This is a genomic window from Parabacteroides sp. AF14-59, assembly GCF_003479515.1.
GTDB classification, from domain to species: domain Bacteria; phylum Bacteroidota; class Bacteroidia; order Bacteroidales; family Tannerellaceae; genus Parabacteroides; species Parabacteroides faecis.
Genome location: NZ_QUHH01000008.1, coordinates 183,379 through 234,338, shown reverse-complemented (window position 1 = coordinate 234,338; position 50,960 = coordinate 183,379). Strand labels below are relative to the sequence as shown.

Here is a 50,960-nt window from a genome sequence, read left to right as displayed (position 1 = left end):
AACCCTTTTTATTGATTAGGCAGAAAGTAGTCAACTAAAATCGTTAAACTACATTCCGGAACGAACGGGTGCTATCGTTGAATGTGTTTCATAGTAATGAAACAGTTGTTTCTACAGGGTGGAACACTTGTTTCATTATAATGAAACACTTTTGGGGAGCGGCAGTGCTCAGCCCAAACAAGTAAGCAAAAAAAGATAAAGAACCTTGCGAAGAATGGACAGGGCGGCAGTCAAATGGTTTTCGACTGTACGTTTACTGATACCCAAACGGGTGGCGATCTCATCATTTGACAGACCCTGCTCACGGCTCATCTTATAAATCAGCTTTCGTTGCGGAGACATTTGTTCGACAGTCCGGTTGATAAGGTTTTGCAGTTCGCGTGCAAATATGGCTTCCTCATCCGATTGCGAGATGGAAGCTTCCAACAAAAATTCATTCGTATACTTCTCTGAAACGGCAAGACGGTCGAAATAATCGTACACAGTAAAACGAGCCATCTGGAAAAGATAAGAGGAAAAGGAATGTACTTCCTTCAATTTTTCACGGTCTTTCCATAACGAAAGAAACAAATCCTGAGCGATGTCACGACTGATTTCCTTGTCGTGCGTCAGGCCGACAAGGAAGTTCACCAACCGAGGTTGGTGACAAATAAAAAGCCGTTCGAAAGCTTTTACGTCTCCTGCAGCGATCTCCTCTAAAATATGTCTCTCCTCGGGTAATTCCATAACTAATGCGAAGTAGCGAAAAATATCAGAAAAATCAAAATAAAAAGAATCAGATAAAATAATTTGTATCTTTGACCCGATCAATCGACCTGAAAACTAAAAACTGACTGAACTAATATAAAAATGAAGCAATACAACTTTGATGAAGTAATTGAACGCCGCGGCACCAATTGCGTCAAATACGATGCGCTAAAAGAGCGGTACGGCAACGGGGATCTTACTCCTCTCTGGGTTGCCGATATGGATTTTCGTACCCCGGACTTCATTGTCAACGCAATCAGGAAACGTTGCGAACATGAGATATTCGGTTACACCTTCGGCTCAGATTCTTACTATAACAGTATTATCGAATGGGTAGACTATAAACAAAAATGGAAGATCAAACGGGAATGGCTTAGTTATATTCCGGGGATCGTTAAAGGGATCGGTTTTGTTATCCAATGCTTTACCAAACCCGGCGATAAAGTGATCATCCAACCTCCTGTATATCACCCTTTCCGCATCGTACCGGAAAGTATGAAACGCGAGGTGGTCAATAATCCGCTCAAACTGGTGAACGGCGTTTATGAAATGGATTTCGAACAACTGGAATCAGTGATCGATGAACAATGTAAAATTCTGATCCTCTGCAACCCTCACAATCCGGGCGGTATCGTTTGGAAAAAAGACACATTGGTTAAACTGGCGGATATTTGTGCCAAACATAACATATTGGTCATTTCGGACGAGATACATGCAGAAATGGCTTATCCGCAATTCACACATCATCCTTTTGCCACTGTTTCGGATACTGCAGCTAATTGCAGTATTACCTTTATGGCTCCAAGCAAGACTTTCAATATCGCAGGAATCGTAACGTCTTACTCTATTGTTCCCAATGAAAAGATCAGGAAGGAATTTTATGAGTTTCTGGAAGCCGGAGAATTAGGTGACGGAACAATCTTTGCTTATACGGCAACCGAAGCGGCTTATACTTATGGTGCCGAATGGCTACAGCAAATGCGGATGTATGTGATGGAGAACGTCCGTTTCGTGGATGAATTCTTCAAAACCAAACTACCGAAGATAAAAGTATATCCTCCGCAAGCTTCATTTCTTGTCTGGCTGGATTGCCGCGACCTGAAACTGAGCCAGGAAGACCTTGTCCATCTATTCCTGGATAAAGCGGGTATTCTGTTAAACGACGGAAGTATGTTCGGCCCGGGCGGTGAAGGTTATATGCGTCTGAATGTGGGTTGTCCGCGTTCCGTGCTGGACAAAGCGCTGAATGCTCTTAAGAAAGCGATCGACAAGAAATAAAGTAACTATTGAGAATGTGTCAAAACTCAATATTAAAGAACGCAGATGACGCAGACAGAGCGCAATAAACGCAGATAATATATTGTTTTAAAGAAAATAAAAAGTCTGCGAGCGTCTGCGTATTCTGCGTTCGGTAATAGTGTTTTTGACAATCTCATTTTTATTATTTCATGCCTACTACTTTTGCCGGTTCTTCTTTTACATTCAGCTTATGCCCCAGATAATCATAGCGGATGATCAAGTCTGAAATCTCCCAGGATTTTTTAAGCATACGGATCGTCTCTTCCGGAACACCGGCAGTATCTCCCACGATATTCAACTGAGGATCCACGTCAAAATCAGGCTTCTGCGGATTAAAGATACTTTCTCCCAATCCTTTCCACCAATAATCATTCAGCCCCAATAGATCAAGCAATGTCGGATACACATCTACCTGCCCCATTACTTTGCCATAATACATATTAAAGGGTGCATTCAAAATTATAAGCGGAACAAATGCTTTATCCGATACGATATTCTTTCCCACCGGATCATTGCATAATTCTTTTCTCACAGTACCCAAAGCCTCATGGTCACCCATGATCATGACCAATGTATTATCAAAACGCTTATCCGCTTTAATCCTGGATATAAATTCCCCGATTGCCCGGTCCGTATAATTGGCCATGGTCATATAATTATTCAGAACCTCGGGAATGTCCGGCGAAAAAGAAACTCTCTTCAAAGAATCCGGTAAAATAAAAGGATTGTGCCCGGAATAAGTAATGCATTGTAAAAATGTATTTCCGGAATCATCCCAAACTTCATTATTCTTCATTTTCTCCAGGCACTGGCGCAGAAAAGCACGGTCGCCAACCTGCTTACGTGAACCGACCGGTTCTTCTTGTATGAAACAGGTTTTCGAAACCAGACTGTCAAAACCTAAAACCGGAGCTATTATACATTGATTCCACACCATCGGTTTATCGATAGTCAGGCTGTATGCTTTGGCATTCTTATGTTTCCCTTTAAATGCCTTAACGACAGAAGGATAATATGACTCCGGAAATTTAATACTGTAAGGGCCTGATTGAATAGGTAAAAGCCCTGTGCCCATTAACAACTGGGCATCGATAGAACGCCCTCCCTTTACCTGCGATAAAACATGAGGTGCATAAATAACCGAGGAATCCCTTAGTATTTTATTCAGATTCGGAGTGATCTCCTGCCCTTCGACCGTTTTCTCCAAGACCCAGCTTTCCAACGATTCGGCCAGGATAATAATACAGTTATCTTTACTATATACTTGAGGGAAAACGGATTTACAATCCGTTTTCCTGGCTAGCCAGGAATCGATGCGGTCTTTTATCTCCTCCGTATAGACTATATGGTCACAGGTATAATCATAATAAAGAGAACCGAATATCGTGTACATCGGTATATTACAGGTGTGCAAATAAGCATCCTGCAATCTTTCATAAGCAACCTTGAACCCGTTCTGACTCCAGAGACGAATGGCAGGAACCAAAGCGATCAAACAGACCAAAGCAATATAACGAACAAAAGTCCGCCCCCTCTTAGGTTGTTCAACCGTTTTATTCTCCGGCTTCCGATAGAAATTACGCCACCACAAAACTCCTGCTGCAACTGTAGATAAAGGGAAAAACAAATCCACCATTCTCCAGGAGTCCAATACACTACTGGCAAAATCAGATAAATTACCGACCAAAAGATAGCTATCCAATGGTATTGCTGTAAAATAGGTACGAAAATACATCAGGTTTGAAATAAACAAACCATCGAGTATGAAAAATATAACCCATGTTGTCTTTACGGCACGAAAACAAACCAGAGGCAATAATAAGAACAAGGAAACCAGAATAGTATCCAGATAAGTTTCAACCTTTGAGAATGGCGTAAATGTGGATAACATGCACCAAAGCAAATTAAACCACATAAATTTCAAAAACAAAAAAACAAAAAACAGACCTATCAATTTTCTGCTCTCCGTTCCGTTCGGAAAGAAAAAATTTATCCCTTTAGAAAACCACATTAGCAAACACGACTTTATTAACCTATCGACAAATACTGTAACAATAGAATAAGTACAAAATCTTTTATTTATTCAGCCGACAAAGATAACTATATTCTGCCTGAAAACATTACATATCTTTATTTTTAAAAGAATAACCTGATAAGTCGGAAATTATACGTAAATTTGTCCTCGTTTTATTTATTACAAATACATTTAAAAATGAAAATTACAGCAAATAAGTTCGTTGCGGTTACATACGACCTGAACGTAGGAGAAGGTGAAGAGCGTGAGTTGATGGAAAGAGCAGTGCCTGAAACTCCTTTGAAATTCATTTTCGGAACAGGTGCTATGCTCCCGGCTTTCGAAGATGCTTTGAAAGGCCTGGAAGTAGGCAACAAGTTCGACTTCTCTATCGCTCCGGCTGACGCATACGGAGAATATGTGGAAGATCATGTATTGGATCTGCCGAAAAACATCTTTGAAGTAGAAGGAAAATTCGACTCAGAGGTTATCAAAGAAGGTAACACCGTTCCTATGATGGATTCAAACGGTAACCGTCTGAACGGTTCTGTTCTGGAAGTAAAAGACGATGTTGTTGTGATGGACTTCAACCATCCGTTGGCTGGCGAAACTTTACACTTCAGCGGTGAAGTGATCGATGTTCACGAACCGACAGCTGAAGAAATCGCAGCATTATCAGCTCCCGCCGGTGGATGTGGTTGCGGATGCGACGACTGCGGAAGCGATTGCGGAGATCACGATCACGATCACGAAGGTGGTTGCGGATGCGGCAGCTGCCACTAATTATAAAATAAAAAAGCAGAATGAGGAATGAAGAATGAAAGAGATTCTGCATTCCTCATTCTGTTTTTAAGCCATATTATTCTTAATTCCCTATTTCATTTATAAGATATGAATACATTCGGAAACATATATAGGCTAACTTCCTTCGGAGAATCACATGGCCCGGGAATCGGAGGTGTTATAGACGGATGCCCGGCTGGTATCGAATTGGACACAGCTTTCATACAGCAAGAATTAAATCGTCGTAAACCGGGTCAGTCAAGGATTACAACGCCACGTAAAGAGGATGACGAAGTTCAATTTCTTTCAGGGATCTATGAAGGAAAAACAACCGGTACACCGATCGGTTTTATCATCTGGAACAAAAACCAGCATTCATCCGATTATGATAATATGAAGACGGTCTACCGTCCTTCGCATGCCGATTATACTTATCAGACAAAATATGGCATTCGCGATCCTCGTGGCGGCGGCCGTTCATCTGCTCGTGAAACTATCGCCCGGTGTGTTGCCGGAGCTATTGCCAAACTAGCTTTACGTCAAAAAGGAATTCATATTCAGGCTTATACTTCGCAGGTCGGTCCTATCAAACTGGAAGGATCATATAAAAATTACGATCTGAACCTGACAGAAGAAAGTGATGTAAGATGTCCGGACCCGGATAAAGCTGCCGAAATGGAAAAGCTTATCGCAGAAGTCAAATCAAAAGGGGACACGATCGGCGGAGTGATCACCTGTGTAATAAAAGGGACGCCTGTCGGACTCGGAGAACCGGTCTTCCATAAGTTACATGCGGCACTCGGACATGCGATGCTGACGATCAACGCCGTCAAAGGTTTTGAGTATGGCGACGGCTTCGAAGCCGCATTATATCGCGGTTCCGAACGTAATGACCGTTTCTTCAATGATAACGGCCATATCAATACCCACACCAATCATTCGGGAGGTATCCAGGGAGGAATCTCCAACGGACAGGATATTTATTTCCGTGTTGCTTTCAAATCGGTCGCAACGATACTGATGGAACAGGAAACTGTCAATATGGATGGAGAGGAAACCGTCCTGAAAGCCCGCGGACGCCATGACCCATGCGTTCTTCCGCGTGCCGTACCGATTGTCGAATCGATGGCAGCCATGACTATTCTGGATTATTTGCTGCTCCAAAAAACCAGAGAGTAAGAACATAATACCCGATAGCTAGAAAATCTTTATATAAAGCTTATTAGCTTCGGGTATTATTAGACACAATATTATTGACAGTCTCCAATTAATGAGTCATCTCTATTATTTATTAGACCTTTTATTCACAGATTTCATATACATAATCCAAATAATTCGCTTGAATAGGTGATGAATCTATTGACCTATAACTCAAACGAAATTTATTTTTTATCTCATTCTCCAGACTCTCCACATCTACAATTGATATATTCGTATCCTCGTCATAAGAAAAATAAACCTCTTCTATTTTACCTTTCATATCCGATAATATATATATTCTAAGACAAATTCTTTTATCTAAAGGTTTATTTTTCATATTTGGAAAAAAATGAACTCTAAAATAATTATTCAGTTTATCTTTATTCACCAATATGATTTTATCCATAAATCCATCTGGATAACCTGGAACCACATCTACGTAAACAGAATTTATATTCCATACAAATAATGAAGATGAAGAGCCTATTTTTTCTACAGTGTAAATATTATGTTGTCCCTTTATTTGTATTCTTTCAGCCACAGCAAATGGCTTTAAAATAAGACTGTCGATGCTTTCTGTTAGAGATTGTGCATATCCTATTTGCACACAAATAAAAGACAAGACTATTATTACTATTTTTTTCATAACCATTATATTATTTTATTATTATTTAAAACAATTTTGATTCGCCATTTTTAAGATGCTCTCGATAGAACTTGTTCCATAATTTTTATTTTGGAAATTATAACCTCGATCTTTATATCCGCTATGATATGCTCCAAAAATAGTTGCCCAAAAAAAATACATTGTTTGATCAAATTTCACAGGTAACTGTTTATTAAAACATACAGATTCAATCCAATTTTGATACGCTTCATAAAATTTACTCCTAACACTAGGGCTCATCATCGTTAAACTATTTATCCAACAATAGTCATTAGGGAAATAATTTTCATTTCGAGACAATGAAGTATATCCACTTTTTGCATAACATATCAAATCTTGAAGAACAGCCAATTCAAACTCCATCATTCCTGCATATTCTTCACTTAGTCCTGAGCATGCAGGATTAAAAGCCATTTGATAAGCATGAATCCACTCATGTGCCAAATTAGTAGCTGTTATTTGATCATTACCATAAAAATTTAAATTACCGTTAGAATCTATTGAAGCCAACCCTTGTTGTGCACCAAACATTTTGATTCTACCTGATTTTTTCCAATGTGAAGAAATATAATTATCTATTGAATTGTAAACACAATCTAATAGCAACTTTTTATACTCCTCATTCAACTTTTTCAAGTCTGCCTGACTCAAATTTGAACCTCTTGGAAATCTTTTTATTAAATTTGTTGATAATTTCACACTGCTAGAAGAAGGATTCCCACCACCTTCTCCTACTGAAGAACCGCCACCACCTCCTCCTACTGGAGGTTCCCACCACGGTATAGCATCACCTGTAGGTGGTTCATTAGGATCTATATCTGGTCTAGGCTCTTCAATAACTGGCCAATGAGCGGTAACCGTAACTTCCGGGAGTTCCCCACCATCAATATCTCTGAAGGCAGATATTAAAGATAAATCAATCACATCCTGCCTAACATCATTTTCTTCTTGATTTTCATATTCACATGAAAATCCAATAAGGAGAAACCAGAAAATAATAAAAAAAGACAATCGTTGTTTCATAGATAATTTCAAATTAAAAGGTTAAACAAAACGGACAAAGAATACTTATGTTTTAAATAAAAAGCCTCTTCCACTGATTTTCAACGGCACAAACTCAAATATACAACATTTCTCCATATATAAACAATAATTCATACTTTAATCCACAATCCTTTTCAGAAACAACATATAAATACTTTACATCATTCATGATGATAAGGTTCATTATTCAGAATAGTCATCGCCCGATAAATCTGTTCGATAAAGATCAGGCGGATCATTTGATGCGAGAAAGTCATCTTACTCAATGAAATTTTTTCCGAAGCGGCCTTATAAACAGTCTCACTGAAGCCATAAGGTCCTCCCACAACGAACACCAACCGCTTCGGCACCGTATGCATTTTCTTTTCTATATAAGTAGAAAATTGCATGGAAGTAAATTCCTTCCCTTTCTCATCCAACAAAACCAGATAATCCCCGGACTGTAATGTTTTCAATATCAACTCTCCCTCTTTCTCCTTCTGTTGGGTCTCAGACATATTTTTTACGTTCTTTATATCAGGAATAACTTCCAGTTCAAAAGGGATATAATGAACCAAACGATTCTTATACTCATTGATTGCCTCTACAAAATAACCGGCATCGGTCTTACCTATTACGACCAGCGCAATTTTCATTTATTTACATTTTAAGTGTTGAAGGCGCTAATTTACAGGAAAAATACATACCTTTGTGCGATAATACTCACAAAAAGAGGAGATAGCTTATGAAACGATTATTACTTACATTGGCATTGGTATTCTCATTTTTGAGCGTCATGGCAACCGATATTACCCCTATATCGAATGCCTTCAAAGGTGGAAATGCCTCTACACTGACCGGAGCAATGGATCAGGAAGTAGATATGGCTCTCCCCGGTTCATCTAAAAAGTGCAGCGGAAGCGAAGCCGTCAAAATGCTGTCTACTTTCTTCGGGAACAACAAACCGACCGGATTCTCGGTGGTACACCATGCAGATAAAAAAGATGCCGGATTCTTTGTCGGCAAACTTCCGACCGCTTCGGGCGAATATCGTGTAAACATTACTTACCGTGCCGACGGCGACAAAGCGATTATACAATCAATCAGAATAGAATAACAAATGGATCAATTAATTGATGACTTAATTAAATTAGCGTTTGCCGAAGATATAGGCGACGGTGATCATACGACTTTATGCTGCATTCCCGATACTGCTACGGGAAAAAGCCAGCTTATCATTAAAGAAGATGGTGTACTGGCCGGCGTAGAAATGGCTAAGCGTATCTTCCACGACTTCGACCCGGAACTGAAAATGACAATCTTTATCAATGATGGTGCCGAAGTAAAAAAAGGTGACATCGCCTTTACAGTAGAAGGAAAAGTACAGTCTCTGTTGCAAACAGAACGCCTGATGCTGAACGTTATGCAGCGCATGAGCGGTATCGCAACGACTACCCGCAAATACGTAAAAGCGCTGGAAGGCACTAAAACCCGCGTATTGGATACCCGTAAGACGACTCCAGGTATGCGTATGATGGAGAAAGATGCCGTTAAGATCGGCGGCGGTGTAAATCACCGTATCGGACTATTCGATATGATCCTGCTGAAAGACAATCATGTGGACTTTGCCGGTGGCATCGAACAGGCCATTACCCGTGCACAGAACTACCTGAAAGAAAAAGGCAAGAACCTGAAAATTGAAATTGAAGTACGTAACTTCGACGAGTTGCAACAAGCCATGAACGTGGGAGGTATCGACCGCATCATGCTGGATAACTTCAATATCGAAGATACAAAGAAAGCTGTCGAAATGATCGGCGGACGCTTCGAAACCGAATCATCAGGCGGTATCACATTCGATACACTGCGCGACTATGCAGAATGTGGTGTAGACTTTATTTCAGTCGGGGCACTGACCCATTCGGTCAAGAGTCTCGATATGAGTTTGAAGGCTTGCTAAGAGATATTTATAAGGCGGATAGTTGATTATCCGCCTTTCTTTTTATACATTTGCCAACATCATTAACAAAACGAATAAGCTATGAAAAATATTACTACGATTCATCGGCGTAAAACGCCTGATTCATTTAAGTTACTTCCGAAAGTAAGTAGAAAAACACGGAAGGCCATCTATCTGGAAGCCAGCAAATACATCAACGATCTCACCAAGTTGATATTCGGCGGTATCATTTTAACGAACATATTAAATTTTAATATTGATAAAATGATTATTTTTGTATCAGGATTTATAGCTGTTATTATTTTGACTGCTTTTAGTTTTGCTTTATTTTTAAAAGGAAAGGAGTAAATTATGGGATTTGTCTATTTATGTATTACAATGAGTGCCATAGGTATAGCTTTTTTTATTTGGCTTATGACTCCAAGTGGTCAAAGATGGTGGCATGAAAAATAACAACTTACATTAACAAAGTAAGATATATTAAAAGGCGGAATTATCCGCCTTTTCTATTTTTATCCGATACGAACTACTTCGTCATCCTTTAGTAAATACTTTTCCCCGCTTTCCGGACAAACGGCCAATCCATCCCCATCAAAATAGAGCCGATGCCCATATTCACTCACCCAACCTATTTGTTTGGAAGGATTACCAACGACTAAGGCATAAGGTGGAATTTCTTTAGTAACTACCGCACCGGCACCAATCAAAGCGTACGCTCCGATAGTATGTCCGCAAACAATCGTTGCATTCGCTCCGATAGTAGCTCCTTTACCTACATGCGTTTTCATATATTGATCTTTCCGGTTAACGGCACTTCGCGGATTGATAACATTCGTAAAGACGCAGCTAGGTCCCAGAAATACATCATCCTCACAAGTCACCCCCGTATAAACAGATACATTGTTCTGCACCTTTACGTTATTGCCCAGGACGACTTCCGGCGAAATAACAACATTCTGCCCGATATTACACCGTTCACCGATCGTACAACCCGACATAATGTGAGAGAAATGCCAGATACGGGTATCATCCCCGATCGTACAGCCGGGATCGATCACTGCTGTTTCATGTGCCTGAAAAGTTGCCATAACTGATTATTTATAAATTAAAAAGATGGTCGGTTTCTTACTCAGATCAGGAACTTTCCCTGCCCAATCTTTCACCGGACGAGTATGGATATATTCATCTTCACACGTAATATCCGAAGCTATGCATAACTTAGTAGAGGGGCGACAGGTACGGATCAGTTCCTCCGCCAGCTTATTATTACGATAAGGTGTCTCGATAAAAAGCTGTGTCTGGTTTTCCGAATAAATACGCCCTTCCAGCTTTTTAATTGTATTTGTCCGTTCTGAAGCATCGATGGGCAGATAACCATGAAAGGCAAAACTCTGTCCGTTGAAACCGGAAGCCATCACCGACATCAGGATAGAAGACGGTCCTACCAACGGAACAACCAGGTAACTCTTCCGTTGTGCAATCGCCACTACATCCGCTCCCGGATCGGCAACAGCCGGACAACCAGCCTCAGATATCACACCTACATGCTCGCCTTTTGCCAACGGAGCCAGATAACCGGTAACATCTTCCGGAGAAGTATGCTTATTCAATTCATAAAAAGTCAGATCGTCTATTACGATAGAAGGTTCCGTCTTTTTCAGGAAACGACGTGCGGTACGTATATTTTCTACGATGAAATGTTTTATCTGCAGGATAATTTCACGATTATATTCAGGGAGGACCCGGCGATGTTCGGTATCCCCCAATGTAACCGGTATAAGGAAAAGCGATGCTTGCATACTGTTATATTTTTCGCAAAGTTAGTATTTTTATAGCAAGAACAGACATAAAATCAATTATTGATAACCAGATATCCATACTCGTTACTAGAAAGAATAATCACTTTTCCTGATAAAAAACAGAACAATCTATTGTTAGTCTTATAAATTGTTATACATTTGCAGTGTACTACAAAACTAATACACTACGATATGATCACATTAAAAGAAGCAAGCATCAGTTACAAACGTAACAAACCAGTCTTGGAGAATATCAATCAGGATATTCAACCGGGAAGAATCTATGGTCTGCTAGGGAAGAATGGCGAAGGAAAAACAACTTTGCTGAACGTTTTAAGCGGTCAACTGTTCCTTAATAAAGGGACCTGTCGGATATTCGGCGAAGATATATCGCAACGAAGTGTTAACCAGCTACAACAACTATTCCTGTTGCCAGAAGAAATCACTGTACCGGAAGTTACTGGAATGCAATACATCCATATGTATGCTCCTTTCTACCCTACTTTCAGAGATGATATTATGAAGGCTTGTTTTGAATCTTTCGAGGTTGATTTCTCTACCCGACTGAATAAGATGTCGCAAGGACAACGGAAAAAGATCGCTATCACACTGGCACTATCGGTTCATACACCACTTCTTCTGATGGATGAACCGACCAACGGACTGGATATCCCCAGTAAAGAAGTATTCCGAAAGCTACTTGCCGCATTTACGGACGAAACACAGACAATCATTATTTCTACTCATCAGGTACGTGATCTGGAGAGTCTAATCGACTCGGTAATCATTATTAATGATAAAGAAATATTACTCAATAATTCACTGGAAGAAATCGGGCAGAAGTTGTTCTTTGGAATCGTTAAACCGGAAGAACAGGTACTCTACAAAAGCCAAACTCCATTCGGACTATTAGGCGTAAGAGAAAATCATCAGGAAGAAGAGAGTAATGTATCATTGGAACAATTGTTCAATGCAGCTATTCTGCAACCTGAAGAAATAAAAAGAATAATTAATCAATAAAACTATTACTACCATGCATACCAATTTTAGCTTACAACGGATTAAACTGCTGCTTTTAGCAGATAAGACCGAATTATTCCGACAGTATTTTCTTTCCATGCTATCCTATATAGCAATTGCTATTGCCTATATAGTTATTGCAAAGTACCTATTTCACAATGATGCCAATCACAGGATCTTTTTTTTCTATAAGATCGGGTTATTTATCTATTTTGTTTTCTTCTGCCGGTTCGTCAATCAAAAAGTACATCAAGTCAAAGGACAATATCTCACCATACCAGCCAGTACTGTTGAAAAATATATCGTATTATTGATTGAAACTATATTACTGCTGCTTGTTTTCCACTTATTATACCATCTTTCTATATCCATATTCATTCCCGATCTCCCGGCTATGGAAGTAAATAATATACAAGAGAAAATCCCTGTCTATCTCTTCATAGCCTCAACCATCTTTTTATCGAACATTACATTTCGAAAATATGCAAACCCTGTAGTAGTAGGAAGTTATGTGTTTCTGATATTTGTTTTCGGTGTTTTGGCCAGACCAATCTTACGCGCTATCAGAGAGCCACAGGGAGACGTCTACATGATCGAAACGACTCCTTTATATTACCTTTACAACTTTCTGGCTCAAAATTATGGAATCATCCTCTATGCAGCTACTCTTGTAGTGCTATATATCAGCTATCTCAAACTAAAAGAAAAGCAAATCAGATGAATTTCAATACTAATCAATCCATATTTATCCAGATAGCCGACCGGGTTTGCGACCGAGTGTTAAGCGGAGAATATCAGGCAGATGCCCGTATACCCTCCGTCCGCGAACTGGCTGTCGAAATGGAAGTGAATCCCAACACCGTCATGCGGTCTTTCGAACGCCTGCAAGCAAACGATATCATCTACAATAAAAGAGGTATCGGCTATTTCATTGCTTCGGATGCAGAAAAGAAAATCCGAAAGATGCGACATAATCAATTCGTTGACGAAGTACTTCCGTCGGTCTTCAAAGAAATGCATTTGCTGGGAGTAAACCTCAGCGAACTGACCGAAGCATATCATCTTTATTCCTCCATTTTAAATTCTGACAATTATGAAAAGAAGTAATCTGTTATTCACTTTATTACTTGCCGTACTATTTCTCGGACCATTATTCATGTGGTTATTTTACACTTGTGCCAACAAGAAGTCGTATACTCGCATCCCCGGCATATATCCGGTCGTCTGGATCGAAAATCCTAAACTGACTGCCGATAACGTAGAAATAAGTACCGGTACATCAGCAAAGATTCCATATGCCGATCAGGATAATCCGTGTTATTTATACTATAAAGGCGACAAACAATATCTGCCGGAGATATCGACAAGCCGCGATACACTTCGAATCGGAAAAGCTCTCGACGCGAAAAGCCATGAGAACGGGTTAAAACTGAAATTCCATCTCGAATGCCTGGAAAGTGTCTATCTGAACGGACAGCAAATATGGACTAAAAAGGAGCAATAAAGGAAACGTCTGCCATCTATCCTGCCATTGTATATTTTCCAATCCCAGTTTTTTATTCTATTTTTGCCACATACAATACAGAAAAAGATGGCACTTCCTATCGAATTTATCGCACGTACCCGTGCTTTATTAGGTGAAGAATATGATAAACTGGAAGCCGCATTACAAGCGGACGTACCCGTTAGTATCCGTATAAATCAGCGTAAAGGGACAAAGGCGCCCGAAACATCGCCGGTCGCCTGGAGCGAAACCGGCTATTACCTGCCTGAACGGCTTTCGTTCACCTTCGATCCACAGTTTCATGCAGGAGCTTATTATGTACAGGAAGCTTCGTCGATGTTTTTGGAACAAGCCATTCGCACTTTTGTGGACGGACCAGTCAAGTGCCTGGATCTTTGTGCCGCCCCGGGAGGGAAGTCCACTCACCTGATAAGCCTTTTACCCGAAGGAAGCCTGTTGCTCAGCAACGAGGTAATCCGTACACGTAGCAATATCCTGGCTGAAAATATGACCAAATGGGGTAATCCGAACAGCATCGTCACCAACAACGACCCGGAAGAGATCGGCCGCCTGACACATTTATTCGATGTGATCGTTACCGACGTTCCCTGTTCCGGCGAAGGAATGTTCCGCAAGGACACCGACAGCACGGGCGAATGGAGTGTGGCAAACGTAAACCTTTGTGCCGCCCGCCAGCGCCGTATCATCCACGATATATGGAATGCACTCAAACCCGGCGGACTGCTTATTTACAGTACCTGTACTTACAATACGGAAGAAGACGAAGATAATATACATTATATAATAGAGGAACTGGGAGCCGAAGCCCTGTCCATTCCCACCAAAGATGAGTGGCAGATCACCGGACCGTTACGCCATGCACACCCGGTCTACCGTTTCTTCCCTCATAAAACAAAAGGAGAAGGTTTCTTCCTTGCCGCCCTGCGTAAAGCCCCCGGCGAAGTCGATGAAATAATCCGTCCTAAAAGTAAAAACAAGAAGGATAAAGGGAAAGCCACTCCCGTCATTCCCCCTATTGTAAATAAATGGATACAGGAGCCTGACAGCTTCCAGATGGAAATATTCAATGATACAATACAAGCCATACCGGCCATCCACTATGACACTTGGCAACTGCTATCCACCCAGTTGCGAATCGTATCTGCCGGAATCCGCATCGGAGAGATAAAAGGCAAAGATATTTTACCGGCCCATTCGCTGGCGTTAAGTACGGCACTGAACAAAGATGCTTTCACCTGTGCCGAAGTAAGCTGGGATGATGCCATCAAATACCTGAAAAAAGAAGCATTGCTTCTCCCCACCGAAATAGAAAAAGGGTACGTGCTGGTCTGCTACCAGGGATTTCCTTTAGGTTTTGTCAAACATCTCGGAAACCGTGCCAATAACCTTTATCCGCAGGAATGGCGTATTCGTACCGGATATATACCCGAACAGGTATTATTGCTAATTGACTACCAGCAGAAAAGGTAATGCCTTTGCCTCAATAGTACTAATGAGGGTATGACACTAACGTTGGTGAGGATGCAACACTAACGTTGGTGAAGGTGTGACACTAACGTTAGTGGGGATGTGTCACTAACGTTAGTGGAAGAGTACCACCTGAACGAACTCTAACAACTATCTCGATATCGTATCCAGACGCGCCGTATGAAGTGCCGCCTCTATCTTGCGTATATAATTCCGTTTGGTTGTTTCCGGAGCATAGACAAGTCCTTCGGTAACAATCACACGTTGTTTATTCGTATCCAGAAAGGCATGGCTGACAAACGGACCACCCATCTTATCGCCTACCATCTTCCACAGACCACGTAAAACACCGCAATATTTTTCATGCAGCATGATAGGTTCATAAGTCAGGTCGGCACGTGTTTCGGTTGCCACATATGAATCGGGGAAAGCACCGGGTAGATTTCGCTTCAAAACAGAATCGCGCTTAGCTACCAGATAATCCTCTGTAAACGTATTTTCATCTGTATACGGAAAAGAATACACCAGCAAATCAACACGCCCGGTATTAGCATTATTCGATACCCACAGGAAATCGGTGGTATCTTTATAATAAGTCATATCTTCCGGAGCATTGATATGGATATTGAATTTTTCCTGCGCTTTATCCATAGCTAGTTTACTGTAATGCTCCTTTAAAATAGCGATACGCCGTCTCTTTTCTATACTGCAAAAATGATTGACTATATCAGAATCATGCAATGTCAGATAAGTCACCAGTTCATGGACGGACGGAGCATTGAGTTTTATCACTTCCTGGTTCTTTGCCCACTCATCCTTATAACCGTTCAACGCCACCATCGTATATTTAGCCGGATCAATATCGATAATAAGAATATTACGGACATATCTCAACAGACCATTGAATGTTTCCTTGGGAACAAAAGTAACCCGCATGGAAGGTTCCGGTTGAGGAAGTCCTGCTACCGAAGCATTTAACTGCTCTTTTATCAACTCGCCAACTTCACTTTCTCCCACCTCCCTGGTCATAACGACCAGAATTTCATAAGGCAGACCGGTTGCGCGTTTCTCTACGATGGAGCTATTACAACTCATTAAAGTCAGTAATCCCAACAGGTAAACGGTAAATAGACATTGTGTTCTCATAAGCATTATTCTTTATTCCATTTCAGAGTTAATTGTTTATGGCAGCAAAGGTAAGAGGGAAAAAGAAAGAGAGGGAGAAAGAGTACCGGACAAATAAGCAAAGCAGCAAAACGCTATATATCAACAAAATACAAACACATATATTCTATAGGGGATACACTTTGCAGGACAATTAGAATGGATTACGGATCAAAATTTATCGATACAGTCGGATAAACTGGTCCAAATCCGTCTTATCATCCAGCTGTAACCGTTTCTTCAGACGGCTCTTCGACTTGGTCAGGGCATCGGTGGTATTATTAAAGACAGCCATTTGATCTTTACGGGGAAAGTTCCATTTGATCAGGCAGCAAATTTCTTCTTCATGGCGGGTTATACCCGATTTCTGTTTCAGTTCCGTCAGGAAATTATTGAAAAGAAGATCGGTGGTATGAAGCAACTCTCTCCACTCCGGCTTGGTCAGATTGGTACGGACAGGATCCTGTTTGAGCTGGATCAATAAAGAAAAAGCATCTGCCGACAACTCGATCGTCTCTTCCGATGCGGCCGAAAGACGTTCGATGATCTGTTCGCTTTCCCGAACTTTCCGCTGGTAATAATCCAGATCGGCGATGCGTTCTTTATAAAGCTCCGATTCTTCCGCCAGATTACGCAGATCTTCTTCCAGGCGGTTTATCTGCCCGATATAATCGTATTTTTCTTTCTGATAATGATAAATAGCCACCTTATTCTTCCTGATCTTTTCCTTGACAAGCCGGTGACGTTCTTTGCTGCGTGCCATACGGACACCGATAATATAGCCCAATACGGCACCGGCTATCAGCGCCACCCAGCAGAAACAAAACAAGAAAAAGGTCAGGGAAGAAGGATTATCCATATCAGTTCATTCACGATTTATTTTTCAGATATTCATAGATAGCCAACTGCGAACGGACTTTCACCGGCTCATCGTTATGTTTGAAGTTATTATGCAACTGTTCGTCGATCAGACAAGCCTTTACATTATCGCGCATCTGTATCTTCAGTATATCGACTACTTCCTGTTTGATCTCCGGGACCAGTATCGGGAAAGCCGTTTCTATACGCCGGTTCAGATTACGACGCATCCAGTCTGCCGATGTCAGATAGACATCTTCCTTGCCGTCATTATAGAAATACCAGATACGGGAATGCTCCAGGAACATATCGACAATGCGTGTTACCCGGATATTTGCACTATAAGGCTGGCCGGGAACCAGGCAACAGATACCTCTCACGATCAGATCGATCTCCACCCCATTCTCGCTGGCACGATACAACTCATTGATCATATTCTGGTCGTGCAGACCGTTCATCTTCAACACGATCCGTCCTTTACGTCCCTGTTTCACATGTTCGATCTCCCGATGGATCATACGGATCAGTTCAGGAACCATATTGAAACGCGCCACCAGCAAATGACGGAAAGTAGGCTCCGACATTTTACCTTCCAACACGGCAAACACCTTGTTTATATCCGTAATGATCTCGTCATTGCAGGTGAGTAAAGCCATATCGGAATAGACACGTGCCGTTTTCTCATTGAAGTTTCCGGTACTGAGGTAAGCAAAGTCACGCCGTTTGTTCCCATCCTCTGAATCTTTCCGGATGATAACAGCTACTTTTGCATGCACCTTCAATCCGGGAATACTATATATAATACGTATCCCCGCCTTCTCCATCCGCTCGGCCGTACTCATATTATTTTCTTCGTCAAAACGGGCTTTCAGTTCTACAAAGACCGTCACTTTTTTCCCATTCTGTGCAGCACTTACCAACGTATTGATGACCGCCGAGTTTTCCGCCACCCGGTATTGGGTGATTTTTATTTCATCCACTTTCGGATCGAAAGCCGCCTCCATCAGAAAGCGGATCAGGTAATCGAACGACTGGTAAGGGAAATGCAACAAAATATCTTTTTTCTTCACCGCCCGAAATACAGAACCTTTCTCATCCAGATAAGGCACACGCATAGGTGCCGGGACCTTCTGTTCCAACTCTTTCCCTTTCGGATTGGGCAATTTGGCAAGGTCCTGCAAATTCAGGTAACGCCCGCCAACCACCAGGTCGTCGCGTGTAATACCGAAAGCATCGCATATAAAAGAAAGGAAATCTTCCGGCATCGCCCGGTCGTACATAAAACGACTCAGCGCCCCGATCTTCCGTTTCTTTACCTTCTTACGGATACTTTCCACGATATTTCCTTTCTCATCCTCCAGATAAATATCGGCATCGCGGGATATCTTGATACTATAACAACTGTCTATCTCATAACCCGGAAATACATTCGCCAGATTCGCCCGGATAATATCGTCGATGAACATGATGTAAAACTTCCCTTCATGCTGGGGCAACTCGATGAAACGGGGTACTTTGGCATAAGGGATCTTCATCAGGGCATAATGGTACTCAGGCGCCTGGTCGCCTTCCGACTTCCGCTTGCTCTTCTTTATCATACGGATCACCAGGTATAAACGGCGGTCGCGAATAAATGTACGGATATCCCCTGCCTGTATCATGACGGGCGACAGGAACGGAAAGACCTCTTCATTAAAGAAGTTATGCACGAACTCTTCATGGAAAGGTTCGGGTTCGCTTCCCTGATAAAGATAAATATTCTGACGATTCAGCTCCGGCAGTATCTTTTCCGAAAAGATACGGTAATACTCCCGTTGCTGGCGGTTCACTTCATCTGTTATCTCGGTCAACACTTCTTCGGCCTCGGCACCGCTTTCTTCGGTGAAATTCTTTTTCATGATCACCCCACGATGCTCCGCCACACGTATTTCGTAAAATTCTTCCAGGTTGGAAGAATAGATAGACAAGAATTTAATCCGCTCATAGATAGGCAGCGCATCGTCTTCCGCTTCCAGTAAAACCCGGTAGTTGAAAGAGAGCCAACTAATGTCGCGCTTAAAGTATTTATATGAATTCTCCATCGTATTCTATTCTTAGCTGCGTAAATATAGAGACTTTTGCAGAATAAAAGAAATAGATACTTATACAAAAATCGGACAACCCCTGTTAAGAGCTGTCCGATCCTCTTTTTTAACTCATAATTCTATAAAATCCAACGAATATGAGCTCTTATCACTTTTTATTTACCTTTTTCCAATTCAAAATCCACCAAAATGGGACGATGATCGGAAGGATGCCAAAAGTTTGAAAGATTTGCCGGATCGCGCACCGGTTTTGTGTAAGTATCGGTCACGACATCGGCAGCAACAATACGTTCATATAGCGGAGAAGTACAATATACGAAATCTATACGCGCCTCTCCCCCAGTCGTGGTCTTAAACTCGCCGGGATGCTTTTTAGCGATCACATCTACATAAGGGGTATTCTCACGGATATAATCATGCACTAAAAAGCGAGTATCTTCCTCCGGATATTTGTAAACCGTATTATCAACTCGTGACCGCGAATTAAAATCTCCCATCATCATCCAGTATTGGCCAGCTGCCCCGGGAACTGATCCGATCGTTTGTTTACAGATATACTCCATTTCCATACGCCGGTATTTGTCTCCTCCGTGTTCCGCTCTGCTGGCATCCTGGTCTTCGGCACGAAAAGCAAAGGCTTGCGGCCAGGTATGGAGCGTTACCACATTGACCGTTTGTCCGCCGATTTCGATCTGCGCCCAGCCAGCGCCATGCGTAACGACACTGTCCGGCTCCGCCCCCGTAATACGCGAGACATTTTTAATCGGATATTTAGATGTTATCACCTGGGGATAGTTGTCACGGTGACCACCTATATACCAATATGCATGTCCATATCGCATGGCTAGTTTCTCCCAATTATCTGTCAGGTAACGATCTGCTGCCTCCATAGGGTCAGCTGTACCCGTCTTATAAATAGTCTGAGCTTCACACCAGACACAGATATCCGGATTTTGCTTTTTAACCCATTCGACAAAACCGTCATAATTATCTCCCTGTCCGGACCACATCCCGTTTTGTATGTTCCAGTAGAGAAGACGTACATGTTCCTTATCCGAACGGTTGCCACATGATGTCACAAGACAGGCTGCTATCCACATAAACGCGAGCATAAAAAATATACGCCCTCCGTTAATAATCTGTTTTTTCATTCCTATTCTCTATTTTAAGTTTAACATTTTACTCATTCTGCAGAAGTATAACCCGGATTCTGGTCGGTAGACTGATTCATCGCCTTATTATAATTGAATTCGGAATCCGGAATCTTCCACAAAAAATGTCTTTCCTTAATTTCCGTCCATGAACCGTCTTCCACATTATAATATTTTCCTACCAGTTCCTGTGCTTTCCCCAAACGGACGATAAAATCCCAGTGTTTCCCCTCGTTGAAGTGCTCATAGGTTTCTTCCCTGATCAACAAATCGATAAAGTCATCCATCGTTTTATAATCCGATAATTTATAATCCAATTCCATATCCGGGACTTTAGGATCGTACCCATAAGCACGACGACGAAGCTGGTTCAGCATTTCGATTGACTCTTCTGTAGGCCCTCCGGCAACACGTGCCGTTGCCTCAGCAAAAATAAGCATTGCATCCGGATAACGGATCAACGGAATAGAAACATTCGCTCCTCCCCCTTGTGAATTCGGATCCCAATACTTTGTCAAAAGGCAGGTGTACTCTCCATAAGCATCAGCTCCAAAGATATAAAAACCGACATTCAGCGCATAACGGAGATCATTCTTATCCCAGGTAGATATCACATGATTTTTCAAATCCGTATAATGCGTAAAATAACCATTCCCATTCAACATCAACTTGCCCGGTTCTATCTCATATTTCGGATGCGATGTATAAGACAGATAATCCCAGGTTTTACCGTCTGTCCGCGATGTCTTGATATAAAACACCTCTTCCGTCGAAGTTGTCAGGTCATACCCGAATACTTTGTCAAAATCCCTTGAAGCACCGACCTGAACCAATGAGTAAACTCCGCTATTGACCACTTCCCCTGCCAGAGTTTTGGCTTCTTCATAGTTTCCCGTATGCATATACACATCAGCCAGACATGTTCTCACCACATTTTTATTCGGCGTCGCCAGATATCTGGATTTATCCGGACAATTAGCCAACGCATATTTCAGGTCTTCAATAATAAAAGCATAAACATCTTCCTTCGAGCTTTTGGGCACATCCCATGTCGTAATGTTATCCTCGGTTTTCAGAGGGACTCCACCCCAATATTTGACTAAATTAAAATAATTGAATCCTCTCAGGAATCTCAGTTCCCCTAAATAGGCTGTAATTTCCGCCTCGGTCATCTCCGTTGCTGCCGGAAGTTTCTCTATCGCGGTATTACAATACATGATCGCTTTATATAAATTCGTCCAGTTAGATTCACTCCGCGTGATATGAGTAGAATTTACAAAACCGTTGTATGCTTTGTAAGTCTGGTAAACTCCTTTCGGATAACAGTACTCCGTATTGATTTCCAGCGTAGCGAAAAAATTAGAATTATAAGCCGACCGCATCACATCCAGCGGAGCCAATACCGCAGCATTCGCTTCTTCCTGTGTATTATAAAATGTTTCGCTCGAAATCGAATATGTATATTTCGTCTCATTCAGGCAATTGTCGCACGCCTGAAAAACAAAGAGACAGGCCACTATTAATAATAACAACTTACTTTTCATTGTTTCTGATTTTTAAAATTTGACACTTAAACCCATTGAAAACGTTTTACTGTTCGGATAAGTCAAATGGTCGATACCGGCATTGACATCACTCGCTTTTGAACTCACCTCCGGATCCACCCCGTTATACTTGGTAAAGGTCAACCAGTTTTGGGCACTTACAAACACCCGGATACCACTAAGCCAATTCCGGGTACTCCATTTTTCACAAGGGAAATTGTAGGCCAGACTGACATTTTTCAAACGCAGATAAGAACCATTATCGATGAAACGGTCTGAGTACTTCAAAGAGCCGACCGCCTCAATCTTCGGATAGGCGACATGAGAATTATCCTGTCCTTCCCTCCAACTTTCATAATACACCTTACGCTCAATATTCATACCCTGCCCATAAGAATAATTCCTCATCTCGCTCAAGTTAAAGACATCATTTCCCTGACTTCCCTGCAGAAAGAAATTGAAATCCCAGTTTTTATAGCGAAAGCCGCAATTCAAACCATACGTAAAATCCGGAAAAGGCGATCCCGCGATATACCGATCTTCCGTATCTGTATATTGACCGTCACCATTCATATCAACATAAGAAAGAGAGCCTTTTTCATCTAATCCGGCATCTTTATATACATAAAACGCCCCTAAAGGTTCTCCTTCGCGAATAATGGTTATAGAACCGGAACCATAGTTACTGTAAGTCGTACCTAAAATATCATCTCCGCCAGCCAATTCTTCAACTCTATTTTTATTATGTGCAATATTAAACTGGACTGTAAAACCAAAATCCTTCTTTTGTACGACATCCGCTTCCACCAAAAGTTCGACTCCCCGATTACTCATACTTCCGATATTCCGGACTGTCGATGAATATCCGGATGAAGACGGCAACGATACCGTATTCAACAGGTCAGTCGTCTTTTTATAATAATAATCGGCTGTAAAACGTAAACGTTGGTTGAACAAGCCCAGATCGGCACCGACATCCCATTGAGACGTTGTCTCCCATTTCAGATCTTCCGGAAAAGTGCTGCTTGGCGCATAGTAGGGTACATTCTCAGTTCCTGTCGCCGTCTTTCCTGTATTCAATAAATTCTGTGTCATATACGGGTCGATGGCACTCGAACCTGTACGGCCATATCCCAGGCGAAGTTTCAGATTGGTCACTTTTTCAAACTGTTTCATAAAAGGCTCTTCGGATATTCTCCATGCCACAGCTCCCGAAGGGAAATATCCCCAACGCGAACCTGCCGAATAACGGCTCGATCCGTCCGCGCGGAAACTGGCTGTCACCAGATATTTACCATTAAAAGAATAGTTGATACGTCCGAGATAAGACATCAACGCCCATTTGGAATAAGAGGTAGAAGGAGTGTTGACCGTTCCTGCCGAAGACAGATTATTTGTTTGCTGGACATCGCTCAGGAATGTATTACCGGATGCGGTTATCGATTTATAAACATTCTGCTGATAAGTAAAACCACCCATCAGATTGAATGAGTGAATTTTATTCACGGTAAAGTCATAATTCACAATATCCTCATTTATCACATTAGTAGACCGTTTATGGTTCACGGATGCGGAATTATTCTGGTAAATATACTTTTTAGTCGTATAAGCGTCATACCGTGAATCCGAACCTTCCAGACCAAAAGTAGCTTTCACAGAAAGGCCTTTGATCGGCTGGAAGTTGATAGCGGCATTAATATTCGTCAGGTTCGTGACAGTCTTGTAAGTTGCCTCATAAGCCATGCAAATGGGGTTCTTGATTTCATGCGACGACCAGGAATACCAGGAACGCAAATCCTTATAATTACCGCTTTCATCGTACGGATAAAATACCGGTGCGGCAGAATAAGTGGCACCGATCATAGAAGAACCTCCGTTACCTCCTCCGTCAGACTGGTTCATCTGGTTTATCAGCGAATATCCCATGTTCAACGAAGCACTGACCATCTTGCTCATTTTCAAATCCAGACTCGAACGTAAATTGTATTTGTCATACGAACTGTTATGGATCAATCCGTCTTTCATCATAGCTGAACCGCTTATGAAATAACGCAAATTATCCGTTCCCCCCGATACATTAATATTATGATTCGAGATAGGAGCATTCTGGAATACTTCATTCTGCCAGTCTACCCCTTTCCCCATTGCTGCAATATCCGTTTCGGAAAAAGGAGCTTCACTCAAAATATCTGCATTGACCAGATATTCATTATAAAACCGTGCCCACTCCTGAGCATCCATTAAATCCAACTTTTTTATCTGCTTCTGGAAGCCATATTCAAAGTCGTAGGAAACTGTCGTTTTCCCGGTTTTCCCCTTCTTGGTCGTTATCAAAACTACACCATTCGCTCCACGGGAACCGTAAATAGCCGTAGCCGACGCATCTTTCAGGATTTCCATGGATTCGATATCATATGTATTGATAGAAGACGTGCTAGCAGGTATTCCGTCAATGATATAAAGCGGAGAATTATCACCTTTGATCGAATTAACCCCTCGAATACGGATCGAATAATCTCCCGACGGATCTCCGGTATTCTGTGAAAGGACAACTCCCGGAACTCTCCCCTGCAAAGCCTGAATAGGATTGGATACGGTAAAGGCCGTAATTTCATCGGCTTTTATGGCAGATACGGAACCTGTCAAATCTTTTTTCTTCATTGTACCATAACCGATAACCACGATTTCATCTAATGATTCTACATTCTCCTTCATTACGATATTCAAGCTTTTTTGCCCTTTTACCGGAATTTCCTGTGAATTGTATCCTATATAAGAAATCATCAGGACATCTTTCTCCGATACATTCATTGAAAAATTCCCATCCACATCGGTCACGACACCAGTCGCAGAACCTTTTAACACAACATTGGCTCCGATTATCGGCTCCCCTTTTCCATCCACGATATTCCCCGTTAGAGCATACGATTTTTGCTGGCTAACAACAGGAAGTACATTGGTCTCCGCCCATACTTGTGCAGGAAAAAACTGCAACGTTACGGCAAGGCATAAAATTCCCAGTAAATGGGACACATTCTTCTCTCGATCCATTTTGTTTAAAATAATAATAAATTTGATTTATTTGCGGAACAAAATAAGCAAGACAACATTTCAATGCGGAGACAGGTCAATGACATTCATCGCACATTCTTGCTACAAATCGGTGTCCGGTAAAATATATTTCTTCCGTTTTAATAACCTGTTCATTAATAATTATGCATATATTTGCGTATTACATAACATATAAAACACCTTACTATGAAAAAGTCAGATCTGAAAATCATGGCAGAAGAGGAAAGAAAAGAGTTACAGGACCGGTATATCCGTTTTGATTGGGCAATCAAGCGTTTGTTACGCCAGAAGGCCAACTTCGATGTGCTTAACGGTTTCCTTACCGTTATGCTGCGCGAAGAGGTCAGGATACTTGAGATCCTCGAAAGCGAAGGCAATCAGGAAAGTGCCGACGACAAGTTTAACCGCGTCGATATAAAGGCGCTGAACAGCAAAGACGAAATCATCATCGTCGAAATCCAGAACACCCGTGAAGTTCATTATCTCGAACGTATTCTCTACGGCGTGGCCAAAGCCATCACTGAGCATATCTCGCTGGGTGAAGGCTATCAGAAAGTAAAAAAGGTCTACTCCATCAGTATCCTGTATTTCGACCTTGGTGTGGGGACAGACTATATCTACCACGGTCAGAACCATTTCACCGGTGTGCATACCGGCGACCGGCTGCGTATCAACACCCGCGACCGTGATGCAGTCGTCACCCGTCTCCCGTCTTCAATCTTCCCTGAGTACATTTTGATCCGCGTAAACGAATTCGACAAGGTGGCCTCGACGCCTTTGGATGAATGGATTAAGTATCTGAAAGACGGAACGATCCGCCCGGACACGACAACACCGGGCCTTCGTGAAGCCCGTGAGAAACTGAAGTACTACTCGATGTCTTCAAGCGAGCGACATGCGTATGACGAGCATCTGAACGTGATTATGATCCAGAACGATGTTCTCGACACCGCCAAATGGGAAGGTCGCATCGAAGGACTGGCAGAAGGAAAAGCGGAGGGGCTTGCCGAGGGAGAAGCCAAAGGAAAGGCAGAAGGCAAAGCTGAAGCTCTGTTACAGACGGCTTCCAACATGAAACGTATGGGCATAGCGGCAGCCGACATTGCAAAATATACAGGATTGCCGGTCGTGGAAATAGAAAACCTTAGATAACAGCATTAACGTAATAACACAAATATGATTAAAATAGGACTTCTCTCAGATACTCATGCCTGGTGGGATGATAAATATGCAGAATATTTCTCGGAATGCGATGAAATATGGCATGCTGGTGATATAGGCTCGGATGGACTGGCGGCACGGTTGGCTGCTTTGAAACCTTTCCGGGCAGTATATGGAAATATAGACGGGCAATCACTCCGGCTGGAATATCCCGAAGTAGCTCATTTCAAAGTAGAAGACGTAAATGTGATGATGACGCATATAGGCGGTTATCCGGGCCGTTACAACCCGGCTATCCGCAAAGAATTGTACGATACCCGCCCGAACTTGTTCATAGCGGGTCACTCGCACATTCTTAAAGTTGCATTTGATAAGTACCTGAATTGTCTGTATATCAATCCAGGCGCCGCCGGTAAAAGCGGTTTCCATCAGGTTCGTACCCTGGTCCGCTTCGTCATCGACGGCAAAAATATGAAAGACCTCGAAGTGATCGAACTGGGTATCCGTTAAAGGATACCCGGTTATTTGCCACAGCAGAAGTTTTCTGCCAACAAGATCGTATTCTGAAGATAAGAGAACTCCTGCTCGAAATATTCGCTAAATACGCCGGTATGCAGATTCTCTTCTATTTGCTTGGCAGTCCAGAGTTTTCCGCCTGCCCGCTTGCATTGACTCAGCTGATCTTCCGTACGAAGACAGATCACGTAAAGCGATACCAGATGTTTCACCTTCTCGTTCTCAAACGTATAACGAATGAGGAAACGAGGATTCACATCCTGCTGTCCAGCAAGTTCACCTACCGATTCACGCACCGTACTTTCAATACTATGCCTGAATAGTACATAACTATGGAAAGGATAATCGATCGTATCCGGCGATACGAATGCATCTTTACTCCTTTTCATCAAATAAAGCATTCCATTATGGATAACTGCTACGCGGACGATCGGATGATAGTATTTCTTCGGTAACGAACGGCTGACCGAACGCGCAATACAACCGATGACTTTTCCTCCGTCATTCAACACCGGCAACCACATTTCTTTCTGTAAACTACCTTGCATCAACGATAAGCGTATCTGTTCATAAAGAATGACCAGTACTCCGATCAATACCCCCAGTTCCCTGTAAAGGAAACGTTCCACGCGCACACTTTGCATCGTATCCGGCAGGATACTGTATACCAAAATGGCAAATAGATGTAATGTATACAAATTCTGAACCAACTGGGCAATGAAATAAAACTCATTTAACGTAGTACGCATCAAAGTCCGTTTGTAAGTCGGGTGTGTCGATGTTCTTATCTTTTTCAGTACAGAGCGCCGGCTAAAACCGATAAACGCAAGTACCACCACCAACAACACCTCCGTAATCAACGGAGAATAAATGAATAGTACGGGTTCCAGTTTCAGGCAGAGAAAGACAGAATACAACACCAGCGTAATAGCTGAAGGTAACAATAAAAATTGATACACTTTATCCTTACTCAATACCTGATAAAGAAAAATACATACAAAACAAAAGGTAACGCCGATAATGAAAGACAACAGATAAGAAAAATAATTATCCAAGAACATAAAAAGCAACAATGGCAACAGACCAATGGCTTGATTGTCTAAACCTTTCTTAACTTTGTTCATACCCTTTCCCCCTTTCTTCGCACTTTAAATATATAACAACCCAATGTGTTAAAAGTTTTCGCTATTAAACATGCTTTTCAGCGTGATAAGAGGAACGAACCAGCGGAGCGCTCTCTACCATACGAAATCCTTTATCCAAAGCGATTGATTTATAGACATTAAACTGTTCGGGGGTCACATACTCAGTTACTTGAATATTTTTTCTGGATGGTTGTAAATATTGACCAATTGTTAATACGGAAACACCTGCTGCCAGCACATCGTCCATCAGTTCGTATACCTCTCCGGGGGTTTCTCCCAGGCCGACCATGATACCGGTTTTTGCCGTAGCACCCTGTTTTGCAATGCGTGACAGGACAGCCAGGCTGACATCGTATTTGGCGGCACTACGAACCTGCGGACTGATACGCCGCACTGTTTCCATATTATGCGATATGATTTCGGGAGCGGCTGCCACTACCTGATCGACCAGATCAAGGCGTCCCTGAAAGTCAGGTATCAGGACTTCTACCGTCGTATCCGGGTTTACTTCTTTGATTGTCCGGATCGTATCAACCCAATGCCGGGCTCCCAGGTCGGGCAGATCGTCACGATCGACCGACGTTATCACTGCGTGTTTTAAGTTCATCAGGCGAATACTTTCCGCTACATTGGCCGGTTCTTTCGGATCCAGCGGCAACGGCTTGCCTGTTAGCGTATTACAAAAGCGGCAGGAACGGGTACATATCTCACCCGCTATCATGAACGTGGCCGTTCCCCGGCTCCAGCATTCTCCCATATTCGGGCATTTGCCGCTCGTACAAATGGTATGCAGACAATGCGACTCAACAATACTTTTCGTCTTTGTAAACTGCTCGTTCCCACCAAGCCGGATCTTTAACCAATCCGGCTTTCTCACATGTTCTGACATTATAAGTTATCAAATAAGAAGTTAGACATCCTGGTATACAGATGATATCGGGTATTTCCTCCGTAAATACTGTGATTACGGTCTTTGTAAACCTGCATATCGAACTGTTTACCGGCTTGTACCAATGCTTCTGCATAATCCATCGTCTGCTGGAAGTGTACATTATCATCAGCAGTTCCGTGTACCAGCAACAGCTTACCTTGTAAGTCTTTTGCCAGCCGGATCGGTGAAGTTGCAGCATAGCCCGAGAAGTTTTCTTTAGGCGTACGCATAAAACGTTCGGTATATACCGAGTCATAATATTTCCAGTCTGTCGGAGGAGCGACAGCGATACCGGCCTTGAATGTACCGTTACCCACGCTCATCGACATTAATGTATTATATCCGCCAAAGCTCCAGCCCCAGATGGCAATGCGTTTTGCATCGACGTACGGCAGTTTGCCCAAAGCCTGTGCAGCTTCCACCTGGTCTCTGGATTCCAATTCGCCCATCCGCAGGTATGTACATTTACGGAAGGCTTCACCACGTGCACCGGTTCCCCGGCCATCCACGCTGACTACGATAATTCCGTTCGCAGCCAGGTAATGTTCCCAGTCAAAACCATATTTATCCAGTACTTGTTGCGAATTAGGTCCGCTATATTGCACCATCAGTACCGGATATTTCTTCGATTCATCGAAATTCACCGGTTTTACAATCCAGGCATTCAGCTCTATATCAGAAGCTGTACGCACCTTGAAAAATTCTTTTTTGGAGAATGATGTACTTGCCAGTTTTTCGCGTAGGGCAGCATTGTCCTGCAACACGCGCAACACTTTCTTCGACTTCGTTTCATTTACGGTGATCACGGCAGGCGTGTTGGCATTCGAATAGTTATTTACGAAATAGGCATAGTTAGCACTGAAGTCGGCACTGTTCGTACCTTCGCTTTCCGACAGCTTCGTCTTAACACCCTTCTGGTCTATTTTATAGACAGAACGGCGCAACGGGCTTTCTTCTGCCGACTCGTAATATACTACCTTGGCAACATCGTCATATCCGATCAAACGGGTCACATCCCAATTGCCTTTCGTCACCTGGCGCTGCATAACTCCTGTCGGCGAATACAAGTAGATATGGGAATAACCATCCTGTTCGCTCACATACGTAAATCCATTCGGGTTGAAATGGATAGAAGTCAGCCATTCGGAATCGACATAACATTTATTTTCATCACGAAGGATCAGGCGGGATACGCCGCTCTTCGGATTTACATAATACATATTGAAAAGATTCTGCTGGCGGTTCAAAGTCATGACAGCCAACTGATCCGAATTAGTTGTGAACGTGATCCGGGGAATATAGCTATCCGCTTCTACCGGTATTTTCAGTTCTTTGATATCTTTCGTTGCTACGCTGTAAGAATGAACCGTTACTTTCGAGTTGCTCTCTCCAGCTTTCGGATATTTGAAATTGTAATATCCGGGATACAGGCCGTTGCCGTACATCTGCATGGAATATTCGGGCACTTCACTTTCATCGAAACGGACATAAGTCAGATATTCGCTGTCCGGAGACCAGGCCATCAGGTTCGTAACGGCAAATTCTTCTTCATATACCCAATCGGTAATACCGTTCAGCACCTTATTCAGTTCACCGTCTTTAGTTACCTGTACTTCGGTATCGAAATCAAACTTACGAACCCATATATTGTTATCCACCACATAGGCACACATACGTCCGTCCGGCGAGTAAGTCGGAATCATCTGTTTATTTTTCGAATCGGACAACGGTTTCACATAGTTACGCCGTACGTCATAATCGTAAACCATCGCTTTGAAAGAACGGCGGTAAATCGGCTCAGTGTCCCGCCAGACCAGTATATGATGGCCTGTACTGCTGATATCATAGCCGTCAAAATCATCAAACGTACATTCACGGGCCGTCCGGGCATTGAACAAAGTGTCTACCGGATTACCTGTACGATAGGAGTATTTAATGATCATACTACGGTCTTTATTCATTGCCGTATAATGCTCGCCATCCGGTAACGACCGCATTTCACCAATAGCGGTTACCTGACGGAACTTTCCATCTGTAATTTCTTTTAAATCTACACGCTTGCTCCCATTCTGAGCAGATACGCTTCCAATTATCGCCAATGAAAGCAAGAAACCAACACCCAATCGTTTCATGAATACTATTTTTTATTTTGAATAGGCTGCAAAGGTAGTATTTTCTCATGGTAAACCCTTAGCCGTTAAAGGTAAATTATGTACCCGGATAGCGTTTCCGGGATATTTTATCGTTAAATTAACCACCGGACATTGGTCATTAACCATTATAAATTACCTTTGCCGCATGGAAAACGTAAAACCTTATAACGATTTCGGAGATTTCCTACGGAAAGTATTCCCTTATAAAGTACAGAAAATCTCTATAAACGCAGGCTTTACCTGTCCGAACCGCGACGGTTCGAAGGGATGGGGAGGTTGTACTTATTGTAATAACCAAACGTTCAGCCCGGAATATTGTCATACGGAAAAAAGTGTGACCGAACAATTGGAGGAAGGTATCCGTTTCTTTTCCCGTAAATATCCGGAAATGAAGTATCTCGCCTATTTCCAGGCTTATACCAATACATATGACGAACTGAGCTCGCTGAAAGCGAAGTATGAGGAAGCGTTATCCTACCCCGGCGTGGTCGGATTGATCGTCGGGACACGTCCGGACTGTATGCCGGATGACCTACTGGATTATTTCACAGACCTTTCCAAAGAAAAGTTCGTGATGATAGAATACGGACTGGAAAGCACGCAGGACAAAACGTTGCTTCGCATCAACCGCGGACATACCTACGGAGAATCGGAAACAGCTATCCGGCGGACAGCGGAAAGAGGTATTTATACGGGGGCCCACCTGATCCTGGGTTTGCCGGGAGAAAGCCGGGAAGAAATAATGCACCATGCCGACCGGTTATCCGCTTTACCGGTCACGACGCTGAAACTACATCAACTGCAACTGATACGCAACACCCGCATGGCGAAAGAATATGCCGAACACCCGGAAGAATTCCATCTGTACACGGCCGACGAATATATCGACCTGGTGATCGACTTCATAGAAAAATTAAACCCCTCTATTGTAGTAGAGAGGTTTGTATCGCAATCCCCCAAAGAGCTGCTGATCGCTCCTGACTGGGGACTTAAGAACTTCGAATTTACAGCGAAGGTCAATAAGCGTATTGCCGAAAGAAATGCACGGCAAGGACGATTATTTATTCCTTTTTCTCAGGAGCCAGTTCCCCATAGAATGTGATGTTCTGTTTATTGACAGGCGTCACATTGATTGTCGCGGAGCCATTTGAAAACACCTGCACATTGAATGCAAACGTATCGTCATCGCTTCGGGTACGAAACTGTATTTGAGCGGTTCCTTTCTTATTAAAAGAACATTGATAATCGGTAATTGATTTTTCGAAACGTAACCCGTCACCGCCACCATAAGGAGCCGAATATGCCCTTCCGAAATAAGGAAGATAGGAAATAACCGAGTCACCGCGCATTTCCAAAGAGTAGGGAGAAGTCAGATTAACCGAACGTCCTCCCATGGGTATCGCACGATTTACATTCACTGTAAACCGTTTACTATCTATTAATTCTTTCACTTCATTGGCTTTCTGCTCTTTCTTTTCTTTTTTACTTTGAGCATAAAGGGATTGCCCTGCAAACAGAAGGACAATCCCTATTAACCAAAATAACCTAACATTCTTCATAACCTTAAATACTAACACACAATTCTCCTTTTATATATAAGACAATTAGAGAAGCCAAAAGTTTATATCCAACCCGTTAATTTAACACAACAAGAGGTTAACAAACCATTACTCTGCCATTTTCCTAAAATACTAGCACATAAAATAATAAATTACATCATCAATTAAAAACCAAAGCACTTGCGTATGTCCGCCAACTTTACGTAATTTGCTGACTCATTTTCTGAATCAGATTAAACAAATTTATGGAGAAAAAACATCAGTATCAGGGATTAACCAAACAAGAAGTTGAAGAAAGCAGGCGCCTCCACGGCGAAAATATCCTCACACCTCCGGAGAAAGCCTCTCTCTGGAGTCAGTTCCTTGAAAAGTTTAACGACCCGATCATTAAGATCCTGTTGGTAGCCTGGCTGCTATCCATGATTATTGCCGGTGTACATTGCTGGGGACCGGAAGCGAAAGGTTTTACAGCTTTCCTCGAACCGATCGGTATCTTCTTTGCTATCATGCTGGCATCGTGTGTCGGGTTCTTCTTCGAAATGAAAGCGAACAAAGCGTTCGATGTATTGAATACCGTAAACGACGATACGTTCGTCAAAGTGATCCGTGAAGGGAATATTTGCCAGGTAACTAAAAAAGAAGTCGTTGTCGGCGACATCGTCGTACTGGAAACCGGAGAGGAAGTTCCTGCCGACGGTCATCTGTTGGAAGCTATCTCTCTGCAGATCAATGAATCGACATTAACAGGCGAACCGATCATCAGCAAGACCACCAACGAAGCCGAGTTCGATCACGAAGCGACCTATCCATCCAATATGGTGATGCGCGGCACAACGGTTGTCGACGGACATGGAGTGATGAAAGTCGAGCTGGTAGGCGACGCCACCGGCTACGGAAAAGTATATGAAGGCTCGCAGATAGAAAGCGACGTGGAAACACCGCTACAGATACAGCTCAAAGGGCTTGCCGGTGTCATCAGCAAAGGTGGCTACACGGTTGCCGGACTTACCTTCATCGCCTTACTCGCAAAATTATTGATGACATCCTCCGGTATGCCGGTGATGGACTTGATCTCGCATATTCTGAACATCTTTATGGTGGCAGTAACGCTGATCGTTGTATCCGTTCCGGAAGGTCTGCCGATGAGTGTAACCCTGAGTCTTGCCCTGAGCATGAACCGCATGCTTAAGACGAACAACCTGGTCCGCAAGATGCATGCCTGTGAGACCATGGGAGCGACAACGGTGATCTGTACGGATAAAACGGGTACGTTGACACAAAACCAGATGCAGGTTTACCAAACGAACTTCTACAATCTCAAAGATCAGAAATTGGGAGATGACGAGTTGAGTAACCTCATCAAAGAAGGCATTTCCGTTAACTCGACCGCTTATCTCGACTTCTCGGAAGATAAGGTGAAAACACTAGGTAATCCAACCGAGGCTGCTTTACTGCTTTGGCTGAACAGTCAGAATCAGAACTATCTGACATTACGGGAAGAAGCCCCGGTTTTAGCACAGCTTACGTTTTCTACCGAACGGAAGTATATGGCCACAGTGGTACAGTCGCCTCTGTCAGGTAAAAAAGTATTATATGTGAAAGGTGCCCCCGAAATTGTTCTAGCCAACTGCCAACGGGTGGCAGCCGGCGGTACCTACAAAACGGTTGAAACCTGCAAGGCAGACATCGAAAAACAATTACTGGACTATCAGAACCAGGCGATGCGTACATTAGGCTTTGCTTACCAGATCATTGAAGACGGGAAGGATGATGCTTATTTCGTCAACGGACGTTTGCATGGTACCGACCTGACCTATCTAGGTATCGTAGCCATCTCCGACCCTGTCCGTGCAGATGTTCCGGCAGCCGTACAAAGCTGTCTGAATGCCGGTATCGATGTCAAGATCGTCACAGGCGATACACCGGGTACTGCCCGTGAGATCGGTCGTCAGATCGGTACATGGAAACCGGAAGACACCGACCGCAACATTATTACCGGCCCCGGATTCGAAGCACTGACGGACGAAGAAGCACTCGACCGCGTGCTCGACCTGAAGATCATGTGCCGTGCCCGTCCGACCGACAAACAACGCCTGGTACAATTATTACAGAAAAAAGGAGCTGTCGTTGCCGTAACCGGCGACGGTACGAACGATGCCCCGGCTTTAAAAGCCGCCCAGGTAGGTTTGTCTATGGGTGACGGGACCTCTGTTGCCAAAGAAGCCAGCGACATTACCATCCTGGACAATTCATTCGGCAGCATTACCCGTGCCGTCATGTGGGGACGCTCTTTATATCGTAACATACAGAAGTTCCTTTTATTCCAGCTTACCATCAATGTGGCCGCTTGTCTGATCGTATTACTGGGTTCCCTGTTCGGCACCGAATCGCCGCTTACCATCACACAGATGTTGTGGGTAAACCTGATCATGGATACATTTGCCGCCGGAGCACTGGCATCATTACCTCCTAACGAGCGGGTAATGAAAGATAAACCCCGCCGCAGTGGTAAAAACGGCGACTTTATCATTACCCGCCCGATGGCTTACAACATCTTCGGAGTAGGTATCGCTTTTGTTGTGATCCTGATGGGCGTATTATATTACTTCCATGCCCAGACCGGATTAACGCCGCACGACTTATCCTGGTTCTTCAGTTTCTTCGTGATGCTTCAGTTCTGGAATATGTTCAATGCGAAAGCATTCATGGAAGGCCGTTCCGCTTTTGCAAACCTGAAAGAAAGCAAGAGCTTCCTGTTCGTCGCCCTGTTGATCATCATCGGCCAGTATCTGATCGTTACGTTCGGCGGAGAGATGTTCAGCGTAGTGCCTTTATCCCTGAAAGACTGGGGTATCATTATCGGTTTAAGCTCCCTGGTTCTCTGGATCGGAGAGATAGCGAGAGGTATCAGCCGGTTGATCAGGAAATAGGACATAGTGTTGTCAGGCCGGACTCCTTACCTATAAGGATTTTCGGCCTGAAGAAAGGACTCTGCCAATGCTTTGGCAAAACTCTGCCATTACTGTGGCAGTGTTGTGCCATAGTATTGGCACTGCTATGACATCATCGTGGCAAAGCACTGTTATCACAACGAAAAGTGAAACATATCGGCATACCGATACGACCAACCTATATACCTTCCGCCTATTTCCGTTATGATCCGTACAAAAGCCCTAAATAACTTGTCCAACTAAATGATTATCTATACTTTTGTTGTAATAGAAATCAGAACAAAAACAATATATGAAGATCACAGTAAAAAACGGAAACGAAACAATCATCAACCTTTCCGGTCAGTTAGACACACTTACTTCTGCTGATTTTGAAAAAGAGATCACTAAAATACTTGCAGAAGATGTACATACTGTAGTACTCGATGGAACGGAGCTCACTTATATCAGTAGCGCCGGACTTCGTTTGCTGTTGACCCTGCAGAAAGGTATGAAAGCAAAAAACGGTACTTTCCGTCTGAGAAACCTGCAACAGGACATCATAGATATTCTGAATATCACCGGTTTCTCTTCTTTCCTTACCATCGAATCCTAAGCGCCCCGTACCGGCAGATGATAAACACGTTACACATAAAGAACGAACTGGAGCAGCTCACCCGTTTGTATGAGTTTCTGGACCTGCACGCCTCCGCTTACGGACTGGAAGAGCAGTTGACGATGCAAATCAAACTGGCTCTCGAGGAGGTGGTGACCAATGTCATATTATATGCCTACCCTGATAAAAAAGATCAGGATATACGCATCGATATGAACTATGGGAACAAACAGCTGACGATCGTCATCACCGATAAAGGCACACCTTTTAATCCGCTGGAGATGAAGGAACCCGACATTACCCTCCCGCCGGAAGAGCGGCCTATCGGAGGTCTCGGGATCTATCTGGTCAAACAACTGATGACAGAAGTCACCTATTCCCGTTCATCAGGAAAAAATATACTCACAATGACAAAAGATATTCATTGATATGGCAGACTTCGACATCAAAGAGATAAGCGCACTCAAGCTGAAATTACGGATCATTGAGAAAGCGACACTGGTGGGATGGATAGTAGTCATCCTCGGTCTTTATTATGACTGGGATACGATTCCCGGTCTCACGATTGTAACAATTATCATCCTCTATATCATTAAAGGACGGTTTCGCAAACAATTGAAGCAAAAAGAATACCTGGCAAAGATCGTGGAAGAACGGACCATCGAACTCCGTATCCAACGTGACCAGGTATTGAATGAGTCCAAAAAACTCTCTGATGCCCTGGATGCTCTGGCTAAAGCACAGGACGAACTTGTCCGCAAAGAAAAACTGGCAACCGTCGGCCAATTGACACAAGGACTGGTCGACCGTATCCTGAACCCGATCAACTACATCAATAACTTTGCCGGACTTTCCGCCAACCTGATCAAAGACCTGAAGGCTAACATCACGGAAGAACAGGCGGTCATGTCGAAAGAGAACTATGCCGACAGCATCGAAATACTCGATATGATCAACAGCAACCTGCAAAAAATCAATGAGCATGGCTGCAACACCGTGCGGATCGTGAAAGCGATGGAGGAACTGTTGAAAGACAGGAACGGCAATGCCACTTCTACCGATATCTGCGAACTCTGTAAAGTGAATGTAGACGTGATCCGCAAAGCGTTCAAAGAAGAGATCGAAAGTAAACAGATACAGATCGATATCCTATGCCCGGCAGAACCTGCCATGGCAGAGATAGATATCGAACAAATGAACAAAGTAATGCTCAGCTTATTGAAAAACAGTATCTATGCATTGCTGAAAAAGTTGCAGAAAGAAGAGTTCTCCCCGGTCATCACGATCCAGGTGGAGAAGAGACTGAACGGAACGATTTATATCAGCATCCGTGACAACGGTATCGGTATCGAAGATAATATCAAGAATAAGATATTCGAACCGTTCTTTACAACTAAACCTACTGCCGAAGCGGCAGGTGTCGGTTTATACCTCTGCCGGGAAGTTATCCTGAACCATCATGGTTCCATCATCGTTAAGAGTGAGAAGGACAACTTCACTGAGTTCATGATTTCTATTCCTATTTATCAAAAGAGCAACAATGAGTGATAACAGCAAACAAGAAATTGAACGTCTGAAAAAACAAGTCAGTCAACAGGAAAAGATGGCTTCACTCGGACTGTTGAGCGCAGGTATTGCACACGAGATACAGAACCCGCTCAACTTTGTGATCAACTTCAGCAAACTATCGTGCAAGTTGTTGCAGGATATGGAAGAAGTACTGGACGAACTGAAAGACAAACTGCCGGCAGATGCTGACGAAGAACTCCGGGAAATCATGGAGGATCTGAAAGGTAACATGAACAAGATTGAAGAGAACGGCAACCGGGCATCCAGCGTTATCCGGGGCATCCTGCTCTATTCACGCGGAAAGGACGATGAATATATTCCTACCAATCTGTGTCAACTGACCAAAGAATACGTATGGCTTTCCTACCATGCGGTACGGGCTAACAATAAGAGCTTCAACGTTGCTATCGAAGAAGAATACGACGATACGCTTCAATTGGTCAAGGTGATCCCGCAGGATTTCAGCCGCGCAGTACTCAATCTGATGAATAATGCGTGTTATGCTGTATTCAACAAGTCGAAAGGTGCGACTGAAACACCTTACAAACCGACCATTAAAGTGAGCCTGAAGAAAGACGGTGATAAAGTGCGCCTCACGATCGAAGATAACGGTTCTGGTATCACGGACGAAGTTAAAGAGAAACTCTATACCCCGTTCTTCACGACCAAACCGCTGGGAGAAGGGACAGGCTTAGGTCTCTCCATCACTAAATCGATCATCGAACAAAAACATAACGGAACGATAGAACTGGAATCCCAACCCAACGAGTTTACTCGTTTTACTATCACCATTCCGATTCAATAATTACAGAAACAACGCTACTATGGCTATAAAAATATTAAGTGTAGACGATGAACTGGACCTGGAAATATTGTTAACCCAATATTTTCGTCGCAAGATAAAGAAAGGCGAATATGAATTTTCATTTGCCCACAACGGACTGGAAGCACTCCAGATGTTGCTTGCCAAACCAGACTTCGATGTGATCCTGAGCGATATCAATATGCCTGAAATGGACGGTCTGACCTTGCTCACCAAAATCAACGAGATGCGCAACCCGGCACTCAAATGTATTATGGTATCGGCCTACGGCGATATGGAAAATATCCGAAGCGCCATGAACCAGGGAGCATTCGACTTCACAACGAAACCGATCAACCTGGAAGATCTGGAACGGACCATCGAAAAGGCTGCCGAACAGATCGCCTTTATCAAACAGGCCCAGCAAGAACATACGCAACTGGAATCCATTCAGAATGATTTGCATGTGGCTCAGGAAATACAACAAACGATCCTGCCGAAGACGTTTCCTCCGTTCCCGGATTTGAAATCATTCGACTTGTATGCTTACATGAGTGCCGCAAAATATGTGGGAGGCGACTTCTATGATTTTTTCCGTATCGGAGAAGACCGGCTGGGGTTTGTCATAGCCGACGTATCGGGCAAAGGGGTACCGGCTGCCATCTTTATGGCAATCAGCCGCACGGTGATACGTGCCATTGCACTTACCGAAAACTCCGCCGCTTTGTGTATGCAACGTTCCAATAGTATTCTCTGCCAGGAAAGTGTGAACGACATGTTCGTCACCGTATTCTACGGTATTCTGAATATCCGAACGGGCATCGTTACTTATTGCAACGCCGGACATAATCCACCGATTCTGATGAAGAAGGATGGTTCCGTTTCAAAAGTCCCGACTACCAATGACATGATACTGGGAGCCATGAGCGATGCCACTTATCACGAGAAAGAGTTGAAACTCACTCCCGGCGATAATCTGTTCCTTTACACCGACGGAGTAACGGAAGCGATGAACAAGAAACACGAACTATACAGCGAACGCCGGTTACTCGATAATTGCCGGGAACTGGCAGGAAAGAAACCGAAAGAGGTAGTAGATAAAATTACTGAAACAGTTGGCGAATTTGTCGTAGATGCCGTACAATCGGATGATATAACATTACTATCGATCGCTTACAAAGGATAAAAACAAAAAAGGCTGTCTTCCGACAGCCTTTTTCTATACATTATATTATATATAACTTATTTCAGCAATGAATCGCGGATACCTGTGATCTCTGCATTAGCAGCTCTTGCATCCTGAATAGTTGCAACCTTTTCTTTCAACGGTGAAATAGCCGCACCCAGTTGTTTCAGGTCGGGATAATAATTAGCCAGGTCGGCAACCACTTCTTCCAACATGCTAACACGTTTTTCCATATTAGCAGAAAGACCGGCAGATGTAGCATCGCCTTTTACTACCAATGTAGGATTAGCGATCAGACAAGCATATTCGGCAGAAGCAGCACCTAACATTTCAACTTCAACGTCGATTTTGTTTTCTGCAGCCATCTTTTCGATGATTTTATCTTCCTGAGATTGAAGGAATGCCTGTACCTGTTCTTTTGTTGCATCTTTCGGAGCCTGTTCTTTCAGGATATCCAGAACGAAAGAGATATTCAGGTCGGTAGCCAGTTTAGCAATTACAGCTTCTACTTCAGCGGCAGGCTGTCCCATTGCTTTCAGCACGTTATAGTCAGCCATATACATTCCCAATGCACGGGCTTTCTGTGCCGGTGTGCTTAATTCGGCAGCTTTAGCTGTCGGCAACATATATTTTACATCACCTACATTTACTTTTACTTCACCACTTGTCAGACGATAAGGGATTTCAGAATCCGGCATGTCTTTCAGTAATTTGATCGTTTCTTGTTTCAACTCCTCGGTTAACAGGTCTTTAGGTGCCTGACCTGCTATAACGGCAGCTTCCTCAGTTTCTTTGGCTTGTTCGTTTGATTTTTTGGCTCCGTTGCAGGAAGTCATTCCAAACACTAATGCTGCTACGGCGAGCATGCTTAATACACTCTTTTTCATATTGTATAATTTAATAATTTATATTTCAAACTTCATCCTTCGTCCTGTTTAAAGAAACGCCCGGGAAACTCTGCGAATATAGCGATAATCGCTAATAATGCAAAGAAACCTATAACCAATAAATTAAATTTATAGGTAGAAAAATAAAATCCGCCCCAGTTTTTCTCATGACTATAGAAGGCCGCACGCCCCCAACGGTTATCCGGTTCCACATAAACAGTACCGACAAGCGGGTAAATACGATTGTTCGTTTCTTTATATAAATGACGGCTGCCGGTTCCCATCACCAGATCCTCTATAGCCATATTATGATGGGCTTTTTTCTGTTCGGTCAACCATTCCGCACCTTTTTCATTGCTCTGTTCACGTTGTACCTGATCCAGATAAGCCGTAAAATTATGGGCACGTTGATGTAATGCGGCTGCAACCTTACCCAGATAAGAGAGATAGTTCTCCCCTTCTGTACGCGGTTCGATGCGGGCTGCACGGGCTAATACGGCCAGTTCATTTTCAACCGTTTTCCGTTTTCCCGGATCGTCAGCGGTTGCGATCTGTTCTGCCAATGTCCGGACTTCCGGCAAATGTACATTCTCATAATATTGCGCCAGATACTTTTCTTTTTCGATCGGGAAATAGGTCCGGTTGTAGGCATTATCACAAAACTGCTCGACCATCAGCGCCTCGAAAGCCCAGCGCGAAGGGATTATCTCACCGATCAGCGGGACAATGTTCTCATCGGAAGCACGGGTATTCAGATCGTCGAACTTGATTACCAACCCGCAAAGTAATATCTGAGGAATCAGCAAAAGCGGAATCGTAATATAGATGGCAACCACCGAACTCATCGTTTGAGACAAGATGAGACCAGTAAGGTTCGCCAGGAAAGAAGTAGCCCACAGGACACTCCACCAGATAAAGAACATCTCTCCGCCTACTCCAATGATGGCATTTCCCACAGCTATGAACAAGAAGGATTGAAGACCGGAAATAAACAACAGATAAATCATCTTGGAAGTCAGATAGCTGCTGCGGCTCAACCGGAGAAAATGTTCCCGTTTCAGGATCGTCCGGTCCTTTATAATCTCTTCGGCACTGATACTTAGCCCCATGAAGGTCACCACGATCACAGCCATAAAGATATAGGAGACAAAATTCTTATTCGTAAGCAATGTATATTCGCCTCCGTCCACATAACGTGTCAGAAGTGCCACGATCAACGCCAGCAAAGGAGCCTCCAGCAAGGTAATGGCCAGATATTGCTTATTCGCCAACTTCGTCCGGACATTTCTTTCCAGGAAAATCATGAATTGTTTGAACCAGGAAGGCTTCTTCTGCAGATTTTCCGGCAGCTCTTCCTCACTCACCGGCGAAAAAGACGGACGTGAACGTAGATATTCTTCATGCCATTCCTCCGGTGTAAACTTACGGATATCAGTTTGGTTACCCGAATCGTCGATCTTCTTGGAATCGATGATATTCAGGATCAACTCAGGGTTCACATTTCCGCAGGCACTACATACGCTGATATCCGGATCGGTATATTTTGCCGCCTGTTTAAAATAGGTAATAGCCTCTATCGGATTCCCATCATAAATAGGATAACCGCCTTTATCCAACAGCCATAAACGATCGAACAGTTTATATATTTCAGATGAAGGCTGATGGATATTCACCACCACAAGCTTACCCCGATGCGTCTGTTCCTTCAAAAGTATGATTACTTTCTCCGAATCCGATGATGAAAGTCCGGAAGTTGGCTCATCCAGATAAAGGATAGCCGGTTCGCGGATCAATTCGAGCGCGATATTAAGACGTTTCCGTTGTCCCCCACTGATCGTTTTACGGATAGGGGATCCGACTTCCAGGTCTTTTATTTCTTCCAGACCTAATTCTTTCAATACGGTATCTACCCGTTCCCCTATTTCCTGGTCGGAAAGGCAGGCGAAGCAAAGTCGGGCAGTATATAAAAGATTCTGATAGACCGTCAGTTCCTCGATCAGTAAATCATCCTGAGGAACAAAACCGATCAGCCGGCGTGCCTCGGGTGATTCGAGCGGATGCCCGTTCACGGTAATAGTACCCTGATCAGGACGAATATTTCCATTCATAATACCCAGCAAGGTAGACTTACCTACCCCGCTTCCCCCCATAATGGCAACCAACTGTCCGGATTCCAGATTGAAAGAAAAATTATGCAGTCCGTTACGACTGTTCTTAAACGTAAAATCAATATCCCGCCCAGCCAAACGAACGATCTCCTTTTTTTCATTCTTATTGAAAACGGTAAGTAAATCGCTATAATAAACAGGAAGGAACAACGGCCCCTTCAACACGCTGCTATGCTGCCAGGCATAAAACATATCCGGCGAAAGAGGAATATCGTTCATAAAGACCTGCCCGCACCCATGATAAGTAAATATCTGCTTATCAAAACGGCGTATAAAGAATACACGGATAATCCCCTCCATACCTTTCCGCCAGATGTGGTTGCCGTCGGTCTCGTCTTCACCACTGATCGTCAATAAAGAGGCGGAAGGTCTGCCTGTGATAAAAGCCAGCGAATCATCAAATTCATCCTGGGGAATAGCAAATATATCTGCGACCAAACGGAAAAGAGCCATATGCTCATCCGCTTCTTTACTGTTCGTATAAGCAAATTCTACAAAACGGATCAGCAAAAGCAATTGTTCCTCAGCTCGTAACTTTACTTTCATTTGCTCACAGATATTACGTACGATCTGCTCCTTGTCTAGTGCAAAAAGCGAATCGTCATACATATCGCGTAAAGCATTATACAGTTCGATATATTCTTTATGGGACCGTACTCCGAAATGGCTTGACAAATAAGAATGAACGGCGCGGCTGGCCTGTTCCCTTTCAATGCGTACGGAAGAGGCAAAAATGGCAAATAGATTCAGTAGTCCGTTCAGTATGGTCTCATTCATTGCTTGTCTGTTATTTATCTGTATAATAATCAATCAGATTACAAATATAACAAGAATCGACAGGTTAGGCGAAATATCCAAACAAAACATTCCGATTAAATAATAAAAATAAAGGAATACGGCTCATTGAGAATAATTTTTTGCAACTTTACAAAGTATCAGGTAATAAAGTTCAATTCATCAATAAAAAAGAAATACTATGAAAACAACAAAGCTCCTCTTAGTAATTCCATTCATTTTAATGGGATGTCAGATAATCAATGCCCAATCGAAGGCAGGCAACTTACCGGTATTTGATTTTTCAAAGAACTATCCTCAAAAAAAGATGCGTCTTCAAGAGATGGCTGATATTGAATATGTGCCGCTCGAGACGACTGATGATATTTTATTGAGTGATGGGGCTGTACTCTCCGCTGTCACCGACAAATATATCCTTGTACATGAAACCCGGCATGGTGACATCTTTGTTTTCGATCGTAATACGGGAAAACTTTATTCTCACTTTAACCATAAAGGGCAGAGTGGCCAGGAATACACATGGATCAATGTAGGAACAATCTTTGATGAAAAGAAAGAGGAAATCTATGTGTGTTCCCAGTACATTCAGGTTTATTCCCTGAAGGGTGACTACAAACGAACATTAAAAATAAACACATTCGATAATGAGATGAGTATATTTGATTTTGATGATGAATCGCTGCTCATTTACGAAGGCGTAATCATTGAACCTGGTCGTGAGAAAAAGACAAAAACATCACCTTACCGCCTGGTATCCAAGAAAGACGGCAGTCTGATTTCCGTATTGGATATTCATTTTACAGAAAGATATTCAAACAAGATTCCGCAAAAATTAGAGAACAATATGTGGAGAGCTTTTGGTATTTATTATCCTCAAAACATACATTATGGCCCGGATCTGATGATTGCAGATATATCGTCCGACACACTCTACCAATTATCACCAAGCAAAGGACTAATACCTTTATTAACCCGCACTCCATCGACTCATGCTGCCGAGCCCCGGAATATATGGATTCCTCTTGTTACAACTGATAAATACATGTTGATCGGTACACTTCTTTTAGATTTTAATAATTTGAAAGGCGGACCGATCCCCACGTTCATGTATGAATTAAAAACCGGTGAAATAAAGAAAGTTCCAATTTTGGATGCAGAATATGACACAAGAGCGTGGAGTCAGGGAAGATGGTCGCCGGAAGGGTCACCCGCCATTGCCAGGAATATGGTAGCCGAACTGATTCAGGCATCAGCTGTAATAGATGCTTATCATGGAAAAAGATTGGCTGGGAATGGAGATAAGATTGCGAAAAAACTTGTCGAAGACGACAATCCGGTAGTCAGGATCATCAAATTCAAGCTATAAACATATTGCTTCTATAAGGCTATTGTTCTTTTTCAGGAGAAACCTGACAATAAAAAAACAGCGACTTTAGAGCCGCTGTTTTTATTTTACTTGAAAAGAGAGCCGAAAGCCGGACTCGAACCGGCGACCTATTCATTACGAATGAATTGCTCTACCAACTGAGCTATTTCGGCAACAAACTATATTGTTATTGTTACTTGTTTTTCAATCCGGGCACAAAGGTAAAAAGTCTATTCGACATCTGAAAGAAGTTTGGCTAAAAAATCATCTAAATCTGCATCTAAATCTTTCAACAGCGGATCGTCTGCCCGTAAAAGCTCGTCGTCAATGAATAGAAGTTCCTCTATTACAACGAAATCCTCATCCGTCAGGCTGACAGAGAAAGGTTTCATTATATGAGGACTATCAAAAACTTTTTTCGCAACTAAAAGAGTCAGCACAGATTTTACAGTGTTGGCTACCTGCTTATTGAACTGTTCTTCTTCACAGGGACAACCTACCCAATCAAAAACAATTACTTTATCCAATAATCGTTCTTCTTCGTCATAGATTTGCAATTCCCCGCTTTCAGGATCAGCCTGGACATATAAATCGCTGTAATAGCCGGTAGAATCTTCAGCAGTCAATTTGTTGATGGCAGAAGTGAATGTTGTCTCCAGGACAGACTGAATCTTTGCATTATTTGCACTCATAACTCTTTTTTTATTCTTTTTTCGAATCGTCTGTCAAAAGTAATAATAATTCGGAGAATATATGATATTATTCTCCAAATTGCATGTTAAGTTTTTTATCTGAACGGACCCGGTTACGTAACACCTCTATATAAAGCTGCAAAAGTTTCGCATTCTTACCGTCTTCACCTTCTCCTTTTTTAAATAACTCGCCTGATTTATTCGCCCATTCATAGGCTTCCTCCAATTCGGTCTTCATCTCACACCCCAGAGCGATATTGGATGCAGCTTTCGCTTTCGACTTCCAACTACCTGAATTCTCATATAAATGTTTCCAGTGCTCAACGGCCTTATCCCACTTCTCGGACTGTGCATAAGCCGAAGCTTCCTTCCATCGTGACCCCATACCGGTATAGAACCAACGTGTCTCGCTATTCCAGTGAGGAACAAAGTTCGGACTGGTTTTCATTCCTATATATTCCGCGGAAGCACGTAACGCGTTTTCCGATGAAGGTAGGAACCTGTCAAGAATAATCTGGTTGGGAGCCTCCTCATTAAAAAAGACACTATCGGCAACATAAACCGTAGCCAACGGATTCGGCCTGCCGGGAAGATAGCCACGCACAACCCCGGAGATTTTCACCTGAATTTCTCCTCCGACATAACCTTCCGGATAAGCTACAATATTTTTCTTTGATTCGAACAACATACGATCGACGGAAACCACCGCATCCGTTCCGGTTTCCTCACACAACGCCTTTACCTGATCCGGCGTCAGTTTCTTGTCTTCATAATAGACATCATCCGTACGGACAGCATCATGATAGAGAAGCACATCCTTAAAAAAGGAGATATCAGCCATTGCTTTTCCTAACCCATTACAGGCATAAAACAAGGCACTATCGGCTTTTACCCTGCAAGTATCCACCTTTTCGCCAAACAACATGAACTCACACCCGACATCGTCCGGTTGAGGGATAGCATTGTTCACTACCAGGATCTTACCGACATTACCGGGAAATGTTATCTCGGCCGGGTTGTAAGTCTCGATCCCCACATAGTTCACAGAACTACAGGAGGCTAATAAGCAAACGCTCAATAAACAATATGCAACTCTCATCACTTTTTACTATTAGAGGAGGCGCAATGACTTGCGCCCCTAATTATACAATATCACTCACCGCCTTGAAATAGCCGATCGATTCAGCTATACCCAGGAAAGGATCTTTCATATCCTTTTCATATTCAAGACTACACATTCCGGTATAGTTGACTTCACGCATCATTTTCATTAATGCCGGGAAGTCTATTTTTCCACGTCCGATCTCTATGCCGACACCTGCTTTCGAAGAATCCGTCACATCTTTAATATGCATATCAAACACACGGGTATGATATTTTTTCAAGTCTGTCACCGGATTGCAACCATTACGCAGATCGTGGCCAATATCCAGACACATTCCGATACGCGGATCCAGATCTTTCGTATGCTCCCAAACATCTGTCGCATCCGGATAAGTTTTAATATCGGGCCCATGCAGATGGATCGCATAATTGAAGTCGTATTCCTTTACTTTCTTGTCCACATAAGGGAGCAATTCATAATTGGGAACGCCCACAATAAGCTTTACACCCACGCGTTTCGCATACTCGAAACCACGATCGATCTCCGCTTCGCTCTTCATATATATAGGTCCAACAGCATAGCCGGTTACTTTATGAGCAGCACATTTATCATGAAATGCCTTGATCTGTTCATCGGTACTATCCAGCGGCAAGTGGAAATCCTTGATACAAAGATAATGAATATCGAGTCTCTGCAATGTTTTCAGAGTAGTATCCAAATCAAAATTAACAAATGTATAACCAGCCATCCCCAGATGCCAGGGATTGATCGACTTCGCCGCTTTAGGAATGATCCGGTCCGGCAAACCAGCTTTTACTACTCCTGCCGATCCTAACAATAAGGCACCGGCAAGCCCTTGTCTAAAAAATTTTCTTCTAGAATTCTCCATGGTATAATAATGTATATAAAATATGTTACGTTTTTTTCAGGGGTAACGTCACAATAAAGGTTGATCCTATACCAAACTGCGAAGATACACTGATCGTTCCTCCCATCTGAGAAATAAGTCCTTTACAAATTGCTAACCCCAGTCCTACCCCTTTGCTCCAGTCATTCAATTGAACGAAGCGGCTGAATATCTTCTCCAGTTTGTCTTCAGGAATACCTTCACCCGAATCTTCCACAGAAAAGACCACATCCGTTGCCGTCACTTCATAACCAAGCCGGATAAAACCTTTTTCCGTATGCTTTATTGCATTGGTCAGCAAGTTAGTAAGAATTTGCGTAAGACGGTTACGATCGGTATAAAAAAGTTGCTGGGGACAGTTATTTAGTTGCAACTCCACTCCTTCCGGCATGCGCATAAGAATGACATTATAAATCTCTTTCATCAGGACAGAAAGCTCATATTCTGCATAATGAAGCGTCATAGTATTCGATTCGATCTTTGAAAGATCCAGTACGTCAGTGATCAGACGCTGAAGCAGCTCATTGTTATTTTGAATAATATTAGCATATTCCTGCCGGGTCTCGACATCTTCCTCATCGATCAGAATCTGGGAAAAACCGACGATAGCATTCAGCGGTGTCCGTATCTCATGGTTCATATTAGCCAGGAAAGCTGATTTCAGATGATCGGCTTCTTCAGCCTTTTCCTTGGCCAGCTTCAGTTGCAACCCATAGCGATGGCGGCTATAAGAAATATACCCCAACAAACAACATAAAAGAAACAGAAAACCAAGTCCGCCCCCCATTTTCAACATCTGGGAATGAGCTTCTGTTACCTCCAGGTCCATTTGCTTATTCTGAAGCTCCAGTTTATCCACTTCATGTTGCGTTTTCATCTCTGCCAATTCCTTATAATAACGTACTTTGGACAGAGAATCATTCAAAACAGCATATTCCTGATAAACCTGGACAGCCTGCTTGTACCGTCCGCTTTCATCCAAAATCTCCGCTTTGTTCTTCATTACCTCCAGATAGGCAGACATAGAATTCCGCGTTTTCCATAAATATAACAGGGAATCATACAAAGCGATTGCCTTATCGTATTGTTTACTCTGATGATAATAAGAAGCATAAATTGTTTGCAACTCTGATTGATAATTAAACATTTCATATTTATTCAACAGTTTCTGCGCCTGCTGAATATGCTGCATCGCTTCTTTCAATTTACCCATCAATATATATTCTACCGCATAATGTCTGTGAACAACATATTCCAAAAAGTAGACCGGATTTTCCTCATCTATTTTCTCTATTTTACGGGTATGACAAATCTTTACATATTCCTCCAAACGATGAATATATTTCATTTTCACATTCAGGTCCCTGGGTTTATTCATTAACTGACGGATAATATTGATACGCTTGATCAAAGGGGCATTACGCATTTCCATACTCCGTAATATCTCCTCATACAGAGCAACACCTTCATCACACAAATTATTTGATAAATAAAAATCAGCCAAAGCCTGGTTAACCATATCGATACCATCCAGATATCCCAACTCTTCAGCTTGTTCTTTTATCTGATTGATACTTTGCAAAACTTCATCATTCTTTTTGGCACGGGTTAAGACATACACATACCAGGCTTTCATCCGGAAATATTCTTCATAGCGCTTTTGATCCAGAAATAAAGGTAATGCCTGCTGCATCCAATAATACATGCTGTCAGGATTCTTTGCATAATAATACCTCACATAACTAAAATAAGCATTTGCTATCTGGGTTTGATTTTTCTGATGCTGGGCCTCTTCCAATAGTTGAGTAGTATATTGATACACCTGAGGTTTCCCATTATTCGCCTGCACAATTAAAAACAGTGAATCCAGAGACAACGTTTTTTCGATACTTTCAGCACCGTATATTGCTTGTGGGATACAATAAACCCACAAAAGGCAAAAGATGATTAACAACTTTCCTTTCAAAACCCTCATTTCTGCATATCCTCCATATATCAAAGGTCGAAAGTTAGTAAAAATTAGACAAATAATATCTTATGCCCCAATAAATAAAAGAAAAACACCCATATTTGCCGTTTATCTGACAAATACGGGTGCATCCTGTATATAAAATAAAGAGAAATCCCTTATTTTTTCAATGCTGCAATACTCTCTTCGATCGACTTGATTTTACTTTCGGCATCTGCCTGTTTCTTACGTTCCATATCGATCACTTTCGCCGGAGCTTTGCTTACAAAACTTTCATTGCTCAGTTTCTTTAATACGGAATTAAGGAAGCCTTGCTGATACTTCAGTTCTTCTTCCAGCTTAGCCAGTTCTTCTTCTACATTGATCATGTTGCCCAGAGGAACAGCATATTCCGTGGTGCGAACCAGGAAGGAAACGGCTCCGGCTGCTTTATCGTCTGTCTTAGTAATTTCAGACAAGTTACACATCTTGGCAATCACCGGGTTAAAAGCGTCGTTGTGACCGCCCAACACCTGTAAAGCCAACTCTTCCTTATTCGGAATATTCTTCTGCAAACGGATCGTACGGACACCACTGACGATCTCTTTCACGATCTCGAATGATTCCAGATAGGCTTCATCTACCGGTGCAACTTCAGGCATTAATGCTACCATCAGACTTTCACCTTCCTTACGTGGTTCAAGAGCCTGCCATAATTCTTCTGTGATAAACGGCATGAACGGGTGAAGTAAACGAAGCAAAGCGTCGAAGAAACCGAGTGTTGCCTGATAAGTTTCCTTATCGATCGGCAGCTGATAACCAGGCTTGATCATTTCCAGATACCAGGAAGAGAATTCATCCCAGAACAATTTATAGATAACCATCATCGCTTCGCTCAGACGGTACTTGCTGAACAAATCGTCTACCTCGGCAATTGTTTTATCCAACTGCATCTTAAACCATTTAACGGCAGTTGCCGATGCTTCAGGTTGGGCAATCGTATCATCGACCGTCCAACCTTTGATCAGACGGAACGCATTCCATATTTTATTGTTGAAGTTACGTCCCTGTTCGCATAATGCCTCATCGAAAGGAATATCATTTCCGGCAGGTGCAGCCATCATCAATCCCATACGGACACCATCGG

At 42.8% G+C, this 50,960-nt stretch carries 45 protein-coding genes and 1 tRNA gene (1 of these 46 running past the window's edge); 21 read left to right on the top strand and 25 right to left on the bottom strand.

Features of this window, described 5'->3' with window-relative positions:
- Positions 1-168 precede the first annotated feature (168 nt).
- Entirely contained in the window at positions 169-726 is a 558-nt protein-coding gene (locus DWW23_RS11520; protein WP_122353418.1) for an RNA polymerase sigma-70 factor, read from the bottom strand.
- 123 nt (positions 727-849) lie between these two features.
- Between DWW23_RS11520 and DWW23_RS11515 the strand changes: the two genes are divergently transcribed.
- Positions 850-2,025, top strand: coding sequence for a MalY/PatB family protein (locus DWW23_RS11515; protein ID WP_122353417.1), 1,176 nt, complete (start codon positions 850-852; stop codon positions 2,023-2,025).
- Positions 2,026-2,188: 163 nt separating this feature from the next.
- Here DWW23_RS11515 and DWW23_RS11510 read toward each other — a convergent pair whose 3' ends face one another.
- Complete coding sequence (locus DWW23_RS11510) at positions 2,189-3,937, bottom strand: LTA synthase family protein (RefSeq protein WP_233564317.1); 1,749 nt, start codon at positions 3,935-3,937, stop codon at positions 2,189-2,191.
- Positions 3,938-4,258: 321 nt separating this feature from the next.
- On the opposite strand from DWW23_RS11510, the gene DWW23_RS11505 reads away from it, so the two are divergent.
- Both DWW23_RS11505 and aroC read left to right on the top strand, forming a co-directional pair.
- Positions 4,259-4,843: a peptidylprolyl isomerase gene (locus tag DWW23_RS11505; RefSeq protein ID WP_122353415.1), complete on the top strand. Its 585-nt coding sequence runs from the start codon at positions 4,259-4,261 to the stop codon at positions 4,841-4,843.
- A gap of 108 nt (positions 4,844-4,951) precedes the next feature.
- Positions 4,952-6,022 carry a chorismate synthase gene (aroC, locus tag DWW23_RS11500; RefSeq protein ID WP_122353414.1) on the top strand — a complete coding sequence of 357 codons (1,071 nt, stop codon included), beginning with the start codon at positions 4,952-4,954 and terminating at the stop codon, positions 6,020-6,022.
- A 121-nt stretch (positions 6,023-6,143) separates the two neighbouring features.
- On the opposite strand, the gene DWW23_RS11495 is transcribed toward aroC, so the two are convergent.
- The 3 genes from DWW23_RS11495 to rlmH all read right to left on the bottom strand — a co-directional run bounded on the left by DWW23_RS11495 (position 6,144) and on the right by rlmH (position 8,389).
- Entirely contained in the window at positions 6,144-6,689 is a 546-nt protein-coding gene (locus tag DWW23_RS11495) for a hypothetical protein (RefSeq protein WP_147382606.1), read from the bottom strand.
- A gap of 21 nt (positions 6,690-6,710) precedes the next feature.
- Complete coding sequence (locus DWW23_RS11490; RefSeq protein ID WP_147382605.1) at positions 6,711-7,733, bottom strand: hypothetical protein; 1,023 nt, start codon at positions 7,731-7,733, stop codon at positions 6,711-6,713.
- Between the two features lie 182 nt (positions 7,734-7,915).
- On the bottom strand, positions 7,916-8,389 hold the full coding sequence (gene rlmH, locus DWW23_RS11485; protein WP_122353411.1) for a 23S rRNA (pseudouridine(1915)-N(3))-methyltransferase RlmH: 474 nt from the start codon (positions 8,387-8,389) through the stop codon (positions 7,916-7,918).
- Between the two features lie 89 nt (positions 8,390-8,478).
- On the opposite strand from rlmH, the gene DWW23_RS11480 reads away from it, so the two are divergent.
- From DWW23_RS11480 to DWW23_RS11470, 3 genes are all read left to right on the top strand, one after another.
- The gene (locus DWW23_RS11480; RefSeq protein ID WP_122353410.1) at positions 8,479-8,850 is read left to right on the top strand and encodes a DUF4783 domain-containing protein; all 372 of its coding nucleotides are present in this window, start codon (positions 8,479-8,481) and stop codon (positions 8,848-8,850) included.
- Positions 8,851-8,853: 3 nt separating this feature from the next.
- Entirely contained in the window at positions 8,854-9,693 is an 840-nt protein-coding gene (gene nadC / locus DWW23_RS11475; protein WP_122353409.1) for a carboxylating nicotinate-nucleotide diphosphorylase, read from the top strand.
- A gap of 81 nt (positions 9,694-9,774) precedes the next feature.
- The gene (locus DWW23_RS11470; RefSeq protein ID WP_229800992.1) at positions 9,775-10,041 is read left to right on the top strand and encodes a DUF6722 family protein; all 267 of its coding nucleotides are present in this window, start codon (positions 9,775-9,777) and stop codon (positions 10,039-10,041) included.
- 164 nt (positions 10,042-10,205) lie between these two features.
- Here the strand turns inward: DWW23_RS11470 and DWW23_RS11465 are convergent, their stop codons facing one another.
- On the bottom strand, positions 10,206-10,781 hold the full coding sequence (locus DWW23_RS11465; RefSeq protein ID WP_122353408.1) for an acyltransferase: 576 nt from the start codon (positions 10,779-10,781) through the stop codon (positions 10,206-10,208).
- 6 nt (positions 10,782-10,787) lie between these two features.
- On the bottom strand, positions 10,788-11,492 hold the full coding sequence (locus DWW23_RS11460) for an SAM-dependent methyltransferase (protein ID WP_122353407.1): 705 nt from the start codon (positions 11,490-11,492) through the stop codon (positions 10,788-10,790).
- Positions 11,493-11,684: 192 nt separating this feature from the next.
- On the opposite strand from DWW23_RS11460, the gene DWW23_RS11455 reads away from it, so the two are divergent.
- The 5 genes from DWW23_RS11455 (at position 11,685) to DWW23_RS11435 (ending at position 15,507) form a co-directional block, all read left to right on the top strand.
- Complete coding sequence (locus DWW23_RS11455; RefSeq protein WP_122353406.1) at positions 11,685-12,512, top strand: ATP-binding cassette domain-containing protein; 828 nt, start codon at positions 11,685-11,687, stop codon at positions 12,510-12,512.
- A 13-nt stretch (positions 12,513-12,525) separates the two neighbouring features.
- Positions 12,526-13,233: a hypothetical protein gene (locus DWW23_RS11450; protein ID WP_122353405.1), complete on the top strand. Its 708-nt coding sequence runs from the start codon at positions 12,526-12,528 to the stop codon at positions 13,231-13,233.
- Complete coding sequence (locus DWW23_RS11445; RefSeq protein ID WP_122353404.1) at positions 13,230-13,619, top strand: GntR family transcriptional regulator; 390 nt, start codon at positions 13,230-13,232, stop codon at positions 13,617-13,619. The genes DWW23_RS11450 and DWW23_RS11445 overlap by 4 nt, the downstream gene beginning before the upstream one ends.
- On the top strand, positions 13,606-14,016 hold the full coding sequence (locus DWW23_RS11440; RefSeq protein WP_122353403.1) for a hypothetical protein: 411 nt from the start codon (positions 13,606-13,608) through the stop codon (positions 14,014-14,016). Before DWW23_RS11445 ends, DWW23_RS11440 begins: the two co-directional genes overlap by 14 nt.
- A gap of 87 nt (positions 14,017-14,103) precedes the next feature.
- Positions 14,104-15,507: an rRNA cytosine-C5-methyltransferase gene (locus DWW23_RS11435; RefSeq protein ID WP_122353402.1), complete on the top strand. Its 1,404-nt coding sequence runs from the start codon at positions 14,104-14,106 to the stop codon at positions 15,505-15,507.
- Between the two features lie 147 nt (positions 15,508-15,654).
- Here DWW23_RS11435 and DWW23_RS11430 read toward each other — a convergent pair whose 3' ends face one another.
- The 6 genes from DWW23_RS11430 to DWW23_RS11405 all read right to left on the bottom strand — a co-directional run bounded on the left by DWW23_RS11430 (position 15,655) and on the right by DWW23_RS11405 (position 25,356).
- Positions 15,655-16,650 carry a DUF4837 family protein gene (locus tag DWW23_RS11430; protein WP_122353401.1) on the bottom strand — a complete coding sequence of 332 codons (996 nt, stop codon included), beginning with the start codon at positions 16,648-16,650 and terminating at the stop codon, positions 15,655-15,657.
- A 196-nt stretch (positions 16,651-16,846) separates the two neighbouring features.
- A complete protein-coding gene (locus tag DWW23_RS11425) occupies positions 16,847-17,527 on the bottom strand; it encodes a hypothetical protein (protein WP_122353400.1) in 681 nt (226 codons plus the stop codon).
- Between the two features lie 10 nt (positions 17,528-17,537).
- Complete coding sequence (locus DWW23_RS11420) at positions 17,538-19,607, bottom strand: RNA degradosome polyphosphate kinase (protein ID WP_122353399.1); 2,070 nt, start codon at positions 19,605-19,607, stop codon at positions 17,538-17,540.
- A 158-nt stretch (positions 19,608-19,765) separates the two neighbouring features.
- Complete coding sequence (locus tag DWW23_RS11415; RefSeq protein WP_122353398.1) at positions 19,766-20,761, bottom strand: endonuclease/exonuclease/phosphatase family protein; 996 nt, start codon at positions 20,759-20,761, stop codon at positions 19,766-19,768.
- 32 nt (positions 20,762-20,793) lie between these two features.
- Positions 20,794-22,305 carry a RagB/SusD family nutrient uptake outer membrane protein gene (locus DWW23_RS11410; RefSeq protein WP_187576512.1) on the bottom strand — a complete coding sequence of 504 codons (1,512 nt, stop codon included), beginning with the start codon at positions 22,303-22,305 and terminating at the stop codon, positions 20,794-20,796.
- Between the two features lie 12 nt (positions 22,306-22,317).
- Positions 22,318-25,356, bottom strand: coding sequence for a TonB-dependent receptor (locus DWW23_RS11405; protein ID WP_122353397.1), 3,039 nt, complete (start codon positions 25,354-25,356; stop codon positions 22,318-22,320).
- Positions 25,357-25,563: 207 nt separating this feature from the next.
- Here DWW23_RS11405 and DWW23_RS11400 point away from each other — a divergent pair, with 207 nt between their 5' ends.
- Together DWW23_RS11400 and DWW23_RS11395 are read left to right on the top strand one after the other, a co-directional pair.
- Entirely contained in the window at positions 25,564-26,529 is a 966-nt protein-coding gene (locus tag DWW23_RS11400; RefSeq protein ID WP_122353396.1) for an Rpn family recombination-promoting nuclease/putative transposase, read from the top strand.
- A gap of 24 nt (positions 26,530-26,553) precedes the next feature.
- Positions 26,554-27,048: a metallophosphoesterase gene (locus DWW23_RS11395; RefSeq protein WP_122353395.1), complete on the top strand. Its 495-nt coding sequence runs from the start codon at positions 26,554-26,556 to the stop codon at positions 27,046-27,048.
- Between the two features lie 11 nt (positions 27,049-27,059).
- Here the strand turns inward: DWW23_RS11395 and DWW23_RS11390 are convergent, their stop codons facing one another.
- From DWW23_RS11390 to DWW23_RS11380, 3 genes are all read right to left on the bottom strand, one after another.
- The gene (locus DWW23_RS11390; RefSeq protein WP_122353394.1) at positions 27,060-28,178 is read right to left on the bottom strand and encodes a hypothetical protein; all 1,119 of its coding nucleotides are present in this window, start codon (positions 28,176-28,178) and stop codon (positions 27,060-27,062) included.
- Positions 28,179-28,242: 64 nt separating this feature from the next.
- The gene (gene lipA / locus DWW23_RS11385; RefSeq protein WP_122353393.1) at positions 28,243-29,088 is read right to left on the bottom strand and encodes a lipoyl synthase; all 846 of its coding nucleotides are present in this window, start codon (positions 29,086-29,088) and stop codon (positions 28,243-28,245) included.
- Entirely contained in the window at positions 29,088-31,262 is a 2,175-nt protein-coding gene (locus DWW23_RS11380) for a S9 family peptidase (RefSeq protein ID WP_122353392.1), read from the bottom strand. The genes lipA and DWW23_RS11380 overlap by 1 nt, the downstream gene beginning before the upstream one ends.
- Positions 31,263-31,428: 166 nt before the next feature.
- Here DWW23_RS11380 and DWW23_RS11375 point away from each other — a divergent pair, with 166 nt between their 5' ends.
- Complete coding sequence (locus DWW23_RS11375) at positions 31,429-32,385, top strand: TIGR01212 family radical SAM protein (RefSeq protein WP_122353391.1); 957 nt, start codon at positions 31,429-31,431, stop codon at positions 32,383-32,385.
- On the opposite strand, the gene DWW23_RS11370 is transcribed toward DWW23_RS11375, so the two are convergent.
- A complete protein-coding gene (locus tag DWW23_RS11370) occupies positions 32,345-32,842 on the bottom strand; it encodes a DUF4251 domain-containing protein (protein ID WP_122353390.1) in 498 nt (165 codons plus the stop codon). The genes DWW23_RS11375 and DWW23_RS11370 overlap by 41 nt on opposite strands.
- A 245-nt stretch (positions 32,843-33,087) precedes the next feature.
- Here DWW23_RS11370 and DWW23_RS11365 point away from each other — a divergent pair, with 245 nt between their 5' ends.
- The 6 genes from DWW23_RS11365 to DWW23_RS11340 all read left to right on the top strand — a co-directional run bounded on the left by DWW23_RS11365 (position 33,088) and on the right by DWW23_RS11340 (position 39,945).
- Positions 33,088-35,772, top strand: a complete 2,685-nt coding sequence (locus DWW23_RS11365; protein WP_122353389.1) for a calcium-translocating P-type ATPase, PMCA-type — start codon at positions 33,088-33,090, stop codon at positions 35,770-35,772.
- A gap of 313 nt (positions 35,773-36,085) precedes the next feature.
- Entirely contained in the window at positions 36,086-36,388 is a 303-nt protein-coding gene (locus DWW23_RS11360; protein ID WP_122353388.1) for an STAS domain-containing protein, read from the top strand.
- 17 nt (positions 36,389-36,405) lie between these two features.
- The gene (locus tag DWW23_RS11355; RefSeq protein ID WP_122353387.1) at positions 36,406-36,816 is read left to right on the top strand and encodes an ATP-binding protein; all 411 of its coding nucleotides are present in this window, start codon (positions 36,406-36,408) and stop codon (positions 36,814-36,816) included.
- Position 36,817: 1 nt separating this feature from the next.
- Positions 36,818-37,936, top strand: coding sequence for a sensor histidine kinase (locus DWW23_RS11350; protein ID WP_122353386.1), 1,119 nt, complete (start codon positions 36,818-36,820; stop codon positions 37,934-37,936).
- Positions 37,929-38,762: a sensor histidine kinase gene (locus DWW23_RS11345; RefSeq protein WP_122353385.1), complete on the top strand. Its 834-nt coding sequence runs from the start codon at positions 37,929-37,931 to the stop codon at positions 38,760-38,762. The genes DWW23_RS11350 and DWW23_RS11345 overlap by 8 nt, the downstream gene beginning before the upstream one ends.
- Before the next feature lie 19 nt (positions 38,763-38,781).
- Positions 38,782-39,945 (top strand): PP2C family protein-serine/threonine phosphatase, encoded by a 1,164-nt coding sequence (locus DWW23_RS11340; RefSeq protein ID WP_122353384.1) that lies wholly within the window; start codon positions 38,782-38,784, stop codon positions 39,943-39,945.
- Positions 39,946-40,001: 56 nt separating this feature from the next.
- Here DWW23_RS11340 and DWW23_RS11335 read toward each other — a convergent pair whose 3' ends face one another.
- Both DWW23_RS11335 and DWW23_RS11330 read right to left on the bottom strand, forming a co-directional pair.
- Complete coding sequence (locus DWW23_RS11335; RefSeq protein WP_122353383.1) at positions 40,002-40,832, bottom strand: hypothetical protein; 831 nt, start codon at positions 40,830-40,832, stop codon at positions 40,002-40,004.
- A gap of 32 nt (positions 40,833-40,864) precedes the next feature.
- Positions 40,865-43,777, bottom strand: coding sequence for an ATP-binding cassette domain-containing protein (locus DWW23_RS11330; protein WP_122353382.1), 2,913 nt, complete (start codon positions 43,775-43,777; stop codon positions 40,865-40,867).
- A gap of 199 nt (positions 43,778-43,976) precedes the next feature.
- Here DWW23_RS11330 and DWW23_RS11325 point away from each other — a divergent pair, with 199 nt between their 5' ends.
- A complete protein-coding gene (locus tag DWW23_RS11325; RefSeq protein WP_122353381.1) occupies positions 43,977-45,161 on the top strand; it encodes a 6-bladed beta-propeller in 1,185 nt (394 codons plus the stop codon).
- Positions 45,162-45,261: 100 nt separating this feature from the next.
- On the opposite strand, the gene DWW23_RS11320 is transcribed toward DWW23_RS11325, so the two are convergent.
- From DWW23_RS11320 to DWW23_RS11295, 6 genes are all read right to left on the bottom strand, one after another.
- Positions 45,262-45,334: transfer RNA gene (locus tag DWW23_RS11320), tRNA-Thr, on the bottom strand.
- 57 nt (positions 45,335-45,391) lie between these two features.
- Positions 45,392-45,853 carry a hypothetical protein gene (locus tag DWW23_RS11315; protein WP_122353380.1) on the bottom strand — a complete coding sequence of 154 codons (462 nt, stop codon included), beginning with the start codon at positions 45,851-45,853 and terminating at the stop codon, positions 45,392-45,394.
- Positions 45,854-45,920: 67 nt separating this feature from the next.
- On the bottom strand, positions 45,921-46,952 hold the full coding sequence (locus tag DWW23_RS11310) for a DUF6340 family protein (protein ID WP_122353379.1): 1,032 nt from the start codon (positions 46,950-46,952) through the stop codon (positions 45,921-45,923).
- Positions 46,953-46,995: 43 nt separating this feature from the next.
- Positions 46,996-47,847 (bottom strand): sugar phosphate isomerase/epimerase, encoded by an 852-nt coding sequence (locus tag DWW23_RS11305; protein WP_122353378.1) that lies wholly within the window; start codon positions 47,845-47,847, stop codon positions 46,996-46,998.
- 25 nt (positions 47,848-47,872) lie between these two features.
- Complete coding sequence (locus DWW23_RS11300) at positions 47,873-49,741, bottom strand: HAMP domain-containing sensor histidine kinase (protein ID WP_233564316.1); 1,869 nt, start codon at positions 49,739-49,741, stop codon at positions 47,873-47,875.
- 251 nt (positions 49,742-49,992) lie between these two features.
- Positions 49,993-50,960 carry the 3' end of a valine--tRNA ligase gene (locus tag DWW23_RS11295; protein ID WP_122353376.1) on the bottom strand. The gene runs 1,648 nt beyond the window's last position, so only the last 968 of its 2,616 coding nucleotides appear in the window; the start codon falls outside the window, past its right edge; it ends in the stop codon at positions 49,993-49,995.

What these genes read in the sequence shown, in the direction of transcription:
- DWW23_RS11520 (WP_122353418.1), bottom strand. Translation starts at nt 726, where the DNA reads ATGGAATTACCCGAGGAGAGACATATTTTAGAGGAGATCGCTGCAGGA.
- DWW23_RS11515 (WP_122353417.1), top strand. Translation starts at nt 850, where the DNA reads ATGAAGCAATACAACTTTGATGAAGTAATTGAACGCCGCGGCACCAAT.
- DWW23_RS11510 (WP_233564317.1), bottom strand. Translation starts at nt 3,937, where the DNA reads ATGTTATCCACATTTACGCCATTCTCAAAGGTTGAAACTTATCTGGAT.
- DWW23_RS11505 (WP_122353415.1), top strand. Translation starts at nt 4,259, where the DNA reads ATGAAAATTACAGCAAATAAGTTCGTTGCGGTTACATACGACCTGAAC.
- aroC (WP_122353414.1), top strand. Translation starts at nt 4,952, where the DNA reads ATGAATACATTCGGAAACATATATAGGCTAACTTCCTTCGGAGAATCA.
- DWW23_RS11495 (WP_147382606.1), bottom strand. Translation starts at nt 6,689, where the DNA reads ATGAAAAAAATAGTAATAATAGTCTTGTCTTTTATTTGTGTGCAAATA.
- DWW23_RS11490 (WP_147382605.1), bottom strand. Translation starts at nt 7,733, where the DNA reads ATGAAACAACGATTGTCTTTTTTTATTATTTTCTGGTTTCTCCTTATT.
- rlmH (WP_122353411.1), bottom strand. Translation starts at nt 8,389, where the DNA reads ATGAAAATTGCGCTGGTCGTAATAGGTAAGACCGATGCCGGTTATTTT.
- DWW23_RS11480 (WP_122353410.1), top strand. Translation starts at nt 8,479, where the DNA reads ATGAAACGATTATTACTTACATTGGCATTGGTATTCTCATTTTTGAGC.
- nadC (WP_122353409.1), top strand. Translation starts at nt 8,854, where the DNA reads ATGGATCAATTAATTGATGACTTAATTAAATTAGCGTTTGCCGAAGAT.
- DWW23_RS11470 (WP_229800992.1), top strand. Translation starts at nt 9,775, where the DNA reads ATGAAAAATATTACTACGATTCATCGGCGTAAAACGCCTGATTCATTT.
- DWW23_RS11465 (WP_122353408.1), bottom strand. Translation starts at nt 10,781, where the DNA reads ATGGCAACTTTTCAGGCACATGAAACAGCAGTGATCGATCCCGGCTGT.
- DWW23_RS11460 (WP_122353407.1), bottom strand. Translation starts at nt 11,492, where the DNA reads ATGCAAGCATCGCTTTTCCTTATACCGGTTACATTGGGGGATACCGAA.
- DWW23_RS11455 (WP_122353406.1), top strand. Translation starts at nt 11,685, where the DNA reads ATGATCACATTAAAAGAAGCAAGCATCAGTTACAAACGTAACAAACCA.
- DWW23_RS11450 (WP_122353405.1), top strand. Translation starts at nt 12,526, where the DNA reads ATGCATACCAATTTTAGCTTACAACGGATTAAACTGCTGCTTTTAGCA.
- DWW23_RS11445 (WP_122353404.1), top strand. Translation starts at nt 13,230, where the DNA reads ATGAATTTCAATACTAATCAATCCATATTTATCCAGATAGCCGACCGG.
- DWW23_RS11440 (WP_122353403.1), top strand. Translation starts at nt 13,606, where the DNA reads ATGAAAAGAAGTAATCTGTTATTCACTTTATTACTTGCCGTACTATTT.
- DWW23_RS11435 (WP_122353402.1), top strand. Translation starts at nt 14,104, where the DNA reads ATGGCACTTCCTATCGAATTTATCGCACGTACCCGTGCTTTATTAGGT.
- DWW23_RS11430 (WP_122353401.1), bottom strand. Translation starts at nt 16,650, where the DNA reads ATGAGAACACAATGTCTATTTACCGTTTACCTGTTGGGATTACTGACT.
- DWW23_RS11425 (WP_122353400.1), bottom strand. Translation starts at nt 17,527, where the DNA reads ATGGATAATCCTTCTTCCCTGACCTTTTTCTTGTTTTGTTTCTGCTGG.
- DWW23_RS11420 (WP_122353399.1), bottom strand. Translation starts at nt 19,607, where the DNA reads ATGGAGAATTCATATAAATACTTTAAGCGCGACATTAGTTGGCTCTCT.
- DWW23_RS11415 (WP_122353398.1), bottom strand. Translation starts at nt 20,761, where the DNA reads ATGAAAAAACAGATTATTAACGGAGGGCGTATATTTTTTATGCTCGCG.
- DWW23_RS11410 (WP_187576512.1), bottom strand. Translation starts at nt 22,305, where the DNA reads ATGAAAAGTAAGTTGTTATTATTAATAGTGGCCTGTCTCTTTGTTTTT.
- DWW23_RS11405 (WP_122353397.1), bottom strand. Translation starts at nt 25,356, where the DNA reads ATGGATCGAGAGAAGAATGTGTCCCATTTACTGGGAATTTTATGCCTT.
- DWW23_RS11400 (WP_122353396.1), top strand. Translation starts at nt 25,564, where the DNA reads ATGAAAAAGTCAGATCTGAAAATCATGGCAGAAGAGGAAAGAAAAGAG.
- DWW23_RS11395 (WP_122353395.1), top strand. Translation starts at nt 26,554, where the DNA reads ATGATTAAAATAGGACTTCTCTCAGATACTCATGCCTGGTGGGATGAT.
- DWW23_RS11390 (WP_122353394.1), bottom strand. Translation starts at nt 28,178, where the DNA reads ATGAACAAAGTTAAGAAAGGTTTAGACAATCAAGCCATTGGTCTGTTG.
- lipA (WP_122353393.1), bottom strand. Translation starts at nt 29,088, where the DNA reads ATGTCAGAACATGTGAGAAAGCCGGATTGGTTAAAGATCCGGCTTGGT.
- DWW23_RS11380 (WP_122353392.1), bottom strand. Translation starts at nt 31,262, where the DNA reads ATGAAACGATTGGGTGTTGGTTTCTTGCTTTCATTGGCGATAATTGGA.
- DWW23_RS11375 (WP_122353391.1), top strand. Translation starts at nt 31,429, where the DNA reads ATGGAAAACGTAAAACCTTATAACGATTTCGGAGATTTCCTACGGAAA.
- DWW23_RS11370 (WP_122353390.1), bottom strand. Translation starts at nt 32,842, where the DNA reads ATGAAGAATGTTAGGTTATTTTGGTTAATAGGGATTGTCCTTCTGTTT.
- DWW23_RS11365 (WP_122353389.1), top strand. Translation starts at nt 33,088, where the DNA reads ATGGAGAAAAAACATCAGTATCAGGGATTAACCAAACAAGAAGTTGAA.
- DWW23_RS11360 (WP_122353388.1), top strand. Translation starts at nt 36,086, where the DNA reads ATGAAGATCACAGTAAAAAACGGAAACGAAACAATCATCAACCTTTCC.
- DWW23_RS11355 (WP_122353387.1), top strand. Translation starts at nt 36,406, where the DNA reads ATGATAAACACGTTACACATAAAGAACGAACTGGAGCAGCTCACCCGT.
- DWW23_RS11350 (WP_122353386.1), top strand. Translation starts at nt 36,818, where the DNA reads ATGGCAGACTTCGACATCAAAGAGATAAGCGCACTCAAGCTGAAATTA.
- DWW23_RS11345 (WP_122353385.1), top strand. Translation starts at nt 37,929, where the DNA reads ATGAGTGATAACAGCAAACAAGAAATTGAACGTCTGAAAAAACAAGTC.
- DWW23_RS11340 (WP_122353384.1), top strand. Translation starts at nt 38,782, where the DNA reads ATGGCTATAAAAATATTAAGTGTAGACGATGAACTGGACCTGGAAATA.
- DWW23_RS11335 (WP_122353383.1), bottom strand. Translation starts at nt 40,832, where the DNA reads ATGAAAAAGAGTGTATTAAGCATGCTCGCCGTAGCAGCATTAGTGTTT.
- DWW23_RS11330 (WP_122353382.1), bottom strand. Translation starts at nt 43,777, where the DNA reads ATGAATGAGACCATACTGAACGGACTACTGAATCTATTTGCCATTTTT.
- DWW23_RS11325 (WP_122353381.1), top strand. Translation starts at nt 43,977, where the DNA reads ATGAAAACAACAAAGCTCCTCTTAGTAATTCCATTCATTTTAATGGGA.
- DWW23_RS11315 (WP_122353380.1), bottom strand. Translation starts at nt 45,853, where the DNA reads ATGAGTGCAAATAATGCAAAGATTCAGTCTGTCCTGGAGACAACATTC.
- DWW23_RS11310 (WP_122353379.1), bottom strand. Translation starts at nt 46,952, where the DNA reads ATGAGAGTTGCATATTGTTTATTGAGCGTTTGCTTATTAGCCTCCTGT.
- DWW23_RS11305 (WP_122353378.1), bottom strand. Translation starts at nt 47,847, where the DNA reads ATGGAGAATTCTAGAAGAAAATTTTTTAGACAAGGGCTTGCCGGTGCC.